Origin of the sequence: Aurantimonas sp., assembly GCF_964217435.1 — a bacterium.
Taxonomy (GTDB): Bacteria; Pseudomonadota; Alphaproteobacteria; order Rhizobiales; family Rhizobiaceae; genus Aurantimonas; species Aurantimonas coralicida.
On record NZ_CAXPJM010000002.1, the window covers coordinates 55,672 to 110,405 of the forward strand.

General features: G+C 66.5%; 58 protein-coding genes and 3 tRNA genes (2 of these 61 only partly in view). 14 read left to right on the top strand and 47 right to left on the bottom strand.

The window, feature by feature from the left end; translation table 11 throughout:
- The 14 genes from nuoL to ACEQX1_RS00370 all read right to left on the bottom strand — a co-directional run.
- Positions 1–729, bottom strand: the beginning of a protein-coding gene (gene nuoL, locus ACEQX1_RS00305) for an NADH-quinone oxidoreductase subunit L (protein ID WP_370196399.1). Its footprint begins 1,260 nt before the window's first position; the window shows 729 of its 1,989 coding nt (coding positions 1–729); it begins with the start codon at positions 727–729; its stop codon lies off the left edge, out of view.
- Between the two features lie 6 nt (positions 730–735).
- On the bottom strand, positions 736–1,044 hold the full coding sequence (gene nuoK, locus ACEQX1_RS00310; RefSeq protein WP_009209798.1) for an NADH-quinone oxidoreductase subunit NuoK: 309 nt from the start codon (positions 1,042–1,044) through the stop codon (positions 736–738).
- Positions 1,045–1,064: 20 nt separating this feature from the next.
- On the bottom strand, positions 1,065–1,679 hold the full coding sequence (locus ACEQX1_RS00315) for an NADH-quinone oxidoreductase subunit J (RefSeq protein ID WP_024351156.1): 615 nt from the start codon (positions 1,677–1,679) through the stop codon (positions 1,065–1,067).
- 142 nt (positions 1,680–1,821) lie between these two features.
- Complete coding sequence (nuoI, locus tag ACEQX1_RS00320) at positions 1,822–2,313, bottom strand: NADH-quinone oxidoreductase subunit NuoI (protein WP_009209800.1); 492 nt, start codon at positions 2,311–2,313, stop codon at positions 1,822–1,824.
- 6 nt (positions 2,314–2,319) lie between these two features.
- Positions 2,320–2,541: a hypothetical protein gene (locus tag ACEQX1_RS00325; RefSeq protein ID WP_148233810.1), complete on the bottom strand. Its 222-nt coding sequence runs from the start codon at positions 2,539–2,541 to the stop codon at positions 2,320–2,322.
- Positions 2,538–3,593 (bottom strand): NADH-quinone oxidoreductase subunit NuoH, encoded by a 1,056-nt coding sequence (gene nuoH / locus ACEQX1_RS00330; protein WP_024351153.1) that lies wholly within the window; start codon positions 3,591–3,593, stop codon positions 2,538–2,540. Before nuoH ends, ACEQX1_RS00325 begins: the two co-directional genes overlap by 4 nt.
- A 12-nt stretch (positions 3,594–3,605) precedes the next feature.
- The gene (gene nuoG, locus ACEQX1_RS00335) at positions 3,606–5,681 is read right to left on the bottom strand and encodes an NADH-quinone oxidoreductase subunit NuoG (RefSeq protein WP_370196400.1); all 2,076 of its coding nucleotides are present in this window, start codon (positions 5,679–5,681) and stop codon (positions 3,606–3,608) included.
- Positions 5,682–5,694: 13 nt separating this feature from the next.
- On the bottom strand, positions 5,695–7,002 hold the full coding sequence (gene nuoF / locus ACEQX1_RS00340; RefSeq protein ID WP_024351151.1) for an NADH-quinone oxidoreductase subunit NuoF: 1,308 nt from the start codon (positions 7,000–7,002) through the stop codon (positions 5,695–5,697).
- Positions 7,003–7,022: 20 nt separating this feature from the next.
- On the bottom strand, positions 7,023–8,489 hold the full coding sequence (nuoE, locus tag ACEQX1_RS00345; protein ID WP_370196401.1) for an NADH-quinone oxidoreductase subunit NuoE: 1,467 nt from the start codon (positions 8,487–8,489) through the stop codon (positions 7,023–7,025).
- 221 nt (positions 8,490–8,710) lie between these two features.
- The gene (locus tag ACEQX1_RS00350) at positions 8,711–9,901 is read right to left on the bottom strand and encodes an NADH-quinone oxidoreductase subunit D (RefSeq protein ID WP_009209805.1); all 1,191 of its coding nucleotides are present in this window, start codon (positions 9,899–9,901) and stop codon (positions 8,711–8,713) included.
- Complete coding sequence (locus tag ACEQX1_RS00355; RefSeq protein WP_188076637.1) at positions 9,894–10,331, bottom strand: GFA family protein; 438 nt, start codon at positions 10,329–10,331, stop codon at positions 9,894–9,896. Before ACEQX1_RS00355 ends, ACEQX1_RS00350 begins: the two co-directional genes overlap by 8 nt.
- Positions 10,332–10,346: 15 nt before the next feature.
- On the bottom strand, positions 10,347–10,955 hold the full coding sequence (locus tag ACEQX1_RS00360) for an NADH-quinone oxidoreductase subunit C (RefSeq protein ID WP_370196402.1): 609 nt from the start codon (positions 10,953–10,955) through the stop codon (positions 10,347–10,349).
- Between the two features lie 8 nt (positions 10,956–10,963).
- Entirely contained in the window at positions 10,964–11,548 is a 585-nt protein-coding gene (locus ACEQX1_RS00365) for an NADH-quinone oxidoreductase subunit B family protein (protein ID WP_024351147.1), read from the bottom strand.
- Positions 11,539–11,904, bottom strand: a complete 366-nt coding sequence (locus tag ACEQX1_RS00370) for an NADH-quinone oxidoreductase subunit A (protein ID WP_024351146.1) — start codon at positions 11,902–11,904, stop codon at positions 11,539–11,541. The genes ACEQX1_RS00365 and ACEQX1_RS00370 overlap by 10 nt, the downstream gene beginning before the upstream one ends.
- 348 nt (positions 11,905–12,252) lie before the next feature.
- Here ACEQX1_RS00370 and ACEQX1_RS00375 point away from each other — a divergent pair, with 348 nt between their 5' ends.
- The gene (locus ACEQX1_RS00375) at positions 12,253–12,582 is read left to right on the top strand and encodes a hypothetical protein (protein WP_228240353.1); all 330 of its coding nucleotides are present in this window, start codon (positions 12,253–12,255) and stop codon (positions 12,580–12,582) included.
- A gap of 143 nt (positions 12,583–12,725) precedes the next feature.
- Here the strand turns inward: ACEQX1_RS00375 and ACEQX1_RS00380 are convergent.
- Positions 12,726–12,802, bottom strand: a tRNA-Asp gene (locus ACEQX1_RS00380).
- Positions 12,803–13,439: 637 nt separating this feature from the next.
- Here ACEQX1_RS00380 and ACEQX1_RS00385 point away from each other — a divergent pair.
- Together ACEQX1_RS00385 and ACEQX1_RS00390 are read left to right on the top strand one after the other, a co-directional pair.
- Positions 13,440–13,515: transfer RNA gene (locus ACEQX1_RS00385), tRNA-Val, on the top strand.
- A 91-nt stretch (positions 13,516–13,606) separates the two neighbouring features.
- Positions 13,607–14,728, top strand: coding sequence for an NAD(P)/FAD-dependent oxidoreductase (locus tag ACEQX1_RS00390; RefSeq protein ID WP_370195936.1), 1,122 nt, complete (start codon positions 13,607–13,609; stop codon positions 14,726–14,728).
- 111 nt (positions 14,729–14,839) lie between these two features.
- Here ACEQX1_RS00390 and ACEQX1_RS00395 read toward each other — a convergent pair whose 3' ends face one another.
- The 12 genes from ACEQX1_RS00395 to ACEQX1_RS00450 form a co-directional block, all read right to left on the bottom strand.
- Positions 14,840–15,940: a YeeE/YedE family protein gene (locus ACEQX1_RS00395; protein WP_370195937.1), complete on the bottom strand. Its 1,101-nt coding sequence runs from the start codon at positions 15,938–15,940 to the stop codon at positions 14,840–14,842.
- Positions 15,941–16,158: 218 nt separating this feature from the next.
- A complete protein-coding gene (locus tag ACEQX1_RS00400) occupies positions 16,159–16,680 on the bottom strand; it encodes a hypothetical protein (RefSeq protein WP_370195938.1) in 522 nt (173 codons plus the stop codon).
- A gap of 14 nt (positions 16,681–16,694) precedes the next feature.
- Entirely contained in the window at positions 16,695–17,228 is a 534-nt protein-coding gene (locus ACEQX1_RS00405) for a DsrE family protein (protein WP_370195939.1), read from the bottom strand.
- Between the two features lie 66 nt (positions 17,229–17,294).
- Complete coding sequence (locus ACEQX1_RS00410) at positions 17,295–18,443, bottom strand: c-type cytochrome (protein ID WP_370195940.1); 1,149 nt, start codon at positions 18,441–18,443, stop codon at positions 17,295–17,297.
- Entirely contained in the window at positions 18,427–19,722 is a 1,296-nt protein-coding gene (gene soxC, locus ACEQX1_RS00415) for a sulfite dehydrogenase (protein ID WP_370195942.1), read from the bottom strand. The genes ACEQX1_RS00410 and soxC overlap by 17 nt, the downstream gene beginning before the upstream one ends.
- 76 nt (positions 19,723–19,798) lie before the next feature.
- A complete protein-coding gene (gene soxB / locus ACEQX1_RS00420; protein WP_370195943.1) occupies positions 19,799–21,493 on the bottom strand; it encodes a thiosulfohydrolase SoxB in 1,695 nt (564 codons plus the stop codon).
- A gap of 101 nt (positions 21,494–21,594) precedes the next feature.
- Complete coding sequence (gene soxA, locus ACEQX1_RS00425) at positions 21,595–22,476, bottom strand: sulfur oxidation c-type cytochrome SoxA (RefSeq protein WP_370196403.1); 882 nt, start codon at positions 22,474–22,476, stop codon at positions 21,595–21,597.
- A gap of 48 nt (positions 22,477–22,524) precedes the next feature.
- Positions 22,525–22,851 (bottom strand): thiosulfate oxidation carrier complex protein SoxZ, encoded by a 327-nt coding sequence (gene soxZ / locus ACEQX1_RS00430; RefSeq protein WP_187389419.1) that lies wholly within the window; start codon positions 22,849–22,851, stop codon positions 22,525–22,527.
- Positions 22,852–22,933: 82 nt separating this feature from the next.
- Complete coding sequence (gene soxY / locus ACEQX1_RS00435; RefSeq protein ID WP_188076628.1) at positions 22,934–23,389, bottom strand: thiosulfate oxidation carrier protein SoxY; 456 nt, start codon at positions 23,387–23,389, stop codon at positions 22,934–22,936.
- A 12-nt stretch (positions 23,390–23,401) separates the two neighbouring features.
- Entirely contained in the window at positions 23,402–23,860 is a 459-nt protein-coding gene (gene soxX / locus ACEQX1_RS00440) for a sulfur oxidation c-type cytochrome SoxX (protein WP_029703298.1), read from the bottom strand.
- A gap of 152 nt (positions 23,861–24,012) precedes the next feature.
- Positions 24,013–24,597: a thioredoxin family protein gene (locus tag ACEQX1_RS00445; protein ID WP_370196404.1), complete on the bottom strand. Its 585-nt coding sequence runs from the start codon at positions 24,595–24,597 to the stop codon at positions 24,013–24,015.
- A 96-nt stretch (positions 24,598–24,693) separates the two neighbouring features.
- Positions 24,694–25,428 (bottom strand): cytochrome c biogenesis CcdA family protein, encoded by a 735-nt coding sequence (locus ACEQX1_RS00450; protein ID WP_024351133.1) that lies wholly within the window; start codon positions 25,426–25,428, stop codon positions 24,694–24,696.
- 162 nt (positions 25,429–25,590) lie between these two features.
- Here ACEQX1_RS00450 and ACEQX1_RS00455 point away from each other — a divergent pair, with 162 nt between their 5' ends.
- From ACEQX1_RS00455 to ACEQX1_RS00465, 3 genes are all read left to right on the top strand, one after another.
- Entirely contained in the window at positions 25,591–25,974 is a 384-nt protein-coding gene (locus ACEQX1_RS00455; protein ID WP_040325696.1) for a hypothetical protein, read from the top strand.
- Position 25,975: 1 nt separating this feature from the next.
- Positions 25,976–26,353 (top strand): ArsR/SmtB family transcription factor, encoded by a 378-nt coding sequence (locus ACEQX1_RS00460; RefSeq protein WP_370195624.1) that lies wholly within the window; start codon positions 25,976–25,978, stop codon positions 26,351–26,353.
- Positions 26,354–26,433: 80 nt separating this feature from the next.
- Entirely contained in the window at positions 26,434–27,567 is a 1,134-nt protein-coding gene (locus ACEQX1_RS00465; RefSeq protein WP_370196405.1) for a YeeE/YedE family protein, read from the top strand.
- A 1-nt stretch (position 27,568) separates the two neighbouring features.
- Here ACEQX1_RS00465 and ACEQX1_RS00470 read toward each other — a convergent pair whose 3' ends face one another.
- The 5 genes from ACEQX1_RS00470 to ACEQX1_RS00490 all read right to left on the bottom strand — a co-directional run bounded on the left by ACEQX1_RS00470 (position 27,569) and on the right by ACEQX1_RS00490 (position 31,059).
- Entirely contained in the window at positions 27,569–28,471 is a 903-nt protein-coding gene (locus tag ACEQX1_RS00470; protein ID WP_370195622.1) for an MBL fold metallo-hydrolase, read from the bottom strand.
- 232 nt (positions 28,472–28,703) lie between these two features.
- Positions 28,704–28,780, bottom strand: a tRNA-Pro gene (locus ACEQX1_RS00475).
- A gap of 137 nt (positions 28,781–28,917) precedes the next feature.
- The gene (locus ACEQX1_RS00480) at positions 28,918–29,331 is read right to left on the bottom strand and encodes a Fur family transcriptional regulator (RefSeq protein WP_024351128.1); all 414 of its coding nucleotides are present in this window, start codon (positions 29,329–29,331) and stop codon (positions 28,918–28,920) included.
- A complete protein-coding gene (locus ACEQX1_RS00485; protein ID WP_370196406.1) occupies positions 29,328–30,152 on the bottom strand; it encodes a metal ABC transporter permease in 825 nt (274 codons plus the stop codon). The genes ACEQX1_RS00480 and ACEQX1_RS00485 overlap by 4 nt, the downstream gene beginning before the upstream one ends.
- Positions 30,142–31,059, bottom strand: coding sequence for an ATP-binding cassette domain-containing protein (locus ACEQX1_RS00490; RefSeq protein WP_370195620.1), 918 nt, complete (start codon positions 31,057–31,059; stop codon positions 30,142–30,144). The genes ACEQX1_RS00485 and ACEQX1_RS00490 overlap by 11 nt, the downstream gene beginning before the upstream one ends.
- Positions 31,060–31,173: 114 nt before the next feature.
- Between ACEQX1_RS00490 and ACEQX1_RS00495 the strand changes: the two genes are divergently transcribed.
- Positions 31,174–32,208, top strand: a complete 1,035-nt coding sequence (locus tag ACEQX1_RS00495) for a zinc ABC transporter substrate-binding protein (RefSeq protein WP_370195619.1) — start codon at positions 31,174–31,176, stop codon at positions 32,206–32,208.
- A 49-nt stretch (positions 32,209–32,257) separates the two neighbouring features.
- Here the strand turns inward: ACEQX1_RS00495 and ACEQX1_RS00500 are convergent, their stop codons facing one another.
- The 8 genes from ACEQX1_RS00500 to ACEQX1_RS00535 are packed head-to-tail and all read right to left on the bottom strand — an operon-like array spanning position 32,258 to position 40,118.
- Positions 32,258–33,040 (bottom strand): crotonase/enoyl-CoA hydratase family protein, encoded by a 783-nt coding sequence (locus tag ACEQX1_RS00500; RefSeq protein WP_370195618.1) that lies wholly within the window; start codon positions 33,038–33,040, stop codon positions 32,258–32,260.
- A gap of 33 nt (positions 33,041–33,073) precedes the next feature.
- A complete protein-coding gene (locus ACEQX1_RS00505) occupies positions 33,074–33,946 on the bottom strand; it encodes a hydroxymethylglutaryl-CoA lyase (protein ID WP_370195617.1) in 873 nt (290 codons plus the stop codon).
- Positions 33,943–34,605, bottom strand: a complete 663-nt coding sequence (locus ACEQX1_RS00510) for a glutathione S-transferase family protein (RefSeq protein WP_370195616.1) — start codon at positions 34,603–34,605, stop codon at positions 33,943–33,945. Before ACEQX1_RS00510 ends, ACEQX1_RS00505 begins: the two co-directional genes overlap by 4 nt.
- Positions 34,602–36,608, bottom strand: coding sequence for a biotin carboxylase N-terminal domain-containing protein (locus tag ACEQX1_RS00515; RefSeq protein ID WP_370195615.1), 2,007 nt, complete (start codon positions 36,606–36,608; stop codon positions 34,602–34,604). Before ACEQX1_RS00515 ends, ACEQX1_RS00510 begins: the two co-directional genes overlap by 4 nt.
- A gap of 3 nt (positions 36,609–36,611) precedes the next feature.
- Entirely contained in the window at positions 36,612–37,055 is a 444-nt protein-coding gene (locus tag ACEQX1_RS00520) for a type II toxin-antitoxin system VapC family toxin (RefSeq protein ID WP_370195614.1), read from the bottom strand.
- Entirely contained in the window at positions 37,052–37,294 is a 243-nt protein-coding gene (locus ACEQX1_RS00525; RefSeq protein WP_370195613.1) for a hypothetical protein, read from the bottom strand. The genes ACEQX1_RS00520 and ACEQX1_RS00525 overlap by 4 nt, the downstream gene beginning before the upstream one ends.
- 52 nt (positions 37,295–37,346) lie before the next feature.
- Positions 37,347–38,954 (bottom strand): carboxyl transferase domain-containing protein, encoded by a 1,608-nt coding sequence (locus ACEQX1_RS00530; protein ID WP_370195612.1) that lies wholly within the window; start codon positions 38,952–38,954, stop codon positions 37,347–37,349.
- Positions 38,955–40,118: an isovaleryl-CoA dehydrogenase gene (locus ACEQX1_RS00535; RefSeq protein WP_370195611.1), complete on the bottom strand. Its 1,164-nt coding sequence runs from the start codon at positions 40,116–40,118 to the stop codon at positions 38,955–38,957.
- Between the two features lie 432 nt (positions 40,119–40,550).
- Here ACEQX1_RS00535 and ACEQX1_RS00540 point away from each other — a divergent pair, with 432 nt between their 5' ends.
- The 5 genes from ACEQX1_RS00540 (at position 40,551) to ACEQX1_RS00560 (ending at position 45,881) form a co-directional block, all read left to right on the top strand.
- The gene (locus ACEQX1_RS00540) at positions 40,551–41,909 is read left to right on the top strand and encodes a substrate-binding protein (protein ID WP_024351118.1); all 1,359 of its coding nucleotides are present in this window, start codon (positions 40,551–40,553) and stop codon (positions 41,907–41,909) included.
- Positions 41,910–42,097: 188 nt separating this feature from the next.
- On the top strand, positions 42,098–43,111 hold the full coding sequence (locus tag ACEQX1_RS00545) for a branched-chain amino acid ABC transporter permease (protein WP_187391736.1): 1,014 nt from the start codon (positions 42,098–42,100) through the stop codon (positions 43,109–43,111).
- A gap of 96 nt (positions 43,112–43,207) precedes the next feature.
- Positions 43,208–44,341 (top strand): branched-chain amino acid ABC transporter permease, encoded by a 1,134-nt coding sequence (locus ACEQX1_RS00550; RefSeq protein ID WP_188077246.1) that lies wholly within the window; start codon positions 43,208–43,210, stop codon positions 44,339–44,341.
- Positions 44,342–44,352: 11 nt separating this feature from the next.
- Positions 44,353–45,108, top strand: a complete 756-nt coding sequence (locus tag ACEQX1_RS00555) for an ABC transporter ATP-binding protein (protein WP_024351115.1) — start codon at positions 44,353–44,355, stop codon at positions 45,106–45,108.
- Positions 45,105–45,881: an ABC transporter ATP-binding protein gene (locus tag ACEQX1_RS00560; protein WP_024351114.1), complete on the top strand. Its 777-nt coding sequence runs from the start codon at positions 45,105–45,107 to the stop codon at positions 45,879–45,881. The genes ACEQX1_RS00555 and ACEQX1_RS00560 overlap by 4 nt, the downstream gene beginning before the upstream one ends.
- Positions 45,882–45,967: 86 nt before the next feature.
- Here the strand turns inward: ACEQX1_RS00560 and ACEQX1_RS00565 are convergent, their stop codons facing one another.
- The 7 genes from ACEQX1_RS00565 to dctP form a co-directional block, all read right to left on the bottom strand.
- Positions 45,968–47,350, bottom strand: coding sequence for an aspartate aminotransferase family protein (locus ACEQX1_RS00565; protein WP_370196407.1), 1,383 nt, complete (start codon positions 47,348–47,350; stop codon positions 45,968–45,970).
- A 61-nt stretch (positions 47,351–47,411) separates the two neighbouring features.
- On the bottom strand, positions 47,412–48,899 hold the full coding sequence (locus tag ACEQX1_RS00570) for an NAD-dependent succinate-semialdehyde dehydrogenase (protein ID WP_370196408.1): 1,488 nt from the start codon (positions 48,897–48,899) through the stop codon (positions 47,412–47,414).
- Positions 48,900–49,026: 127 nt separating this feature from the next.
- Positions 49,027–49,521: an Lrp/AsnC family transcriptional regulator gene (locus ACEQX1_RS00575; protein ID WP_228240844.1), complete on the bottom strand. Its 495-nt coding sequence runs from the start codon at positions 49,519–49,521 to the stop codon at positions 49,027–49,029.
- Between the two features lie 79 nt (positions 49,522–49,600).
- Complete coding sequence (locus tag ACEQX1_RS00580) at positions 49,601–50,044, bottom strand: universal stress protein (RefSeq protein WP_187391732.1); 444 nt, start codon at positions 50,042–50,044, stop codon at positions 49,601–49,603.
- A 55-nt stretch (positions 50,045–50,099) separates the two neighbouring features.
- On the bottom strand, positions 50,100–51,377 hold the full coding sequence (locus tag ACEQX1_RS00585) for a TRAP transporter large permease (protein WP_024351109.1): 1,278 nt from the start codon (positions 51,375–51,377) through the stop codon (positions 50,100–50,102).
- A gap of 63 nt (positions 51,378–51,440) precedes the next feature.
- Positions 51,441–52,100, bottom strand: a complete 660-nt coding sequence (locus ACEQX1_RS00590) for a TRAP transporter small permease (RefSeq protein WP_370192830.1) — start codon at positions 52,098–52,100, stop codon at positions 51,441–51,443.
- Positions 52,101–52,207: 107 nt separating this feature from the next.
- Positions 52,208–53,260 carry a TRAP transporter substrate-binding protein DctP gene (gene dctP / locus ACEQX1_RS00595; RefSeq protein ID WP_230785113.1) on the bottom strand — a complete coding sequence of 351 codons (1,053 nt, stop codon included), beginning with the start codon at positions 53,258–53,260 and terminating at the stop codon, positions 52,208–52,210.
- A gap of 617 nt (positions 53,261–53,877) precedes the next feature.
- Between dctP and ACEQX1_RS00600 the strand changes: the two genes are divergently transcribed.
- Positions 53,878–54,654 carry an ectoine utilization protein EutA gene (locus ACEQX1_RS00600; protein ID WP_370192831.1) on the top strand — a complete coding sequence of 259 codons (777 nt, stop codon included), beginning with the start codon at positions 53,878–53,880 and terminating at the stop codon, positions 54,652–54,654.
- Between the two features lie 4 nt (positions 54,655–54,658).
- Positions 54,659–54,734 carry the 5' portion of a hydroxyectoine utilization dehydratase EutB gene (gene eutB, locus ACEQX1_RS00605; RefSeq protein ID WP_370192832.1) on the top strand. 911 nt of this gene lie beyond the right edge of the window, so 76 of the gene's 987 nt are visible here — the first part of the coding sequence; the start codon lies at positions 54,659–54,661; its stop codon lies beyond the right edge, outside the window.

Consider the following 54,734-nt stretch of genomic DNA (forward strand, 5'->3'; position numbering starts at 1 on the left):
CAGGCAGACCGCGGTCAGCGCGCCTGCCATGGGCAGCGCGTAGCCGGCGAAGTTCAGGACCGGCGCACCGGCACCGGCAGCGGCCTCTGCGCCCTCCCCGCCCATCTGGCTAGCAAGATCGGCGGCACCGGCGAAGATGGTGTCGAAACTGACCGAGCCGAACAGCACGAAGACGCCGAAGATGCCGAGGATAAAGCCGAAGTCACCGACGCGGTTGACGATGAAAGCCTTCATGGCGGCGGCGTTGGCCGAGGGCTTCTTGTACCAGAAACCGATCAGCAGATAGGACGCCAGGCCGACCCCCTCCCAGCCGAAGAACATCTGCACGAGGTTGTTCGACGTCACCAGCATCAGCATGGCGAAGGTGAACAGCGACAGATAGGCGAAGAAGCGCGGCCGATGCGGGTCGTGGTGCATGTAGCCGATCGAATAGATGTGGACCAGCGACGAGACCGTGTTCACGACGACCAGCATGACCAGCGTCAGCCGGTCGATGCGCAGCGACCACGACACGTCCAGACCGCCCGACTGCATCCACTGGAACAGCGTGATACGCAGGGTCTCGGACCCGCCGAAGCCGAAGCTGATGAAGGCGATCCACGACAGGACCGCGGCAGCCACCAGGAAGGCCGAAGTCGTATATTCGGACGCCTTGGCGCCGATCGCATTGCCGAACAGGCCGGCGATCAGGAAGCCGGCGAGCGGCAGGAGAACGATGGTCTGATACACGCCCGATCAGCCTTTCATCGTGTTGACGTCGTCGACGGCGATGGAGCCGCGATTGCGGAAGAAGACCACCAGGATGGCCAGGCCGATCGCCGCCTCGGCAGCCGCGACCGTCAGCACGAAGAGCGCAAAGATCTGGCCGACAAGGTCGTTCAGGAAGGCCGAGAAGGCCACGAAATTGATGTTCACGGCCAGAAGGATCAGCTCGACCGACATGAGGATCGTGATGATGTTCTTCCGGTTCATGAAGATGCCGAAGACGCCCGTGACAAACAGGATCGCCCCGACGGTAAGGTAGTGTCCGAGACCGACTTCCATCGTATCCGTTCCTTTCGCTCTCAGATGCCCTTGCCGCTCTCGACCTTGCGGATCTCCACCGCGGTCGCGGGCGTGCGCCCCACCTGCTGCGGGATCGACTGGCGCTTCAGGCCCTCCTTGTGGCGCAGCGTCAGGACGATCGCTCCGACCATGGCGACGAAGAGGATCAGGCCGGCCAGCTGGAAGAACAGGATGTAGCGGGTGTAGAGGACGCTGCCGAGCGCCTCGATGTTGGAAACTTCCTCAAGCGGCGGGATCGGCATGGACGTCGCCAGCGCCATCTGCGGGTCGTAGTAATTTCCGGTGGCGGCGATCACCAGTTCGGCCAGAAGCACGACGCCGATGATCACGCCGATCGGGGCGTATTTCAGCGTGTCCCGCTTCACCCGTCCGAAGTCGATGTCGAGCATCATGACGACGAAGAGGAAGAGGATCGCCACGGCGCCGACATAGACGACGATCAGGATCAGCGCGAGGAACTCGGCGCCGGCCAGAAGGAAGAGACCCGCCGCCGCCACGAAGGTGAGGATCAGGAACAGCACCGAATGCACAGGGTTGCGCGCCAGCACGACCATCAGGCCCGAGCCGACGGCGACCAGCGCAAACAGATAGAAGAAGACTGCCTGAAGGCCCAGCATCCTCGGGCTCCTTTTGCTGGCGGACACGGCGGCGAAAGGTGCCGCGTGCCTGCCCTGAACGTCATGTCGAAGACCGGTCCGGCGCTCTTACGAAGCAGCGGAACCGGCGATTCTCAGCCGCCGAAAACTCTGCGCCCGATTACCGGTAAGGCGCGTCGAGCGCAATGTTGCGCGCGATCTCGCGCTCCCAGCGATCGCCGTTATCGAGCAGTTTCTGCTTGTCGTAGTAGAGTTCCTCGCGGGTCTCCGTGGAGAACTCGAAATTCGGCCCCTCGACGATGGCGTCGACCGGGCAGGCTTCCTGGCAGAAGCCGCAATAGATGCACTTCACCATGTCGAGGTCGTAGCGCACCGTGCGGCGGGTGCCGTCGTTGCGGCGCGGGCCGGCCTCGATGGTGATCGCCTGGGCCGGACAGATCGCCTCGCACAGCTTGCAGGCGATGCAGCGCTCCTGGCCGTTGGGATAGCGGCGAAGGGCATGCTCGCCGCGGAAGCGCGGGCTCTGCGGATTCTTTTCGAAGGGGTAGTTCACCGTCGCCTTGGGCGCGAAGAAGTACCGCATCGACAGGCCCATGGCCTTGACGAATTCGACGAGGAACAGCGACCGGACGGTCTGTGCAATGGCACTCATAAGGCTCTAGCCTCCCAGATTCGAGGCGATGATCGGCGCGGCGAACCAGCCGACGACCGGAAACAGAACAAGCTGCGAATAGCGCGCGACGTTGAGGGCAAGACCCGCGGGGTCCCCCTCCCCGCCATGGGGGCGGTCCCGGCGGTTGCGGACATAGCCGAGGATCATGAAATCGACGATCCCCAGCACCAGTCCGGCCAGCGCACCGATGAGTGCGGGCTCCATCATACGGCCGCCGCGCCCCAGCCCATCACCTGCAGCACGAAGGCGACCAGCACCACCATGCCCAGCGAGATCGGCAGGAAGACCTTCCAGCCCAGACGCATGAGCTGGTCGTAGCGGTAGCGCGGCACGAAGGCCTTGACCATGGCGAACATGAAGAAGGCCAGCGCGACCTTGGCGAGGAACCAGACAACGCCCGGCACCCAGGTGAAGGGCGCGAAGTTTGCCGGCGGCAGCCAGCCACCCATGAACAGGATGGTCATCAGGCAGCACATCAGGGTGATGGCCGCATATTCGCCGAGCATGAACATCATGTACGGGGTGGAGCCGTACTCAACCATGAAGCCGGCGACGAGTTCGGATTCGGCCTCCGGCAGATCGAAGGGCGGCCGGTTCGTCTCGGCCAGGGCCGAGATGAAGAAGATCACGAACATCGGGAACAGCCCGAGCCAGTGCCAGTCGAGGAAGGTGTTGGGCAGGCCGATCATGGTGCCGAGGCCGGTCTGCTGGGCCAGTACGATGTCGGTGAGGTTCAGCGAGCCGACGCACAGCAGCACGGTGACGATGACGAAGCCGATGGAGACCTCGTAGGAGACCATCTGCGCCGCCGAGCGGAGCGCGCCGAGGAAGGCGTATTTCGAGTTCGACGCCCAGCCGCCCATGATCACGCCATAGACCTCGAGCGAGGAGATCGCGAAGACGTAGAGGATGCCGATATTGATGTCGGCGATCACCCAGCCGTCGGCGACCGGCACCACCGCGAAGGTCGCCAGGGCCAGCGTCACCGCGACCAGCGGCGCGAGCAGGAAGACGATCTTGTCGGAGCTGGCCGGCACGACCGGCTCCTTGAGGACGAACTTCAGGAGATCGGCAAAGGACTGGAACAGACCCCAGGGACCGACGACGTTCGGGCCCCGGCGCATCTGCACCGCCGCCCAGATCTTGCGGTCGGCCAAAAGGATGTAGGCCACCAGAACCAGCAGCACGACCAGAAACAGGAGGCTCTGCCCGAGAATGATCAGGCCCGGCCAAAGATAGAGGGAGGTGAAATCAGCCACTGCCAGCCGTCCTTATTCCGCTGCTTCCAGATGCTCAGCCTTGGCGAGCTGCGAGCACTCGGCCATGACCTTCGACGCACGGGCGATGGGGTTCGTCAGGTAGAAGTCGCCGATATTGGAGGCGAAGCTGCCACCGTTCAGCGTTCCGGCACGGTCGGCCAGACGGGTGATGGCCGCCGCATCCGCCGGCTCGATCCGGTCGGTCCGCATCCAGGGATGCGACTGGTAGATCTCGCTGCGCAATGCGCCGAGGGAATCGAAGCCGAGCGGATGGCCGAGAACCGCCGACAGCGCGCGGATGATCGCCCAGTCCTCGCGGGCGTCGCCCGGCGGGAAGCCGGGGCGGCTGCCGGTCTGGGCACGGCCCTCGACATTGACCCAGGTGCCGGACTTCTCCGTATAGGCGGCGCCCGGCAGGATGACGTCGGCGCGATGGGCGCCGCGGTCGCCATGGGTGCCGATATAGACGACGAAGGCGCCGGGCGCGATCTCGACCTCGTCGGCACCGAGATTGAACAGGACGTCGACCGCTCCGTTCGTCATCTCGGCGACGTTGCGACCGCCCTCCCCCGGCACGAAGCCGATGTCGAGGCCGCCGACGCGCGAGGCCGCAGAGTGCAGGACGTTGAAGCCGTTCCAACCATCGGTGACCGCACCGATCTCGCGCGACAGGGCCGCGAGCGAGGCCAGCAGCTCGGCGCCGTAGTCGCCGGTAAGCGCGCCCTGACCGACGATGATCATCGGACGTTCGGCGTTCTTCAGCGCATCGAAGAAGCCCTGGCTTGCGCCTTCGAGGTTCGACAGCGTCTCGGCGCCGGCGCCGAGATAGGTGTAGTCGTAGCGCAGATCGACATTCTCGCCGACGACCCCGATCGGGAAACCGCCCATGCGCCAGCGCTTGCGGATGCGGGCATTCAGCACCGACGCCTCGAAGCGCGGATTGGAGCCGACGATCAGCAGCGCATCGGCATCCTCGATGCCGGCAATGGTGGTGTTGAAGAGGTAGGAGGCCCGACCGTCCGCCGGATCGAGCTTCGCCCCGTCCTGGCGGCAATCGACGCTGGTCGAACCGAGCTCGGCCATCAGGCGCTTGAGCGCCCACATCTCTTCCACTGCGGCCAGATCGCCGGCGATGGCGCCGATGCGGTCAGCGGCGGCGCCATCGACCTTCGTCTTGATCGCGGCGAAGGCTTCCTGCCAGCTGGCGGGGCGCAGACGGCCGTTCTCGCGGACATAGGGCTTGTCGAGGCGCTGGGTGCGCAGGCCATCCCAGATGAAGCGGGTCTTGTCGGAGATCCACTCCTCGTTGATCTCCTCGTTGATGCGCGGAAGAATGCGCATCACTTCGCGGCCGCGCGTGTCGACGCGGATGTTGGAGCCGACGGCGTCCATGACGTCGATGGTCTCGGTCTTGGACAGCTCCCACGGACGCGCCTGGAAGGCGTAGGGCCGCGAGGTCAGCGCGCCCACCGGGCAAAGGTCGATGACGTTGCCCTGCAGCTCGGAGGTCATCGCCTGCTCGAGGAAGGTGGTGATCTCGGCGTCTTCGCCGCGGCCGACCAAGCCAAGCTCAGAGATTCCAGCCACTTCCGTCGTGAAGCGGACGCAGCGCGTGCAGTGGATGCAGCGCGTCATGATCGTCTTGACCAGGGGGCCGATGTACTTGTCCTCGACGGCGCGCTTGTTCTCCTGGTAGCGCGAACTGTCGACGCCATAGGCCATGGCCTGGTCCTGCAGGTCGCACTCGCCGCCCTGATCGCAGATCGGGCAATCCAGCGGGTGGTTGATCAGCAGGAATTCCATCACGCCTTCGCGGGCCTTCTTGACCATCGGCGTGGTCGTGAAGACTTCCGGAAGCTGGCCTTCGGGGCCGGGGCGCAGGTCGCGCACGCCCATGGCGCAGGACGCCGCCGGCTTGGGCGGTCCGCCCTTCACCTCGACGAGGCACATGCGGCAGTTGCCGGCGATTGACAGCCGCTCGTGGAAACAGAAACGCGGAATCTCGGCGCCGGCCTCCTCGCACGCCTGCAACAGCGTGTAGTGATCCGGAACCTCGACTTCCCTGCCGTCGACTTTGAGCTTGGTCATAGACTTGTCCTGCTTATTCCGCTGCCTCGAGCACCGGACGGCGGTCAGTGTCGGCATTGCGCGAGTAGTCGTCGATGCGGCGCTCGATCTCGGCGCGGAAATGGCGCACGAGACCCTGGATCGGCCATGCGGCGGCATCGCCGAGCGCACAGATGGTGTGGCCCTCGACCTGCTTGGTCACGTCGAGCAGCATGTCGATCTCGCGCTTCTGGGCGTTGCCGGTCGCCATGCGCTCCATGACGCGCCACATCCAGCCCGTGCCCTCGCGGCACGGCGTGCACTGGCCGCAGCTCTCGTGCTTGTAGAAATACGAGATGCGGGCGATCGCCTTCACGATGTCGGTGGACTTGTCCATGACGATCACGGCGGCGGTGCCGAGCGAGGTCTTGATCTCGCGCAGGCCGTCGAAATCCATCGGCGCATCGATGATGTCGGCTGCGGGCACGAGCGGAACCGAGGAACCGCCCGGGATGACCGCCAGAAGATTGTCCCAGCCGCCCCGGACGCCGCCGCAATGCTTCTCGATCAGCTCGCGGAAGGGAATTCCCATCTCTTCCTCGACCGTGCAGGGCTGCTCGACATGGCCGGAGATGCAGTACAGCTTGGTGCCGGTGTTGTTCGGACGGCCGAGGCCGGCGAACCAGCCGCCGCCACGGCGCAGGATCGTCGGCGCCACGGCGATCGACTCGACGTTGTTGACCGTGGTCGGGCAGCCATAGAGGCCGACATTGGCCGGGAATGGCGGCTTCAGCCGCGGCTGGCCCTTCTTGCCCTCGAGGCTTTCCAGGAGCGCCGTCTCTTCGCCGCAGATATAGGCGCCGGCACCGTGGTGGACGATGATGTCGTAGTCCCAGCCGCACTTGTTGTCGCGTCCGAGAAGCCCGGCCTCGTAGCACTCGTCGATGGCCCGCTGCAGCGCCTGGCGCTCGCGGATATATTCACCGCGCACATAGATGTAGCAGGTGTTCGCGCCCATCGCGAAACCGGCGATGACGCAGCCCTCGATCAGCGTGAACGGGTCGTTCCGCATGATCTCCCGGTCCTTGCAGGTGCCGGGCTCGGACTCGTCGGCATTGATGACGAGGTAGTGCGGACGGCCATCGGACTGCTTGGGCATGAAGGACCATTTCAGGCCCGTCGGGAAGCCAGCGCCGCCGCGCCCGCGCAGGCCCGACGCCTTCATCTCGTTGATGATCCAGTCGCGGCCCTTGCCGATGATGTCGGCGATGCCGTCGAAATGGCCACGCTTCATCGCGGCCTTCAGGCTCTTGTCCCGCAGGCCGTAGATGTTGGTGAAGATGCGATCCTGATCGTTCAGCATCTAGATTCTCCTCGCACGCATCAGCGCTCGCCCGAACCGGAAGACGACGTGGTCGCGAGGACCTTCGCCTGCTCGATCCAGCCTTCGCGCACCGCACGGCCGCGGAAGTTCAGATAGTCGTCGATCCAGATCAGCTCGGTCTCGCGCCATTTGGCGACCTGCCAGAAGTGGAAGACGCCGAGGCCGTTCAGCTTGGCCTCGATGACCGGGCCGACGCCCTTGATCTTCTTCAGATCGTCCTTATCGCCCTGCGGCGCGTCCAGGAGATCGGAAGGCTTGTCGCCGACTTGTGCGGGTACTGCCTCGGGCTCGGCCTTGCTGGCGAAATGGTCGGCATTGCCGGGTCCGGGGCTCGTATCGGACGTATGCGTGCGCAGGCCTTCCGGCTCGCCCGGGGACACCTGGTCGCGGCCGGTCAGGTCGGCGGATTCGGCATCCCGCTCCTGCACGGCCGGCACGTCGTCGGGACGCCGCGCGTCCTGTACCACGGCGGCCTCGGCGGCACCTTCCTTGGCCGCCAGATTGCCCTTGGTCGAAGCATCGGCGCCCGGCGTGTCGGCGGACACCTGGTTCGCCTCGACCGCATCGCGATCGGCTTCGCCGGTGGCACCTTCCCGCGCACCGCCGGTCTGGCCCGCACCCGGGCCGGCCTCGGCGACCAGCGTGTCGCTTTCTTCCTTCTCGGCGCCCTGCGCAACACTGGCGTCGCCAGCCTTGCCGGGGGCAGCGATGGTCGGATTGGTCTCGGCGGCGGCCGTATCCGGACGCCCGGCCTTGGACGGCGGGGTGGAGATCGCCTGCCCTGCCCCGGAGCCCTGCGACGGTGCGCCGTTGGCCGGTCCGCCCTGCGACTTCTGGTCGGCGATCAGGTCGTCGTAATCGCCCTTGAGCGTCGTCAGACCACCGATCGGCACCGATTCATGGCGGCCGTTCTGCGGTCCGGTCTTCACATCGCCGCCGCGACCGGCCTCGAACTCGTCGATGATCTCTTCGAGCCGCTCGGGGGTCAGATCCTCGTAGGCGTCATGGAAAATCATGACCATCGGCGCGTTGACGCAGGCGCCAAGGCACTCGACCTCTTCCCAGGACAGCGTGCCGCTCTCGTTGCGATGGAACGGCTCGGCGTGGATCTTCGAACGGCAGACCGCCTTCAGATCCTCGGCACCCCGCAGCATGCAGGGCGTGGTGCCGCAGACCTGGATATGGGCACGCGTGCCGACCGGCTTCAGCTGGAACTGGGTATAGAAGGTCGCGACCTCGAGGACGCGGATGAGCGGCATCTCCAGCATGTCGGCGACATGCTCGATTGCTGCCTTGGTAACCCACCCCTCCTGATCCTGCGCGCGCATCAGCAGCGGAATCACGGCCGATTGCTGGCGCTCCGACGGATATTTACGGATCGTCGCCTGCGCCCAGGCCGCATTTTCATCGGTGAAGGCGAAGCCGTGAGGCTGGAAGGCATCGTCCGCGAGACGTCTGACAGACATCGGACCTCGACTTTAGAACCAGTTCAACATGCTATGTTGCGGCGCGTTCTATCACACGATCCGCAAAAGGCCAGTGGCCAGAAGCCGCATCAAAGCCCGACAAAGGCGCGGTTTCCCCAAGTGTTGGCATCGCGGGCGGCAAACCCGCGACGGGTCGAACAAAGCGGCGCCGAAGCGCCGAGGTCACGGCCGTCCGCGCGAGCGCGCGGCGCCGTGACAAATCAACGGTCGACTTCGCCGAAGACGATATCCAGCGTGCCGAGGATCGCCGAGACGTCGGCCAGCATGTGCCCACGGCACAGCATGTCCATCGCCTGCAGATGGGCGAAGCCGGGCGCCTTGATCTTGCAGCGATACGGCTTGTTGGTGCCGTCGGCGACCAGATAGACGCCGAACTCGCCCTTCGGCGCCTCGACCGCCGCATAGACCTCGCCCTCGGGGACGTGGAAGCCCTCGGTGTAGAGCTTGAAGTGATGGATGAGCGCTTCCATCGAGCGCTTCATCTGGCCGCGCTTCGGCGGCACGATCTTGCCTTCGGTCGCCGAGACCGGGCCGGTGCTGTGCTCGCCGGTGAGCTGGGCGATGCACTGCTTCATGATCTTCACCGATTCGCGCATCTCGATCATGCGGATCAGGTAGCGATCGTAACAGTCGCCGTTCTTGCCGACCGGGATGTCGAAATCCATCTCGTCGTAGCATTCGTAGGGCTGCGACTTGCGCAAATCCCAGGCAACGCCCGAGCCGCGGATCATCACGCCCGAAAAGCCCATCGCCCAGGCATCCTCTATGCCGACGACGCCGATATCGACATTGCGCTGCTTGAAGATGCGGTTGTCGGTCAGAAGGCCTTCGATGTCGTCGCAGACCTTGAGGAACGGATCGCACCAGGCGCCGATATCCTCGATGAGCTGCTGCGGCAGGTCGGCGTGCACGCCGCCGGGACGGAAATAGGCCGCGTGCAGGCGCGAGCCCGAGGCACGCTCGTAGAAGACCATCAGCTTCTCGCGCTCCTCGAAGCCCCACAGCGGCGGGGTCAGCGCGCCGACGTCCATGGCCTGGGTCGTCACGTTGAGGAGATGCGAGAGGATGCGGCCGATCTCGGAATACAGGACGCGGATCAGCTGCCCGCGCTTGGGCACTTCGACGCCGGTCAGACGCTCGACCGCCAGGCAGAAGGCATGCTCCTGGTTCATCGGGGCGACGTAGTCGAGACGATCGAAATACGGGATCGACTGAAGATAGGTCTTGTGCTCGATCAGCTTCTCGGTGCCGCGATGCAGAAGCCCGATATGCGGATCGACGCGCTCGACGATCTCGCCGTCGAGCTCGACCACCAGACGCAGCACGCCGTGGGCGGCCGGATGCTGGGGGCCGAAATTGATGTTGAAGTTGCGGACGTCGATCTCAGCCATGCGGCGTTTCCTGCTGCGGCGCGACCTTCGCGAAGAATTCGGCGCCCGTCATCTGTTCGGTCTCGTTGGCGAAGGCGTACCAGGACGGCTTCGAGTCGATGAAGATTTCCTGCGTCAGCTGCGTGTTGCTCAGCCCGTCGAACAAAGTCGCCGACATGGCGTAGTGCGCGCCGTCGAGGCTGCGCCAGAAGAGCGAGGTGCCGCAGACCTTGCAGAAGCCGCGCTCGCCCCAGCCGGAGGAGCTGTAGGTGGCGATGAGGTCGGTCCCAGCGGCGACCACGTTGCTGGCGCCGTCGAGCGCCATGAACGGGCCGGCGGTCCAGCGGCGACAGGTGTCGCAGTGACAGACGCCGACGTCCAGCGTCTCGAAATCGGCATCGATCCGCACGCCGCCGCAAAGGCACTTTGCCTGAAGCCGCTTCGTCCCCATCACACGCTCCCTGCGCTACTGCTTGGCCTTCTCGTCTCCCGGCAGAACATACTCGGTTCCTTCCCAGGGTGACAGGAAGTCGAAATTGCGGAATTCCTGCCGCAGCTCGACCGGCTCGTACACCACCTGCTTCTTGGCCTCGTCGTAATGAACCTCGACGAAGCCGGTCAGCGGGAAGTCCTTGCGCAGCGGATAGCCCTCGAAACCGTAGTCGGTGAGGATGCGGCGCAGGTCCGGATGGCCGGTGAACAGGATGCCGTAGAAATCGTAGGCCTCGCGCTCGAACCAGTCAGCGCCGGCGAAGACGCCGGTGACGGACGGCACGGGCGCGTCCACGCCGGTGCGGACCTTGATGCGAATGCGCTGGTTCTGGCGCGGCGACAGCAGGTGATAGACCACCTCGAAACGCTCCGCGCGCTCCGGATAGTCGACGCCGCAGATGTCGACCAGGTTGATGAACTGGGTCTGCGGATCGTCTCGCAGGAAGGCCAGCACCCGGACGATGTCGGCCGGCGCGACGATCAGCGTCAGCTCGCCGAACGCGGTGATCGTCTCGATCAGCGTGTCGCCGAGCGTCTCGACGACATAGTCGGTCAGATCCTTCGTGGCGTGTTCGCGAATCATCTCTAACCTCAGCGCTCGATCGTGCCGGTCCGGCGGATCTTCTTCTGCAGAAGCAGGACGCCGTAGAGCAGAGCCTCGGCCGTCGGCGGACAGCCCGGGACGTAGATGTCGACCGGGACCACCCGGTCGCAGCCGCGCACCACCGAATAGGAATAGTGGTAGTAGCCGCCGCCATTGGCGCAGGAGCCCATCGAGATGACGTAGCGCGGCTCCGGCATCTGGTCGTAGACCTTGCGCAGCGCCGGGGCCATCTTGTTGGTCAGCGTGCCGGCGACGATCATCACGTCGGACTGGCGCGGCGAGGCGCGCGGCGCGAAGCCGAAGCGCTCGGCGTCATAGCGCGGCATCGACATCTGCATCATCTCGACGGCGCAACAGGCCAGGCCGAAGGTCATCCACATCAGCGAGCCGGTGCGGGCCCACTGGATGAGATCCTCGGTCGAGGTGACGAGAAAGCCCTTGTCGGCCAGCTCGTTGTTGACGTCGGTGACGAAGGGATCGGCCGTCGGCGCGACCATCTTGGGCCCGGCGACGCCGGCATCCGTCGATGGCGCATGTGCGACGAGCGGGCGGGACGTATCGATCAATCCCATTCCAGTGCTCCCTTCTTCCACTCGTAGATGAAGCCGACCGTCAGGACACCAAGAAACACCATCATCGACCAGAAGCCGAACCAGCCGAGGGTTCCGAAGGTCGCGGCCCAGGGGAACAAGAAGGCGACCTCGAGGTCGAAGATGATGAACAGGATCGAGACGAGATAGAACCGCACGTCGAACTTCATGCGGGAATCGTCGAAGGCGTCGAAGCCGCACTCGTAGGCGGACAGCTTCTCGTCGTCCGGCGCCTTGAACGCCAGAAGGAACGGAGAGACCAGAAGGGCCAGTCCGATGAGAAGCGCGACGCCGACGAAAATGACGATCGGCAGATAGGATGCGAGAAGTTCGGGCATCTCGATGTCCCCAGAATCAATGGCGACCGATCGGACGGCCGCAAACTCGCGATCATCCCTTCCGCAGGCCGCCGGAGAGCCGATCGGACCGGAGGCACCGGGGATCGGCGGATCGTGACGGCGAAAACAAGGGCCTTTCGCGCTGCGGCGAGAACTATCGCCTTCTCCCTGGCGAAGCAAGGCGGGAAGCGCCGGTATCGGGACCTGCGATCCGGGGCCGCAGGGCGCCGGCGGCAGCGCCGGATCGGCACCCTGCGGGCGGAGCCGACGCGTGGCCGTTGCGTTCCGCCCCCAAGCATCCGACGATCATGCCGGGCGCGGGAACGCCCCGCGAGCGGAGGAGCAGCCATGAACATGCGTGAGGACAAGGTCACGGACTGGCGCGCGATGCGCGAGGCGCCGCGCGACGGGAGCCGCATCCTGGCGACCGTGCGGGCCAGCGAGCAGGGACCGGCCGAGGTGGACGTGGTGCGCTGGGCCGCGCCGCGCGGGGCCTTCGAGCCGGAGTGGATCGCCACCGATTCCGACCCGGCCTGCCTGGTGACCTATGGCGACGACGAGCTGGTCGCCTGGATGCCCATCCCCTCCCCGACCCTGCCATCGGCGGCAGCGGAGACATCCTGGCCGCAGCCGGCCAACGAACGGGATTTCGAGGAGGAATCGGGATCGGGCATCTGAGCCGGACGCGCAACGCGGACCAACTGTTGCGATCGGATCAGCGGCACGCGCCATGGGGCGTCCAGACGCGCGATGCGCCGACGCTGCCTCGCGGCAGCCATCGGGGCTCGTCGGTTCGGAACTGATTGTTCTGAAAGAAAAAGTGGCGCGAGTGACGGGGCTCGAACCCGCGACCTCCGGCGTGACAGGCCGGCACTCTAACCGACTGAGCTACACCCGCGCTCCACCGCTCGGAAGCGGCTGATGAGCGGTCGTTTACGGCCAAGACCGGGGAGTGTCAAGCGACAAGCCGGGACAAAAATCATCGCAGTGCAAGATGATCCGGCTGCGCCGCACGGAAGCCCAGTTTACCGCGGTTTTGCGACGACGGGACGACACGCGGATTGCCGCGGCGAACCGCTGCCGAATCCGCTCGCAGCCAGAATCCGGACGAATCGAACCGGCATCTTTTTCGCGATTCACGGATGGATTCGCTTCGAGGGGACGAGACCGAAACGCCCGCGCCGTATTCTTTGGGTCCGGCGTCGGATCCGTCGGCGGCGATTGGGCCCTGGAGCATCAGATTCTTGGGCATCGCCGAGTCTGACAGCGCCAGCGACCGGATCGGCTTCGCCTTGAGGTCAACGAGCTTGGTCCGACAAGTCTGCCGGAATGACGTGACTGCGCGCGACATGGCGGAGCGCGACGGTCGACGACGCCAGCGCGCCCTTCCCGCGTGCTGGCCATCGGCCGCCAGACTGCAGTCGTCCAATGGTTCGGCTGCGGATCGTCGCGGTCGGCTCCCACAGGCCGGCGCACCGCGACAGGCGCATGGCGGGCTTGCGGCGCGGTGCGGAAAACCCTAGAGATTTGCGCGCGGGCGATTAGCTCAGTTGGTAGAGCGCCTCGTTTACACCGAGGATGTCGGCAGTTCGAGCCTGTCATCGCCCACCATTCCCGCCGCGGACGTCGCCGTCTCTCCGGCCCCATCGCGTCTGCCATGCCCCGCCCCTTTCAGATCACGTGACATGCGGAAACCGGGTTCATGAGTGATACGGACTGCGTCGTCGCCGGCGCCGGGGTCGTCGGCCTTGCGATCGCGCGGCGCCTGGCGCTTGCCGGACGCGAGGTGCTGGTGCTGGAAGCGGCGGACCATTTCGGGTCCGAGACCAGTTCGCGCAATTCCGAAGTCATCCACGCCGGCATCTACTACCCGGTCGGCAGCCTGAAGGCGCAGCTCTGCGTTGCCGGCCGCAAGGCGCTCTATGCCTATGCCGCCGAACGCCACGTGCCGCATGCGCGCACCGGCAAGCTGATCGTCGCCACCTCCGAGGCGCAGGTCGCCAGGCTCGGCGAGATCAGGGAAAAGGCGGCGCGCTGCGGCGTCGACGATCTGGTCCTTCTGTCCGGTGCTGAGGCGATGGAGATGGAGCCCGCGCTCACCTGCGTTGCCGCCCTGCATTCCCCCTCGACCGGCATCATCGACAGCCACGCCCTGATGCAGAGCTATCTCGGCGATCTGGATGCGGCGGGCGGCCAGGTGGTGTTCAACACCACGATCGCCTCGGGCCGGCTTGAGGATGGCGGCGTCCGGCTCGTCACCCGGGACCGGGCAAGCGGCGAGGAGACCGAGATCACCACCGACCTCCTGGTCAATGCCGCCGGTCTGCATGCCCAGCGTCTCGCCGGCGCCATCGAGGGCTTTCCCGCCGATCACGTTCCGGCCGCGACCTATGCCAAGGGCAATTACTTTGCCGCACCGGGCCGCACGCCATTCGAGCGGCTGATCTATCCGGTGCCCGAGGATGGCGGGCTGGGTGTTCACCTCACCTTCGATCTCGGCGGCCAGATGCGCTTCGGACCCGATGTCGAGTGGATCGACGGCATCGACTATGGCGTCGACCCCGACCGGGCGGCGGGCTTCTATGCGGAAATCCGGCGCTACTGGCCGGGCCTGCCCGACGATTCGCTGACCCCGGCCTATAGCGGCATCCGCTCCAAGCTGTCGGGGCCGGGCCAGCCGGCGGCCGATTTCCGCATCGACGGGCCACAGGTCCACGGCGTCGATGCGATGGTCAATCTGTTCGGGATCGAGAGTCCGGGCCTGACCGCGAGCCTGGCGATCGCCGATCATGTGGCCGACTGCCTGGGTCTCCCGAAGCGATAACGCAAGAAAAACCGGGAGTGCGGCGCGTTTCAATCATGGCGGGGAATCGCCATGACGCGCGCAGTGCTGCCGATGCTCGCGAGGCCTGACGCCTGACGCCCTCCGGCCGGATTATTCGGCCGGCGAGAGCGACGCGTCGTGCAGCGTGTCCGCCGCGGGGGACTGCTCCCGGTCGACGAAGCGATCGGCCAGCGCGGCGCCCACAACCATCGCGGCAAGGCCCACCAGTGACGAGACCGCCAGAACCGCGCCGCCCGTGAAGCCCGCGCCGATGGTGCAGCCGACCGCCAGGATGCCGCCGAAACCCATCAGCACGGCGCCGATCGTATAGCGCAAGACCGACGGCGTGCCGGGCTCGGAGAAGGTCGCGATACGGAAATTGCCGAACAGGATTGCTGCGAGGAACGCGCCGACGAGCGTGCCGATCAGGACGCCCTGATCGAGGCCGAAGAAGCTGTCCGGATCAGTGGCAAGCGCGCCGGTGGTGGCCAGCGGCCGGATATAGGACAGGCTCTCGGCCTGGATCGGCTCGAAAACCTGCAGCGACAGGGTGTAGGTGAAGTACCAGCCGGCGACGACGCTGGCGCCAACGCCGATGCCGCCGATGAAACGCCAGACGGACACCTTCGAGACCAGCGCAAGGGCCAGCGCGGAAACGGCAAGGATCGCGCCGATGGCGATGCCGGCTCCCTGACCAAGCCCGGCATGGGCGAGGAGGTCGTTGCCGCCGATCGCCGCCGTGCTCCACAGGCCGCCTGCCGCATCCCGCAAGGGGACGAGGACGCCGCTATAGGTTGCCAGACCGACGATCGCGACGATCACCGACGTATAGAGCGCGCGCAGATTGCCCGATGCCGCCAGCACGATCATCCGGGAGACGCAGCCCCGCGACAGCACCATGCCGAGGCCGAAGACGAGGCCGCCGATGATGGCGCCGGACAGGCTCTGGGCAGTGGAGAAGAAGCGCGTCTCGCGCACGTCGACATAGCCGTAATTGAGCAGAAGCTGGATGCCGAGCACCGCCACCGCGAAGCCGCCGGCCCAGACCGCCAGCGCGGACAGGCCACGCCGCCGGGTAAGATCCAGAACGGCCGAGCGCGTGCAGAACGCGCTGCGCTGGGCGAAGATGCCGAACAGGCCGCCGACGACGGCGCCGCCGATAAGCGCGGTGGCGTTCTCGCCGACGAGATCGATCAGGGGAACGAAATCCATCGCCATAGGTCCCGGTGCCATTGCAATAGCCGGAACATATGCGGAGTTCGCGATGTATTCGCGCTACAGGAATGCGGGCCGGGGCTGCAGGCGGAAACAGCTTTGCGGCAAACGGGCGCTGCGTGGATTCTCGTTCCCCCCGGCCGGTATCGGTCAGGTCCGGGCGTTCTCGACGGTATCGCGACCGGCTCTTGGGGCCGATGGGCTACTCACGGAGGTTACGGCTTGACGATGGTGTAGCCGGTCTCGTCGAGGCGGATCAGCTCGGCGACGCCGGCTTCCACCTCGTCAGCGAAGGAGACGATCTCTGGCCGCTCGCCCTCGGCCTGCTCGAGCGAATCGAGCGTGTTGCCGCAGGCCACGAAGCCGACATTCGGCATGCTTTGGTCGAAGGAGGTCAGCCGGTCCATCACCGGGGTGCGCTCCGGCCGCAGCATCTCGATGCCAGGGCCGTAGACGACGATGCGGATCTCCACCTCCTCGGCCTTGGCCGTGTAGAAGCGCGAGACATTGGCGGCGATGTCGAGCGCCGACCGCATCGCCGCCTCGTCATTGTCGGAGACCTGCAGCGCCAGCTTGTGGGTGACGAAGCCGCTGTCATCCTCGGCGTCCTGCGCCGAAGCCGCGGTGACGGTCTGACCGGCCGCCAGCATGGCGGCGGCGGCGAAGACCAGACCGGCCAGCGCCGCGGTCAGCCGGGTGCGCCGGAGCGCGATCGGTGCGGGGGCGTTGCTGGCCATGGTCTCGCCTTTCGTTACTGAAGCTCGAGCTCGGGATATTTCGCGATCACGTCGTCGCGGTTCATCCGCGGCGTGAGCGCCGGATACATGTAGCTGTAGCCGGCATTCTCGTATTTCGCGATGTCGATCACCGCCGCCGGGACGACGGTGAACAGGTCGTAGAATTCGTCCGGCGCGTAGCCCCGGCCCTTGGCGGCGTTGCGGCAGATATGGAACTCGACACCCTCGTCGGCCAGCTCCTTGACCGCATCATAGACGTCCGGGAAGGCCGCGCGGTTGAGGCGCGAGAAGCCATGCAGCTCGTTGCCATGGGCGACGACGACGAACTTCGAGCCCTCGAAATCGCCGAACTCCTTGGCGGCCTTGATGTGGTTGCGGATGAAGCCGAGCGCCCGCACGCCGTCGAACGGGGCATCGAAATTGAAATCGTAGAGCACCTTCTGCGCCTCGTACTGCACGGGCTCGAAGGACGATTTGTCGTCCGGACCGGCTTGGGCGACGAGCGACGACGCGACCAGCGCGGCGGCGGCTAGGAGGGCGATTTTCATGGCGATGCCTTTCACTCGGGTCTGACCCGGGCCCGCAGGCCCGGCGCGGACCCTACCGGCCCCGCGTCAGTCGACGTTACCACCCGCCGGCCCTTCGGCGCCACTGTCCGGCGTCACGTCGAGAACCTGCGCCCGCGAGGTGATCGACACCGGGCCCGGCTTGCAATCCGACATGCAGGGATCGGCATCGGCCTTGTAATGGGGCTCCGATGCGCGGTCGTCGGGGATGAAGGCGCCGGCATTCGGCATCTCGATGGTGGTGAAGTTCTCGTTGGACAGTTCGAACTCTTCGTCGGTCACCACGTCGTTCAGATAGAGGACATAGGCCGTCAGCGCGTAGACGTCGTCGTCGCTCAGCGACCGCGCATTGCCGAAGGGCATGGCCCGCCGGATGTAGTCGTAGGACGTCGACAGATGCGGCCAGTAGGAGCCGACGGTCTTTTCGGGCCGTTCGCGGGTGAGCGTGTCCCGCCCGCCGGCCAGCACCGGCCAGCGGCCCCTGCCCTCGCCGAAATCGCCGTGGCAGGAAGCGCATTGCTCGGTGAAGATCACCTCGCCGTCTGCGACCGTGCCGCTGCCGACCGGCAGTCCCTTGCCGTCCGGCCGGATATCGATGTCCCAGGCGGCGACTTCCGCCTCCGTCGCGGCGCGGCCGAGACGCATCGGGCCCGTGGACGATTCGCTATGCTGCGTTGGCACGGTTGCCGGCGCGGGGCGGCCGTGCGGCGATGCCTGCGCCTCCGCGTCGGGCTCCGGCTCGGCTTCGGGCTGGGCGGGAGCATCCTCGGCAGCAGCCGGTGCGGCCTCGGCCTTCTGTTCAGCCGAGAAGGTCGCGAGATAGGCCAGGAGATCGGTGAGCTCCTTGTCCTTCTTCAGGCCCGGAAACGCCATCCTATTGCCCGGCAGCATGCCGCGCGGATCGGCGAGATAGGCCGCCAGCGTCTCGTCGTTCCAGACGAGCCCCTCCGCCCCGGCGGTCTTCACGACGGGCGAGTAATTGTAGTCGTCGAGGCCACCGGCGGCGCGACCGTAGAGGTCGTTGAGATGCGGGCCGATCTTGTTCTTCGCCCCCTCGCCGACATCGTGGCAGGCGCGGCAGCGGTTGAAGACCTTCTTGCCGGCGGCCGCATCCCCTTCCTGCGCCAGTGCCGGCGCGGCGAACAGGCCGGCAGCGATCATGGCAACGGCGAGGATCGTTTCAGGACACTTCGACATTCTCGAGCCCTCCCTCGGCGTTCAGGTGCCAGGTCTGGATGCCGTTGTTGTGGTAGATGGAGTTCTCGCCCCGCGCGGCCCGCAGCGCGGACTTCGTCGGCTGGACGAAGCCCTCTTCGTCCATGGCTCGCGACTGCAGCAGCAGTTCGGAGCCGTCCCAGTCGAAATCGTAGTAGAATCGGTGCAGCGCCATCGGCAGGCTCGGCCCGTCGATCCGCGCTGTGTGCCAGTTGCGTCCCCCGTCGAGGGACACGTCCACCCGCTTGATCCTGCCATTGCCCGACCAGGCGAGCCCAGTCAGCACGGTGCGGCCGCGACCATGGGTGATCGGCGCCTGCGGGCTCGGATTGGTGATGACCGACTTCACCTCCATGCCCCAGGTGAATTTGCGCGCCGTGCCGTTCGCCAGGAGATCGGTGTATTTCGAGGTTTCCTCGCGCTGCTCCCAGGGCTGGTCGCCGACTTCCAGCCGGCGCAGCCATTTGACCCACATATTGCCTTCCCAGCCGGGCACGACGAGGCGCACCGGGTAGCCCTGTTCGGGCCGTAGCGCCTCGCCGTTCATCTTCCAGGCGACGAGGCAGTCGTCGAGAGCCTTCTCCATCGGGATCGAACGGGTCATCGCCGCGGCGTCGGCGCCCTCGGCGAGCAGCCATTTGCCGGCGGTCTTCACCCCGGCCTCCCCCAGCAGATAGCGGAGCGGCGTGCCGGTATACATGACGCAATGGACCATGCCGTGGGTGAATTGGCAGCCATTGAGCTGGGCACCGCGCCATTCCATGCCGCTATTGGCGGCGCATTCGAGGAAGTAGACGCGGTTCTCGCGCGGAAAGCGCTTGAGATCCTCCATGGTGAAGACCAGCGGACGATCGACGAGGCCATTGATCATCAGGCGATGTTCGTCCGGCGGCACCTCGGCGATCCCGGCATGGTGGCGCTCGAAGCAGAGGCCGTTCGGGGTGATGATCCCCTCCAGCTCGTGCAGCGGCGTGAAACTCACCGAACTCGTCGCATCGGCCGTCAGCCAGGACACGTCCCGGCGCACCACATGGGCCTCGAAGGGCGACGGCGTGCCATAGGGCCGCGCCACCACGCCTTCGCCGAGATAGCGGTTCCAGTCCTGGATCTCGGTGATCGCCGGATCCCCGCCGGCGGGGGCCGCGATGGCGCTTCGCAGGCCGGCCAGCCCCGCGGCTGCGGTTCCGCCGATCGCAAGACCGCGCTTCAGGAGGTTGCGGCGGGAGAGGCCGCGTTCGCTCGTTCCGGGTCCGTCGCTCATCCGCATTCCTCCCGACATATAAATATATGATATTTTGCATATATCATGCGGCAAGGCGCCTGTCGAGGCGCGGCTGTCAGCCCCGCACGGTCACGCTGCGGTTTTCCGTCGGCGAAATCTCGGGGTGGGTCTGCAGATAGCTTTCCACCAGATCCCAGATCGCCGGTCCCTCGGTGCCTTCGTTCACTGACGCCCAGCCCGCGACGACATAGTCGCGCCCGGCTTCGATCGGCTCCTGCGTGGCGAGGACGGTCATGTCGGAGATCCGCGATCCGATCTCCTTCGTCGGATCGATGCCGTAGCCGAGACCGCCGACGCGGACCATGTCGCCGCCCTGCTGGTAATACGGATCAACGTTGAAGAGGTTGTCGGCGACATCCTCCAGCACCGCCTTCAGCGTCTCGCCGCTCATCGTGTTGCGGTAGACCTCCGGATAGGTCATGGCGCAGACGGTGTGCAGATCCTCGACGGTGATGTCGCTGCCGGCGGGGACGGACGTGCCCCATCTGAAGCCCGGCGACAGCGCGATCTCGGCGTCGCGCTCGGCCAGAAGCGCGTCGCAGATGACGTCGTCCCAGGTGCCGTTGAAATTGCCGCGCCGATACAGAAGCCCGTCGGTGTGGCCGATGACCCGCTGGAGCTCGTCCGCATAGGGCGCGCGGACCTCGTCGATGACGGCGGCCATCTCCGCATCCGGGGTGATCACGTCGGAGAAGACCGGGATCAGCCGGTAGCGGAAATCCTTCAGGCGTCCGTCGGCGATGTCGAGATCGAGGCGGCTGAGGAACTTGCCGTTCGAGCCCGAGGCGATCAGCAGCGTGTTGCCGACCTGCACCGGCTCGGGCAGCGCGTCGTGGGTGTGGCCGGTCAGGATGATGTCGATGCCGTCGACGCGCGAGGCGAGCTTGCGGTCGACGTCGAAGCCGTTGTGGGACAGGAGCACGACGAGATCGGCCCCGGCCGCCCTCGCCTCTTCCACATGGGTGGCGATCTGTTCGTCGCGAATGCCGAAAGACCATCCGGGGATCAGCCAGGACGGGTTGGCGATCGGCGTATACGGAAAGGCCTGGCCGATCACCGCAACCTTGGAGCCGCCGCGCTCGAACATCTTCCATGCCTCGAAGGCCGGCTCGTCCCATTCGCGGTCGAAGATGTTGGAGCCGAGGAACGGGAATGGCAGCGCGGCGATCGCCTCCTCCACCCGCTCGGTGCCATAGGTGAATTCCCAATGGCCGGTCATGGCGTCCGGCGCGATGACGTTCATCGCCGTGATCATGTCGGCGCCGGCGGTCTTGTTGGCGGTATAACTGCCCTGCCAGGTGTCGCCGCCGTCCAGCAGCAGCACGTTGTCGTCGCCGCGCTCGGCCCGCGCCCGACGGACGATGGTCGCGATCCGATCGAGACCGCCCATCCGGCCGTAGCGCGAGGCCAGCGCCGAGAAGTCCTCGGAGGTCAGCGCATAGGCGTCCGGCGATCCCGGCGCGATGTCGTAGAGCTTCAGAAAGTCCGCGCCGCTGACATGGGGCGGCAGGCCAGCGACCTCGCCGATACCGATATTCACGGCGGGCTCGCGAAAGAAGACCGGCTTGAGCTGGGCGTGGATGTCGGTGACGTGGAGCAGCGTCAGATTGCCGAAATCGGGCGCGCCGAGCAAGGCATCCTCGCTCAGCGCCTGCTGGGCAGCGGCGCGGGACCAGCGTCCCGACAGACCGGAACCGGTGAGCGCCGCCAGCGCGACGGTCGCGGTCAGAAACTCACGTCTGGAGAACATGGCTCACCCCCGGTCCGGATCGCACGGGCGGTCCGGACTTGATTCCGTATCGAATTGTCAGATGCGCGAGGGGCGACCGCAGCCGCCCTCGCCGCGACTGGCTACTGGCGAACGGCCGGCGTCTCGACCGACAGGCCGCTACCGCGCCAGGCGGTGTAGACTTCCAGCGCCATCAGCTCGTCGGAGAAGGCCTTCGGGAACTCGGCCCGGGTGTCGCGAATGCAGCCGCGGAAACGGTTGTGCAGCGACACGAGATTGGCCTGCTTCAGACGATAGGTCGGAAAGCCGTTGGTGTTGCCCTGACTGAGGTGGTCGGCGCGGATGTAGCGACCGTTATTGTCCTCGTGGCAGGAGGCGCAGGACAGGTTGAGCTGGCCGGTGCGCAGATAATAGCGCTCCTTGCCCCGCTCCCACCAGCTCATCATCTCGCCGGCTGCCAGATCCACCTCGACGGGCGTTCCCAGTGACTGGTGCTTGATGAAGGCGGTCAGGTCCTTCTGGTCCTGGGCGTCGAACTTGTAGGGCTCGGCCTGCATGTGCTCGGTCCGGCAGGCATCGATCTGCAATTCGACATTGATCGGCCTGCTGTTCGCCGCGTCCCATTTGGGATAGCTGGCGCCGACGCCGGCCATGCTCTCGGAGGCGTCCTCGTGGCAGGTGGCGCAGGACTTGCCGGCGGCGCCCTCGACCGTGTTCCAGATATCCTCGCCCCGCTCGACATTCAGCATGCCGGGATTCTCGAAGCTGTCGGACTCGACCTGACGCGTCTCGGCTTCGCGGTAGAGCCAGCCGGAGCGCACCTTGTCGAAGGGATGGCCCTCCGGCTCGGTCGGCGCGGGCGCGACGGTGATCATTTCCTGGCCGTCGATGGACAGGCCCTCGTCGACCGGGTCGGCGAGAGCACCGGAAACGAGCGTGAGACTTCCCAGGCAGGACACACTCAACAGGGCGATAACAGTCTTCTTCACGCAATTTCCTCCCATTTCGAGGCTCGGCGCCGGACCGACCGATACCGCTCCCCCGTCCGGCGTCTACTTGACCTCGATGGTCTGTTCGTCGGTGTAGGTCTCACCGTTGTCGTCCACCCAGGTGAACTTGAACGTCCCGCTTTCGGGCACCTTGGCGGTGAACTCGAAATAGGGATTGGCCGACACGGCCGGCTCGATCTCGCACTCGAACACCTTGGTTCCGTTGAACTCGCAGGTGAACTTGTTGATGATCTGCCGCGGGATCGGATTGCCGTCCTTGTCCTTGCGCTGGCCGGATTCCATCTCGTGGCTGATCAGGGTCTTGATGGTGATGACTTCCCCGGCGCTGGCGCTCTTGGGAACCTTCACTCTCGGCTTCGGCGTTGCCATGTCTCGTTCTCCTGGGGTGACCATCCGCCTAAGCGGGCCGGGTCACGCATCGATCCTCGTGGGTGAAGCGGTCGCCTCGGCGTCAGCCGCCGCAGCCGCCGATCGTCACCTTGACTTCCTTGCGATCCGAATAGGTCGAACCATCGCTCATCTTGGCGACGGCGATGACGTTCTGGGTCTTGGCCAGCCGGATGCGCGTCGTCGCGGCGGCGGCGCCGCTCATCGGCGTGAAGTGGAAGGTCGCGACCTCGGGATTGGGATTGCCCTCGGCGAAGATCGTCACCGATTCCACGTAGCTGTCGTCGGTCATCGGGCTCTCGACATCGACGGAGATCGGCACGGTGTTGCCGTTCTCGGCGATCTCGGGCGCCGTCAGGGTGATCTTGCCGGTTTCCGGCGTCTTGCCGCCGGTGAAGTCCGACAGCGCCTTCTCGGTCGCTTCGACCGTGGCAAAGGCCCGGCCCGGCGCGAAGGCGAACATGCCCGCCGTGGCCGCTCCGGCGGACAGGGCGAAAAGCTTGCGTCTCGTCACGTACATGGAATGTCCTTCCTATTCGCCCTTGAGCGTCGCCAGATAGGCGACGACGTCTTCGACCTGCTGGGCCGAAAGGATCGTCTTGCCCTGGAATTTCTCGGCCACGTCCACGCCGACATCCAGCGTGTAGAACCCCGGCATGATGGTCTGCTCGCCGAAGATTTCCTTGGCGTTCGCGACGATCGCGCGGATCTGGCCCGGCTCCCAGCGCTCGGCGACGCCGTCGAGCGCCGGTCCGACATTGCCGTGGAACAGCTCGCTCTCGAGATCCTGCACCATGTGGCAGGCAAGGCAGTTGCCGAGACCGCGATTGGCGAAGACCTTGCGCCCCTCGACCGGGTCGCCCGGCTGACCGGTCAGCGAATCCGCCACCGCCATGTCTGCGAAGGACACATCGGCCGGGGCGGTTTCTGCAGCGAGTGCCAGCGGCGTCAGGGCCACGGACAATGCAAGGCTCAGCGCGAACGAACGCATCATGGACAAGGCTTCCTCCCGAATGTCGGCTTTGGGTAGCCGATCTGCTTCGATCCTGTCGACCCAGTAAAGCAGGACGGCGACATCAATTCAAGTATTGTTATTTTCGAATGTATTGTAGCAGTGCAATAATCTTGCTGCACTGCAGCAAGTCATTCAGTCGTTTCCATCGCCCCGCCGTCGGCCGCCAGCTTGCGCGCATGGTATTTCTGGAAGTGCTCGTCGCCCTCGTAGCCCTTCTCGCGAACCCACTGGAACATATGCAGGAACGTCGACTTGCCGAAGGCGCCGGGCATGGTCGCGACAGCCGCCTCCCCGACGGTTCCGTCCGCCGGGGTAATTTCCGGCATGAACAGGATGGTCGGGGTGAAGACGACGCTCCAGCGGCGGGCCGCGGTCTTCTCCGACAGCGACGATCCGTCCAGATCGGTGACCTCCTCGTCGCCGAACATGTTGTACTGCACCACGTTGAAATTCGCCGTGATGTAGTCGCGCACCTGCGGATCGGACAGCACCTCCTCGTGCATCTTGCGGCAGTAGATGCAGCCGCGCTGCTCGAAGACGATGGCGAGGCGCTTGCCCTCCTCGCGGGCGGTCTCGATGTCCTCGGCGACGTCCCGGAACGACAGCGAGAACCAGGGCTGCTTGTGCAGGCCATCGTCGCCGATCTCGGCGGCGTGAGACAGCGTCATCGCGGCCAGAAACGCCACCAGCGACAGCATGAAGATCCGTGCCATATCGTCCTCCTCGACGTGCGATCATCCTTGGCGAGACCGACTGGAGGCCCCGCCTGCCCTGCATGCGCCCGCCGCCCCGGAGCGGCCGGCTTCCTTCTAGCCGATCGTCGCGAAGACCGGAAAGGTCTCGAGCAGCCAGTAGGAGATGGTGGCCATCTGTCCGGTGACGAACAGGATACCGGTGAACACCAGCGCGCCGCCCATGATCTTCTCGACCGTCGCCATGTGCCGGCGCATCCGTGCCGCGAAGGCCAGGAACCTTGTGGCGAAGGCGGCGGCCAGCAGGAACGGCACGCCGATCCCGATGGAATAGGTGGCCAGCAGCCCGGCGCCGCGCAAGGCGGTGTCCTGCGACCCGGCGACGAACAGGATTGCCGCCAGCACCGGCCCGACGCAAGGCGTCCAGCCGAAGGCGAAGGCGAGGCCGATGACATAGGCGCCGAGCGGCCCGGCGGGCTTCTGGGCGACGTTCACCCGCGCCTCGCGGTAGAGCAGCGACAGCCGGAAGACGCCGAGAAAGTGCAGGCCCATGATGATGATGATAATGCCGGCAACGACCGACAGGACATCGAACCATTGGGCGATCACCTGCCCGACCAGGCTCGCCGTGGCGCCGAGCGCGACGAAGACCGTGGTGAAACCGGCCACGAAGGCCAGCGAGGCCAGCATGATCTGCCGCGCCACGGCCGGTTCGGTGCCGCGTTCGCGAACCTGGTCGAAGCTCAGCCCGGCCAGATAGGCGAGATAGGGCGGAACGATCGGCAACACGCAGGGCGAGACGAAGCTGAGAAGCCCCGCCAGCAGTGCGGCGCCATAGCCGACATCGAGCATTTGGACGTTTCCGATTGCGAACTTATCTGAGGCCAGCAACGGTCGCCGGCTTGCTCCGGCGGGATCCGGCCATTAGATAGAAGAATGCATATGTTATCATCTATTGCAATTCCACCGACCGGGCGCCCGCGCTGCCCCGTTGGGCGAGTCGGACGGTCGATCGTGGCCGCGGTCTTCGCATGGACGCTGCTGGGTGTGACCGCAAGCCCGTCCCTCGCCGCCGAACTCCTGATGCTGGAACGGCCCGGCTGTATCTGGTGCGCGCGTTTCGACGCGGAGATCGCGCCGGCCTATCCGAAGACCGAGGCCGGCCGCACCGCTCCGCTGCGCCGGGTCGACGTCAGCGAGCCGTGGCCGGACGATCTGCAGCATATTGCGCCGGAGCGGGTGACACCGACCTTCATTCTGGTCGACAATGACCGGGAGATCGCGCGGCTGCGCGGCTATCCCGGCGAAGACTTCTTCTGGGGCCTTCTCGACGACATGCTGGCCGACCTGCCGGCCAGGACCGCGGCTTCGCGCGCACCGACCCGACCGAGCGAGTGACTTGAGCAATCTGACCAACTGGGCCGTTCCCAAATTCGATCCCTCGACCTCGCCTGAAGAGACCGAGGCCTTCTTCGCACAGGCCCGCAAGGCGAGCGATCTCCTGAAGGCGATGTCGCACGAAACGCGGCTCGTCATCTTGTGCCTGTTGTCGGAGAAGGAGCGCTCCGTCGGCGACATCGAGGCGATCCTGTCGATGCCCCAGGCGGCGGTGTCGCAGCAGCTCGCCCGACTGCGCTTCGACCGGCTGGTCAAGACGCGGCGCGAGGGGCGCACGGTCTATTACAGCCTCGCCAGCGAGGAGGTCACCTCGCTGATCGGGACGCTGTACGAATTGTTCTGCGCGCCCGTCAGAGGCGCGCCGGACGCGCCGCGCTGAGCGTCTTCGGCGGGTGAGTAGCCCGCCGGGTACGACGGCGGTCGGCTTGTCAGCGCTGCGGGCCGGGCATAGGCTCGCAGATGGATGCGCCCCTCGGGCGCTCGGGAGGCACCGACATGCTGGTGGAAAGCGGCCTTGCGCTGCCGCTGGCGGGACTGCTCGCCGGCACGGCGATGGGCTATGTCGCCCGCAGACATCATTTCTGCACCCTCTCGGCGCTGGAACGGCGCTGGTACGCCGGCGACGACAACGGCCTGCGCGCCTGGGGCCTCGCCATTCTCGTGGCGATCCTGCTCACCCAGATTCTCGTCCTTGCCGGCCGGTTCGCCCCGGAGCAGAGCTTCTATCTCACCCCCGCCTTCGGCTGGACCGGGGCGATCCTCGGCGGCCTCGCCTTCGGTGTCGGCATGGCACTGGTCGGCACCTGCGGCTTCGGCGCGCTGGTGCGGCTGGGGGGCGGCTCGCTGCGCGGGCTGGTGGTCATCATCGTGCTCGGCCTGTCGGCCCTCGCCGCCCAGCGCGGCGTCCTGGCGCTCGGCCGCGTCGCCCTCGTCGATTCGCAGGCCTATGATCTGAGCCGGCTCGGGGCGCCGGACCAGACCCTTGGCGCCGTCGCCAGCGCGCTTGCCGGCCGCGACCTCAGATGGCTGATGACCCTCGCCGTCGTCGCGGCGCTCGGCACCTGGGTCTTCCGCTCCGCCAGCTTCCGCGCCGACCGTGGCAAGATCCTCGCCGGCATCGTCATCGGCGCTGCCGTGGCCTTCGGCTGGCTGGCGACGGCGCATGTTGCCGGCCTCTCCTTCGTGCCGGTGCAGGTGGAAAGCGCCTCCTTCGTGGTGCCGCCCGGCGACCTGATCCTGCAGATCGTTGCCTATACCGGCGCCCTGCCCGACTACGGCGTCGGGCTCGTCCTCGGCGTGGTCGTCGGCGCGGCGCTTGCCGCCTGGCGTCGCGGCGACGTGCGCTGGGAAGCCTGCGACGACGCCCGCGAATTGTCGCGGCACCTCGTCGGCGCAATGCTGATGGGGGTCGGCGGGGTATTCTCGCTGGGCTGCACGATCGGCCAGGGCATCTCGGCCGCCTCATTGCTCACCATCTCGGCGCCGATCGTGCTGATCTCGATCGCCATCGGCGCGCGGCTGGGCCTCGCCTATATCCTCGAAGGGTCTATCCGCCACGCCTTCCGCGGCATCGAGCGGCGGCCGGCCGAATAGCTCAGGCTTCCGGCACGAAGCGATAGGCGGCGCCGTCCGTCTCGACGCGGCCCAGCCCGCCCTGCGGCAGGTGGAAGCCGACGAAGCGCAGCCTGTCGGCTGCCAGGCGGTCGAGCAGACGGCGGCGGGTCGCCGCGCCCATCTCGGGGTCCTGGTCGGCGCCCCATGGCAGATCCGGCCGTGCGAAGGAGACCGGGTCGTTGGAGATGGCGTCGCCGACCACCATCGCCGGCGCATCGAGGCCGTGCAGTACGAAGGCGCAATGGCCCGGCGTGTGCCCGAAGGCTGCCATGGCCTCGACGCCGGCAACCGGCTCGGAACCGGCGTCGAAGAGCGTCGTCCTCTCTTCGATGGCATCGAAGCGGCTGCGCGCCCCGACGACGAAGCTCTGCCGCTCCTCCGGCAGACCGGTCAGCGCCGCTTCGGAGCGCCAGAAATCCCACTCGGTGCGGCAGATGTGAAAGGCCGCCTCGGGAAAGGCGATCTCGTCGAAATCGTCGAGGACGCCCCAGATGTGATCGGGATGGGCGTGGGTGAAGATGACGTCGGTGATCGCGCCGGGATCGATGCCCGCCGCGTCGAGACTGTCCGACAGGCGGCCTGCGCTCGGCATGAAGTTCGGCCCCGATCCCGCATCGAACAGGACCAGACGCTCGCCGCTGCGATAGAGGGTCAGATTGCAGGGCGGCGTCAGCACCGTCCCCTCGCCCGTCGCCGGAAGACCGAGTTGTCTCCGATCCTCGTCCGGCAGGCCGGACAGGAGAAACGACGCCGGCAGTTCCAGATGGCCATCGCTGAGTGTCGCCAGCGGATCCGCCGGCGATGCCGCGCGGACCATACCCCCGGCCGCGATCGCGCCGGCCAGGGCGGCCCCGCCGACCATCAGATTGCGTCGCGTGATCATGGCGTCCTCCCTTAAAACCTGTTGACCGCATTCATACATGCGCTTTTCGCGATGTATAGGCGTTGAGGGAGGACCGAGCCCGCGTGCATTGCCCTGGCCATCACGGGGCAAAGGCGCAAAAGGCCTGCTCCAGCAGCTTCCGCGCCCGCCGCAAGACAGCGACTGAAGTCTGAAAGAATGATCGGGAAATCGTGCTCTCGACGAAGACGGATACCGTCTTCGGAGAAGTGCATGGTCGGAGTGGCAGGATTCGAACCTGCGACCCCCTCGTCCCGAACGAGGTGCGCTACCAGGCTGCGCTACACTCCGTGACCTGCGCCGCGGTGTATAGCGACGGTGTCCTTCGCCTGCAAGCGCAGATCACGCATTCTGTCGTGCAAATTTCGCATTTTCCGCCGGCGGTGCCGACGGCCTGCTTGCGCTCTCGCGATCGGGCGCCGGACGGCTCAGGTCCCGGCCTCGTTCCGGCTGCATTCGGCGCAGCGGCCGTTGATCTCGATCGAGGTGCGCACCGGCCGGAAACCTTCCGATTCCGCCCAGCCCTGCAGCCTCTCGCAGATCACATCGTCGGAAAATTCCCAGACCCGCGCGCAGGATTCGCAGATGCCGAAGGCGATCATAGCGCTGCCGTGATGCTCGCCCGGATGCGTACAGGCGACGAAGGCCTTCCGGCTGTCGATCCGGTGGATCAGGCCGCAATCGATCAGCTTGTCGAGGGCGCGATAGACCTGCAGCGGCGCGCGAAACCCCTCGTCGCGCAGGCGATCGAGAATGGTGTAGGCGCTCAGCGGTTCGTCCGCCCCGTCGAGCGTGTCGAAGACGAGGCTCTGGTTGCGGGTGAGATTCGGGCGGGCGCTCATCGCGATGCCTCCGCGGCCGGGTCGCGCGCCGCGCCGCGCAGCGGCCAAGGCAGCAGGCTGATCAGGAACAAGGCGAGCGCGGCGACGACGATGGACGGGCCCGACGGCGTATCGAAATGCAGCGAGCCGAAGAGGCCGCCCGCCGCCGCGGCCGCACCGATTCCGGCCGCCAGCAGCGCCATCAGCTCCGGCGTCGCGGCGAAGCGCCGGGCCGTTGCGGCGGGGATGATCAGCAGCGAGGTGATCAGCAGGATGCCGACGATCTTCATGGCGATGGCGATGACCAGCGCCATCAGCAGCATGAACAGAAAGCGGGTCCGCTCGGGCGACAGGCCCTCGGCCTCGGCGAGTTCGGCGCTCACCGTCGACGCGAGCAGCGGACGCCACAGGAACAGCATGCCGACGAGAATCACCATGCCACCGAGATAGATCGCCAGGAGATCGACGCGGGAGACGGCGAGAATGTCGCCGAAGAGGAAGCCCATCAAATCGATCCGCACCCAGGTCATGAAGGCGATCAGCACCAGTCCGAGGGCAAGCGTGGAATGGGACAGGATACCCAGCAGCGCATCGGTGGAGAGCCCGCCGCGCCGCTGCAGGAGGACCAGCGCGGCGGCGACGATCGCCGCGACGCCGAAGACGCCGAGCATCAGGTCGATCTCAAAGGCTGTGGACAGCGCGACGCCGAGCAGCGCCGAATGCGCCATGGTGTCGCCGAAATAGGCCATGCGCCGCCACACGACGAAGCAGCCGAGCGGGCCCGCGACCAGCGCGATGCCGATGCCGGCGAGCACCGCGCGGACGAAGAAATCATCGAGCATCGACGGGCTCCTTGCTAATCGTGCCCGCGTTCTCGGCTTCAGCCGGCGTCGCGTGCGGCCCGTGGTGATGGTGGTCATGGCCGGCATGGTGATCATGCGCGCCATGGTGGGCGGCGACGGGGGTGCATTCGTCGCCGATGGTGCCGTCGGCGAAGCGCACCCGCCCGTCGGGCAGATGGGCATGGTCGTGATGATGGGCGTAGATCGCCAGCGTCTCGGCGGCGCGCGGTCCGAACATGCGCTGATAGGCCGGCGAGGACGTGACCGACTGGGGCGAGCCCTGGCAGCAGACATGGCCGTTGAGGCAGACCACCGTGTCGGTCTTGGCCATCACCACGTGCAGATCATGGGAGACCAGCAGGATGCCGCAGCCCTCGCTGTCCCGGATGTCGGAGATCAGATCGTAGAGCGCCACCTCGCCGGAAAAGTCGACGCCCTGCACCGGTTCGTCGAGGACCAGGAGATCGGGCTTGCGCAGCATGGCGCGGGCCAGCAGCGCGCGCTGGAACTCGCCACCGGACAGATGATGCACTTCCGAGCGTGCCAGATGCCCGATGCCGACGCGCGCCAGCGCCGCCTCGACGGCGGACCGCGTGGCCGGTTTGGTGAGCGTCATCAGCCGTTCGACGCTCAGCGGCAGGGTCCAGTCGATCGACAGCTTCTGGGGGACATAGCCGATGGTCAGCTTCGCGGCCCGGCGCACCGTGCCCTCGTCCGGGGTCAGCACGCCGATGGCGCTGCGGGCGGTCGTCGACTTGCCGGAGCCGTTCGGCCCGATCAGCGTGACGATCTCGCCGCGCCGCAAGGTCAGGTCGATGCCGCGCACCAGCCAGCGGCCGGACCGGCGCACGCCGACCCCGCGCATTTCGACCAGGGCGTTCGGTTCCGTCGGAGGCTGGTGGCGCATGCAATACCTGCGAATGAGGGCTTGTCGGGCGATATGGCAGACGTTATAGCATTACGCAAGCCAGACGTTATGACATAACATATCGCTCCGTTTTGACACTGGAAGGTTCCCACCATGCGCATGCTTCGCCTCCTGCTTCTTTCCAGCGCCACGTCGCTGGCCTCCTTCGCGCCGGCGCAGGCCGAGGCGCCCAAGGTCATCGCGTCGATCAAGCCGGTCCATTCGCTCGTCTCTTCGGTCATGGCGGGCGTCGGCGAGCCGACGCTGCTGGTCGCGGGGTCGGCGTCGCCGCATACCTACGCCATGAAGCCGTCGGATGCCGCAGCCCTGCAGGACGCCGACATCGTCTTCTGGGTCGGCGATGCGCTGGAGACGTTCCTCGTCAAGCCGATCGGAACGATGGCCGGCGACGCCACCAGCGTCGAGCTGATCGATACGCCGGGGCTGGAAACACTGCCGTTCCGCGAGGGTGGCCCGTTCGAGGAGCATGAGGACGAGGAAGACGGTCGCGACGAGGCCGGGCATGAGGGCCGCGAGCATGGCGAGACTAGCCATGAAGACCATGCGCAGGCCGACGGCGACCACAGGGGCGAGGAGCACGCCAGCGAAGCGCATGATCACGATCATGGCGAGGTGGACATGCATGTCTGGCTCGACCCGACGAATGCCCGCGCCATGGCCGCGCATATCGCCAGCGTCCTGGCGGATGCCGACCCCGAGAACGCCGCCAAATATCAGGACAATGCCAAGGAGCTCGATGCGCGGCTGGCGGGGCTGATCGTCGAGATCGACGGGCAGCTCGCCGATGTACGCGGCACGCCCTTCATCGTCTTCCACGACGCCTACCAGTATTTCGAGCAGCGCTTCGACGTGCAGGCGGCAGGCTCGATCACCGTCAGTCCCGACCGGCTTCCGGGCGCCCAGCGGATCGCCGAGATCCAGGCGAAGGTGCGCGACAGCCGCGCCGCCTGCGTCTTCGCCGAACCCCAGTTCGAACCGCAGCTCGTCGACGTGGCGATCGAGGGATCGGGCGCGCGTTCCGGCGTCCTCGACCCGGAGGGCGCAGGCATCCCCGAGGGGCCGGAGCTGTATTTCACCCTGATCGGCAATCTGGCGGGCTCGCTGCGGAGCTGCCTCGCGGGCGAATAGACCGACGATCCTGCGGGCGCGCGCCAAGGCGGCCGCAGACCGGACGGCGTCAGCCGGCGAAGGCGGCAGCCCGCTTGTCGAAAAAGGCGCCGACGCCCTCGCGGGCATCGGCCGTCTCCCAGGTGTCGGCCAGCCGGCGGGCGGTCTCCTGCAGCATCGCATCGTCGATGACGGGACCCAGCGACCGGGCCAGGGCCTTGGACGCCGCCACCGCGGCGGGCGAGCAGGCGAGATAGGGCGTCACTTCGGCGGCAATCGCCGTATCCAGATCGTCCGCCGGAACCGCCTTTGCCAGCAGCCCGAGATCGACGGCCTCGGCCGCGCCGAACAGGCGGGCCGACATGAACACCCGGCGGGCCCGGCCCTCGCCCATGCGGGCCAGGACGTAGGGGGAGATTGTCGCCGGGATCAGGCCCAGCTTCGCCTCGGTGAAGGCGAAGCGCGCCGCGTCGCTGGCGATGGCGACGTCGCAGACGGAGATCAGCCCGAGACCGCCGCCGAAGGCCTGGCCATTGATCCGGCCGATCAGGGGTTTTGGCAATTCGTTCAGCGCCCTGAGCATGCCGGCGAGGTTCATCGCCTCGGCGACGCGGGCCGCGCGGGTGGCGGCGAACTGGGCCTTCATCCAGTTCAGATCGGCGCCGGCCGAAAAGCTGCGCCCTTCGCCGGTCAGGACGACCACCCGCACCGCCGGGTCACCGCCGAGCTGGTGCGCCGCCTCGTGCAATTCGCCGATCATCGCCGCATCCATGGCGTTGTGGCGCTCCGCCCGCGTCAAAGTGAGCGTCGCGACGCCCCTGTCGTCGGTGTCGATGCGGATCGTGTCGGTCATGGTGTCTCCCCGGCCCTGTCGGCCGTCATCCGATCAGGCGTTCGCGGGTTCGGCCGGCCGTAGCGTGCGCGCGAAGGTGGCGGCCTCTGCCAGCGCGGCGGGGTCCAGCCCCGTTTCGAAGCCGCGCTCACGCAGCAGCGCGTCGACCTTCAGCGTATCGACATTGCCCTTGGCGCCAGGCGCATAGGGGCAGCCGCCCAGTCCGCCGACGGCGGCGTCGTAGGTCCGCAGGCCGAATTCCAGGCTGGCAAGGATGTTGTCGAGCGCCCGGTTGGTGGTGTCGTGGTAATGGCCAGCAAGCCGCTCGGCCGGTGCAACGTCCAGCACCGCCGTCAGCATTGCGGCGATGGTCTCGGGCGTGCCATGGCCGATCGTGTCGCCCAGCGAGACCTCGTAGCAGCCCATGGCGAGGAGCGCCTCGGTGACGGCAGCCACCGCGCCGGGCGCGACCGGTCCTTCATATGGGCAGTCGGTGACGCAGGAGACATAGCCGCGCACCGGCACGCCTGCGGCCTTCGCCGCCTCGGCCACGGGGCGGAACCGTTCGAGGCTCTCGGCGATCGAACAATTGATGTTCTTCCGGCTGAAACTCTCCGAGGCTGCACCGAAGATCGCCACTTCGTCGGCTTTCGCCGCGCGCGCCGCCTCGAAGCCGCGCAGGTTGGGCGTGAGCGCCGTATAGGCGATGCCCGGCCGCCGGGCGATGCCGGCCAGCACGCTTGCTGCATCGGCCAGTTGCGGCACCCATTTCGGCGAGACGAAGCTCGTCACCTCGATCTTGGCGAAGCGGCAGGCGGACAGGAGATCGACGAGCCGGATCTTGGCGTCCGTGGCGATCAGGCGCTTTTCGTTCTGCAGCCCGTCGCGCGGGCTCATCTCGAAGAGGGTGATGTCGGGCGTTGTCATGACGGCTCGAAATAGCGTTCGCGCGTATAGATGCGATGGGCCGCATCCGGGGCCGGCAGCGCGGCACGGAAGGCCGGCCGCTCGGCCAAACGCGCGTAATAGGCCGCGACCTGGGGAAAGGCGGCAAGGTCGGTAAACAGCCGCGCGATGTGGATGCTGTAGCCGACCCCGACATCCACCGCCGAAAAGCCCGAGGACAGCAGATGGTCGCGGCCGTCCAGCCGGTCCTCGACGACGCCGAGCGCCTTTTCCAGACGTCGCGTCTCCAGCTTGACGAGGGTTGGCGATTGCAGCGCCGGATCGGTAATGACGAGGATCTGCTGGGTGAGGCTGGCCACATGCACCGAGACCGTCTCGGCATAATGCAGCCATTGCAGCCATTCGGGCCGCTCCGGCGTGCCGGGCGCCCGCCAGAGGCCGGAGTCGCGCCCATAGGTCTCGCAGAGATATTCGGCGATGGCGCCGCTTTCGAATAAAGACACCGGCCCGTCGATCAGAGCCGGCACCCGGCCCAGCGGATGCACCGCAAGGTAGGCGGGATCGCGCAACTCCCGGCCAAAAGGATGGACGATCACGTCCGCGTCCAGCCCCAGCTCGTGGATCAGCCAGAGCGAGCGCATCGAGCGCGCCTCGTGGCAATGGTGGAGGGTGAGGGTCATCCGGCCTCCGGCTCCAGCGCCAGAAGCAGCGCGCCATCCTCGACCTGATCGCCCTCGGCCACCAGCAGTTCGGCGACCGTGCCGTCGCGCGGGCTCTTCAGCGTGTGCTCCATCTTCATCGCCTCGAGCACGATCAGCGCCTCGCCCTTCGTCACCGTTGCGCCGGCCTTCACGGCCACCAACTTGACCAGACCCGGCATCGGTGCGGCGACGCGGTCGCCGCCGGCGCCCTCGTCGGCATGGGCCATGGCGCTGTAATCGGCGAAGCGATGCGCAGCCCCGTCGAGGAAGACGGTCAGTGCGTCCGGCTCACGGGCAATTGCGGCGCCGAAGATGCGGCCATCGGCCTCGATGCGGATCGTGTCGCCCCCCGGAGACTCGGCAAGCGCAAGTTCCAGCGCCGCGCCTTCGGCTGCGACCGAGAAGCGACCCTTGCCGAGATCGGAGACGATGAGGTCGTGGCGCGTGTTCCCCTCGCCTTCGAAACGCGCGGCCTGACGGGCAACGCCCCAGGCGCGAAATCCGCGCAGGTGCGCCCAGGGATCGGCGTCCCGGTCGCCCGCCCCTTCGCCGGTTGCCGGGACATGGCCGAGCTGCGCCAGCGCGGCGATTGCCGCGGCTTCGGCGGAGCGGGCTTCGGGCGCGGTCAGCGCCTCCTGGTCGCGCCCGATCAGGCCGGTATCGACGTCGCCGGCCGCGAAACCCGCATGGCTTGCCAGCCGCGACAGGAAGGCGACGTTGGTCACCGACCCGGCAATGCGTGTCTCGGCCAGCGCGGCGCGCAACAGCCCCAGGGCACTCGCGCGGTCGGGTCCGTGGACGATCAGCTTGGCGATCATCGGGTCGTAATGCGGGGTGATCCGGTCGCCTTCCCGCACCCCGGTGTCGATGCGGACGCCTGCCGCCGGAAAGCGCAAGTGGGTCAGCGTGCCGGTCGCCGGCAGGAAGCCGCGCGCCGCATCCTCGGCATAGATCCGCGCCTCGAAGGCGTGGCCGTCGATTGCCAGATCGGACTGGGCGAAGGGCAGTGGCTCGCCGGACGCAACGCGCAATTGCAGCTCCACCAGATCCAGCCCGGTGATCGCCTCGGTGACCGGATGCTCGACCTGCAGGCGGGTGTTCATTTCCATGAACCAGAACCGGTCGGGCCGCAGCCCGTCGGACGCGTCGACGATGAACTCGATCGTGCCGGCGCCGGCATAGCCGATGGCCTTGGCCGCCGTGACCGCCGCCTCGCCCATGGCCGCGCGCATCTCGTCCGGCATGCCGGGCGCCGGCGCCTCCTCGATCACCTTCTGGTGGCGCCGCTGCAGCGAACAGTCGCGCTCGAAGAGATGCACGGCGTTGCCGTGGCTGTCGCCGAAGACCTGGATTTCGATATGCCGGGGCTTCTCGACATATTTCTCGATCAGGCAGTGGGGATCGCCGAAGGACGCCTGCCCTTCTCGCCTTGCGCCCTCCAGCGCGGTGCGGAACTCGGCCGGATCGTCGACCCGGCGCATGCCCTTGCCGCCGCCGCCGGCGCGCGCCTTGATCAGCACCGGATAGCCGATCCGGTCGGCCTCGCCGGCCAGAAACTCCGGGTCCTGCTCGTCGCCGTGATAGCCGGGCACCACCGGCACGCCGGCCTCGTGCATCAGCCGCTTGGCGGCATCCTTCAGGCCCATCGCCCGAATGGCGGAAGCCGACGGGCCGACGAAGATCAGCCCCGCCGCCGTGACGGCATCGACGAAATCCGGGTTCTCGGACAGGAAACCATAGCCCGGGTGAATGGCCTCGGCGCCGGTGCGGCGGGCGGCTTCGATGATCCGGTCGCCGCGCAGATAGCTGCCCGCCACCGCCGCGGGTCCGATCCGCACCGCCTCGTCGGCCATGGCGACATGCATGGCATCGCGATCGGCATCGGAGAACACGGCGACGGTGCGGATGCCAAGCCGCTTCGCCGTGCGGATCACCCTGCAGGCGATCTCGCCGCGATTGGCGATGAGGAGGGAGGTGATCATGGCCTACTCCGGACCGAACTGCAGGTCATCGAAAGCGATGCGCTGCATGGTGTCTGGCATACGCAGCCGCCTGTCGGCGCTGAGGAACACGTCGCATCCCGCGCGGAGCGCACAGGCGACGTGTATCGCGTCCGGCAACTGCAGATAGTCGAGTGCCCGCAACTCCGCCGCCCGCACGAAGATGCCGCGATCGGCCGGAACGAGCGGCAGGGTCCGTTCGTCTTCGAAGAACCTCAGAAGCGCCCCGAGGCGAACCCGATCGCCGTCGCGGATCGGTTTGACGAGACATTCGGCCAAGGCAACTCCGCTCGAAAACACGCGTATCTCTCCCGCGTCCGCGGCTTTCAGGAACCGTTCCTGCGCCGGCGTGAATGCGCTCTGTCTCTCCACGATCGCGATGATCGTGTTGCTGTCGAGGTAGAACCGCTCACGCCCCGCCTCACTCACCGCTCCCATTCATCCCGCAGCTTGCGGACGTCTTCGACGATCTCCTCGACCGTGCGCGAACTCGGAGCCGAGCCGGCCAGTGCCCACAGCGAGACCCGCTCGTCCGATTCCGCAGCATCGGTGGCGCGCTTCAGGATGTCGCGAATCTCTGCTTCGGTGGACCTCTTGTTGGCCCTCGCGCGCGCCTTCAACGCGTCGAGCACATCATCATCCAGTTTTCGAACCGTGATCTGGGCCATCGTCGCCTCCTGATGCCATCATAATGATAGCCCTTGCGGACGCCGAGACCAATCACATCCGGAACAGGCCGAACCGGGTCTCCGGGATCGGCACGTTCAGCGAGGCCGAGAGCGACAGGGCCAGGATCTCGCGGGTCTCGGCCGGATTGACGATGCCGTCGTCCCAGAGGCGTGCGGAAGCGTAGAGCGGATGGCTCTGGCGCTCGAACATCTCGATGGTCGGGCGCTTGAACTCGGCTTCCTCCTCCGCCGACCACTCGCCGCCGTGCCGCTCGATGCCGTCGCGTTTCACTGTCGCCAGCACGCCGGCCGCCTGCTCGCCGCCCATCACGGCGATGCGACTGTTCGGCCAGGTCCACAGGAAACGTGGACTGTAGGCACGGCCGCACATGCCGTAATTGCCGGCGCCATAGGAGCCGCCGATCAGCATGGTCACCTTGGGCACCGACGTCGTCGCGACGGCGGTGACCAGCTTGGCGCCATGCTTGGCGATGCCGCCCGCCTCATAGGCGCGGCCGACCATGAAGCCGGTGATGTTCTGCAGGAAGACCAGCGGGATCCTGCGCTGCGAGCAGAGCTCGACGAAATGCGCGCCTTTCACGGCGCTCTCGGCGAAGAGCACGCCATTGCTGGCGACGATGCCGACCGGGATGCCGCAGACATGGGCGAAGCCGCAGACCAGCGTCGGCCCGTAGCGCGCCTTGAACTCGTCGAAGCGCGAGCCGTCGACGATGCGGGCGATGGCCTCGCGCACGTCGTAGGGCGTCTTCGGATCGGCCGGCACGATGCCGAGCAGTTCGTCCGGATCGTAGGCCGGCGCCTCGGGCGCCTGCAGTTCCACCGTGAACGGCTTCGGCCGGTTCAGATTGGCGACGGCGCGGCGGGCGAGTTCCAGCGCATGGAGATCGTCATTGGCGAGGTGGTCGGCAACGCCGGACAGCCGCGTATGGACATCGCCGCCGCCCAGATCCTCGGCCGAGACCACCTCACCCGTGGCCGCCTTCACCAGCGGCGGGCCCGCGAGGAAGATCGTGCCCTGATTGCGCACGATGATGGTCTCGTCGCTCATCGCCGGCACATAGGCGCCACCGGCTGTGCAGGAGCCCATGACGACGGCGATCTGGGGAATGCCCTTCGCCGACATCTGCGCCTGTTTGTAGAAGATACGGCCGAAATGATCGCGGTCCGGGAAGACCTCGTCCTGGTTCGGCAGATTGGCGCCGCCGGAATCGACCAGATAGACGCAAGGCAGGCCGTTCTGCTCGGCGATCTCCTGAGCCCTGAGATGCTTCTTCACCGTGGTGGGAAAATAGGTCCCGCCCTTCACCGTGGCATCGTTGGCGAGCACCATCACCTCCCGGCCCGCGACCCGGCCGATGCCGGCGATCATGCCGGCGGCCGGCACCGCGCCTTCGTAAAGCCCGTGGGCGGCGAACAGACCGACCTCCAGAAAGGGCGAGCCGGGATCGAGCAGGCCTTCCACCCGGTCACGCGGCAGCAGCTTGCCGCGTGACAGATGCCGCTCGCGAGCCCTGTCGCCGCCGCCCGCCATGGCGGCTTCGGCGGCCGCCTCGACTGCCTGCATCTGCCGGGCCATGGCGTCGCGATTGGCCGCGAAGGCGTCCGAGCGCGGCGAGATGGACGAGGTGAGGACCGCCACCTACGCGGTCTCCCGGAACAGCTCGCGGCCGATCAGCATGCGGCGGATTTCCGAGGTCCCGGCGCCGATCTCGTAGAGCTTCGCGTCGCGCAGCAGCCGGCCGGTCGGATAATCGTTGATATAGCCGTTGCCGCCCAGCGCCTGGATCGCCTCCAGCGCCATCTGGGTCGCCTTCTCGGCGGCATAGAGGATGCAGCCGGCGGCGTCCTTGCGGCTGGTCTCGCCGCGATCGCAGGCCGCGGCCACCGCGTAGACATAGGCCCGGCAGGCATTCATCGTGACATACATGTCGGCGAGCTTGCCCTGCATCAGCTGGAACTCGCCGATCGGCTGGCCGAACTGCTCGCGCTCGTGGACATAGGGCACGACGACGTCGAGACAGGCGGCCATGATGCCGAGGGGTCCGGCCGAGAGCACCACGCGCTCGTAATCGAGGCCGCTCATCAGCACCTTGGCGCCGCCGCCCTCCTCGCCGAGGATATTCTCGTAGGGCACCTCGCAATCCTGGAACACCAGTTCGCAGGTGTTGGAGCCGCGCATGCCGAGCTTGTCGAGCTTCTGGGCGGTCGAGAAGCCGGCCATGTCCTTCTCGATCAGGAAGGCCGTGATGCCGCGCGGGCCGGCATCCGGATCGGTCTTGGCGTAGACGATCAGGGTCGAGGCGTCGGGACCGTTGGTGATCCACATCTTGGTGCCGTTGAGTACGAAGCGGTCGTTGCGCTTGTCGGCCCGCAGCTTCATGCCGACGACGTCCGAGCCGGCGCCGGATTCCGACATGGCGAGCGATCCGACATGCTCGCCCGAGACGAGCTTCGGCAGGTATTTCGCCTTCTGCTCGGCGGTGCCGTTGCGCCGGATCTGGTTGACGCAGAGATTGGAATGGGCGCCGTAGGACAGGCCCACCGAGGCCGAGGCGCGGGAGATCTCCTCGATGGCGACGCAATGGGCGAGATAGCCCATGGCCGAGCCGCCATATTTCTCCTCCACCGTGACGCCGAGGAGCCCGAGGGCGCCGAGCTCCTTCCAGAGTTCGTTCGGGAATTCGTTGGTCCGGTCGATCTCCGACGCGCGGGGGGCGATCCGCTCCTGCGCGAAGCGGCGCACCATGTCGCGCAGCGCGTCGATCTCCTCGCCAAGCGCGAAATTCATGCTCTTGTCGAACATCGTCCTGTTCCTCCCTGACCCCGACCGTCCGCAGGACGGGCGTTCGGGATCGACCGCGAATCGTGCCGGTCTCGCTCCGGCTGCCGGCATTGGGGGCGAAGGTCTCCCCTCCCCGAGCGAAGGTCAACTCGCCAGCCGGCGCAGCGCCCGCCATGCGTCATCCGACGGGCCCGGCCCGACGCCGGCTCGCGTCCCGTCAGCAACCGGCCAGTCATGGCGCAGATTGATATTGCTGCATTGCAATATTGCACTGCATGATCGCACGGAGAGACAATATAGGACAGACGTCGAAGCCGGTTCATCCGAAAGTACTATAGTCGAAAACCGCGGACTCGTGGACGATGCGCGTCATCCGGCGGGATCTGGGGCGGGCGATCAATATGTCGTGCTGTCTGCCGCTACGGCCGGAATGGGATAATCGGGAGGTGACCAATGGCATTTTACAAGGACGGATGGACCCGTCGTCGACTGCTGACGACCGGCGCCGGCATCACGGCCGGTCTCGCCATGCCGCATGTCTTCACGCGCGGGGCCTGGGCGCAGGATCAGGCATTCTGCAACAACCCGTCCGGTGGCACCGTGACGCTCGGCTTCAACGTGCCGCAGTCCGGTCCGTATGCGGATGAAGGCGCCGACGAGCTGCGCGCCTTCCAGCTGGCGGTCAAGCACCTGAACGGCGAAGGCGACGGCGGCATGCTGTCGACGATGCAGCCGTCCAACCTCAAGGGCAACGGCATCCTGGGCAAGAAGGTCGCCTTCGTGACCGGCGACACCCAGACCAAGTCCGACGCCGCCCGCGCCTCGGCCAAGCGCATGATCGAGGCCGACAAGGCGATCATGATCTCCGGCGGTTCGTCCTCGGGCGTCGCCGTGGCGGTGCAGTCGCTGTGCCAGGACATGGGCGTGATGTTCATGGCCGGCCTGACCCACTCCAACGACACCACCGGCAAGGACAAGCGGCGCTACGGCTTCCGCCACTTCTTCAACGCCTACATGTCCGGCCAGGCGCTCGGCCCGATCCTCGCCGAGGAATACGGCAAGGACCGCCGCGCCTACCATCTGACCGCCGACTACACTTGGGGCTGGACCCAGGAAGAGTCGATCAAGAACGCCACCGAAGGGCTGGGCTGGGAGACGGTGGAGGCCGTTCGCACCCCGCTCGGCGCCGGCGACTTCTCGCAGTATCTGACGCCGGTCCTGAATTCGGGCGCCGACGTCCTGATCCTGAACCATTACGGCGGCGACATGGTCAATTCGCTGCGCCAGGCCGTCACCCAGTTCGACATGCGCTCCAAGCAGGTCAACGGCAAGGACTTCCAGATCGTCGTGCCGCTGTTCTCCGAGCTGATGGCACAGGGTGCGGGCGAGGCCGTGAAGGGCATCCTGGGCACCGCCAACTGGGACTGGAAGCTCGACAACGCCGCCACCAAGGCGTTCTCCAAGTCCTTCGGCGAGGAATATGGCAGCCCGCCGTCGCAGGCCGCCCACACCTGCTACGTCCAGACGCTGCTCTACGCCAACGCCGCCGAGACCGCCGGCACCTTCTATCCGCCGGAGCTGATCAAGGCGCTGGAAGGCTTCGAGTTCGACGGCATGGGCAATGGTCCGACGCTCTACCGCGCCGAGGACCACCAGTGCTTCAAGGACGTGCTGGTCGTGCGCGGCAAGCAGGAGCCGACCAACCAGTTCGACCTGATGGAGATCGTCAAGGTCGTGCCGCGCGACGACGTGACCTACGACGCGTCGATCTTCGGCGGCGAACTCGGTCCCTACGACGCCAAGGAATGCTGATCGCATCCTGACCCGATCAGGTCGCCGGCAGACATGCCGGCGACCGACCAGCATCGCAGACATCAAGACGACAGGCGCCGGCCCAGCGGGCGACGGCGACACGAGGCAATCGAACTGCCGCTCGCCAGGGCCGCGCGTATCGACCCCGACAATTCAAAGCGGCAATGCCAGGAGCGACCAAGGGGCACATGGACGCCATCATTCTTCAGATCCTCAACGGTCTCGACAAGGGCGGGGCCTATGCGCTCATCGCCCTCGGCCTGACCCTGATCTTCGGTACGCTCGGGGTGGTCAATTTCGCCCACGGCGCCCTCTTCATGCTCGGCGCCTTCTGCGCCGTCGCCTTCTCCATGGTCCTGTCGATCTCTGAGCGCGTGCGCGACGAGAGCGTGACCTTTTTCGAGGCCTACAAGGAAGTCCCCTATCTGGAGATCTGGTTCGGTGAGACCGGCCGCACGATCCTCGACTGGTCGGTGCCCTTGTCGATCCTCGTCGCGATCCCCTTCATGCTGCTCGTCGGCCTGGCGATGGAGCGCGGCCTGATCCGCTTCTTCTACAAGCGCAGCCATGCCGAGCAGATCCTCGTGACCTTCGGCCTCGCCATCGTCCTGCAGGAGATCGTTAAGCACTATTTCGGCGCCAATCCGATCCCGATGACCGCGCCCCCTGCCTTTGCCGGCAGCGCGGATATCGGCCAGTGGTTCGGCATTCCCGGCCTCAGCTATCCGATGTGGCGCATCGTCTACTTCCTGTTCTCGCTGGCCATCATCGGCGCGGTCTTCGCCTTCCTGCAGCTCACCACCTTCGGCATGGTGGTGCGGGCCGGCATGGCGGATCGCGAGACGGTGGGCCTGCTCGGCATCAATATCGGCCGCAAGTTCTCCATCGTCTTCGGCCTTGCCGCCGTCGTCGCCGGGCTGGCGGGCGTCATGTACACGCCGATCCTGTCACCCAACTACCATCTGGGCATGGACTTCCTGGTGCTGTCCTTCGTGGTCGTCGTCGTCGGCGGCATGGGGTCGCTGGGCGGCGCCGTGGTCGCCGGCTTCCTGCTCGGCATCCTGCAGTCCTTCTCCTCGATGACCGAGATCAAGGCGATCCTGCCGGGCATCGACCAGATCATCATCTACCTTGTTGCCGTCGTCGTCCTGCTGGTCCGCCCGCGTGGACTGATGGGCCGCAAGGGCGTCATGGAGGCCTGATCGATGAACAGCGCCATCACCTCGACCGACCTCGGCGGCACGCCGCACGAGACCACCCGCAAGACCCGCGACTCGCGGCCGTTCTTCGCGACCACCATGGGCGACTACGCCTTCACCGCGATCTTCGCGGCGGCCGTCCTGACCATGCCGATCTGGCTCGCGCCGATCGGCGCGGGCTATCCGGACATCCTGCAGAAATTCGCGATCTTCGGGATCTTCGCGATCGGCTTCAACATCCTGTTCGGCTTCTCCGGCTATCTGTCCTTCGGCCATGCAGCCTTCCTCGGCACCGGATCCTACGCCGCGGTCTGGATGTTCAAGCTCCTGTCGATGAACGCGATCTTCGCGATCCCCTTCGCGATCATCGTCGCCGGGCTCCTGGCGCTGGTCATCGGCTTCGTCTGCCTGCGCCGCGCCGGCATCTACTTCTCGATCCTGACGCTCGCCTTCGCGCAGATGTCCTACAATCTCGCCTATTCGGTGCTGACGCCGATCACCAACGGCGAGACCGGACTGCAGATATCCCGCTCAGATCCGCGGCTGATCGACCGGGCGCTGGGCGAAGTCGGCGCGGGCCTGCCCAAGCCGAACTTCTTCGGCATCGAGCTGCAGGGCTATCCGGGCTTCTATTTCTGCGCGATCCTGCTGGTCCTCGGCTTCTTCCTGGCGCTCAGGATCCGCAACTCGACCTTCGGCATGATGCTGTTCGCCATCAAGTCGAACCAGAACCGCATGGGCTATACCGGCTTTGCCGCCCGCCCCTATCTGCTGACCGCCTTCGTCATCTCGGGCATGTATGCCGGCCTCGCCGGCGGCCTCCTGGCGGTCACCGATCCCCTCGCCGGCGCCGACCGGATGCAGTGGACAGCGTCGGGCGAGGTCGTGCTGATGACCATTCTCGGCGGCGTCGGCACGCTGCTCGGTCCGGTGATCGGCGCGGCCGTGATGAAGTATCTCGAGCAGATCTTCTCGTCCTTCAATGACGGCTTCCTCTATCGCAGCTTCGACTTCCTGCCCGGCTGGGCACAGAACCTGGCGGTCGAGATCACCAGCCCCTTCGTCGGCGAAGGCTGGCACCTGACGCTCGGCCTCCTGTTCATGGTCATCGTCATCTTCCTGCCGGGCGGGATCATGGAGGGGCTGCGCCGCATCGGCGCCCTGTTCCACAAGCCCAAACCGGCTGACGGGACCACCGGCGACACCGCTGCCGCCCGCGCGAACCACGAATAGAAAGAGCCGGCATGGATATTCTCACCATCAACGGCGTCAGCAAGCGCTTCGGCGGCCTGAAAGCCCTCGACGACGTCAATCTCAGGGTCAAGGAAGGCACGGTCCACGCGATCATCGGGCCGAACGGCGCCGGCAAGTCGACCCTGCTCAACACGCTGGTCGGGCGGATCGTGCCGGACGAGGGCACCGTCGAGTTCAACGGCGCACCGCTGCTCGGGCACAATCCGTACGAGATCAACCAGGCCGGCATCGCGCGGGTGTTCCAGACGCCGGAGACCTTCGCCGAGCTGACGGTCATGGAAAACGTCATGATCCCGGCCTTCGCCCGCAAGGACGGTGCCTTCAAGATCAACCTCTGGGGACGCGCCAACGACCGGCGTGTCGTGCTGGAAGAGGCCGAGGAGATCCTCGAGGACCTCAACCTGGCCGCCCAGCGCCACCAGCGGGTCGATTCCATGTCCCGTGGCGACAAGCGGCGGCTGGAGCTGGCGATGTGCCTCGTCCAGCGGCCGAAGCTGCTGCTGCTCGACGAGCCGACCGCTGGCATGTCGCGGGCCGACACCAACAACACGGTCGATCTACTCAAGGCGATCGCCAAGCGCGGCATCACCAAGGTGATCATCGAGCACGACATGCATGTCGTGTTCTCGCTGGCCTCGACCGTCAGCGTGATGGCGCAGGGCACGGTGATCGCCGAAGGCACGCCCGAGGCGATCAAGGCCGATCCGCGCGTGCAGGAAGCCTATCTGGGGGGAGCCCATCTATGAGCGACACGATCGACGCCGTCCGGCCGCATGGTCGCAGCGCCCGGGCCGAGTCCGTCCGGTCCGAGGGCCAGCCCTTCTTCGCCGCGCGCGACCTGCATGCCTATTACGGCGAGAGCTACATCGTGCAGGGCGTTTCCTTCGAGGTGCGGGAGGGTGAAATCGTCGCCCTGCTCGGCCGCAACGGCGCGGGCAAGACCTCCACGCTGCGCACCATCGCGCGGGCGGGCTCGCCGGAGCTGAAGCACGGCGAGATCTGGCTCGACGGCCAGCCGCTGCACACCATGCAGGGCTACGAGGCGGCCCGGCTCGGTGTGCAACTCGTGCCCGAGGACCGGCGGATCATCGCCGGCCTGACGGTGGAGGAGAACCTCAAGCTCGCGCAGATCGAGCCGCCCATCGGCTGGTCGCTGGAGCGGATCTACGAGCACTTCCCCCGGCTGGCCGAGCGCCGCACCCAGGAAGGCATCACCATGTCCGGCGGCGAGCAGCAGATGCTGGCCGTCGCCCGGGCACTGGCCCGGGACGTGAAGCTGCTGCTGCTGGACGAGCCCTATGAGGGGCTGGCGCCGGTCATCGTGCAGGAAATCGAGCGCATTCTGGAAGAGATCAAGCAGATCGGCATCACCACGATCCTGGTCGAGCAGAACGCCATCGCCGCGCTGCATCTGGCCGACCGCGCGATCATCCTGGAAATGGGCGAGATCGTCTTCGACGGCACCGCCCAGCAGATCATCGACGACAAGGAAATGCGGCTGCAATATCTGGCCGTCTGACCTGTCGTTTCAAAGCAGACAACGAGAAAGCGCCCGGCGGCAACGCCGGGCGCTTTCGGTTTGGGCGCGATAGGCGCCGGTGGCGATCAGCCGAGTTTGGCTGTCACCGCCTCCACGGCATCGGCGGTGCGCTCCACCACCATATCGGCCTCTTCACGGGTCAGGACGAAGGGCGGCGCAAAACCGAGAATGTCGCCTTCCGGCATGGCCCGGCCGATGACACCGCGCTCCAGCAGTGCCGCCGCGATCTGCGGCCCGACCTTCAGCGACGGATCGAAGAACTTGCGGTCGTCCTTGTCCTCGACGAACTCCACCGCGGCCATCAGGCCGTCGCCGCGCACCTCGCCGACATGGGCATGGCCTGCCAGCGCGTCGGCGAGCCCCTTGCGGAAATGCGCCCCCACGGTGCCGGCATTCTCGACGAGGTCCAGCTTGTCGATCAGTTCGAGATTGGCGACGCCGGCCGCAGCACACAGCGGATGCGCCGAATAGGTCCAGCCATGGCCGATCGGGCCCATCTCGTCGGAGCCCCGGACGAGAACCTCCCAGACCTTGTCGGAAATGATGCTGCCCGACAGCGGCGCATAGGCCGAGGTCAGTCCCTTGGCGATGGTGATGATGTCCGGCTTGATGCCGTAATGCTCGGAGCCGAACATCGTGCCGAGGCGCCCGAAGCCGGTGACCACCTCGTCGGCGACCAGCAGGATGTCGTATTTCGCCAGCACCGCCTGGATCTTCTCCCAGTAACCGGCCGGCGGCGGGACAATGCCGCCGGTGCCCAGGATCGGCTCGCCGATGAAGGCGGCGACCGTGTCCGGTCCCTCCGCGAGGATCATCTCCTCCAGCTTGTCGGCGCAATGCTGCGAGAACTGCTCCTCGCTCATCGAGCGGTCTTCGCGGCGGAAATAATACGGCGCCTCGGTGTGCAAGATCGGCGCGCGCGGCAGGTCGAAGGCGTTGTGGAACAACTTCAGGCCGGTGAGCGAGCCGGTCATCACGCCCGAGCCGTGATAGCCGCGCCAGCGCGAGATGATCTTCTTCTTCTCGGGGCGGCCGAGGATGTTGTTGTAGTACCAGATCAGCTTGATGTTGGTCTCGTTGGCGTCCGATCCCGACAGGCCGAAATAGACCCGGCTCATGTGGTCCGGCGCCCGGTCGATGATCATCTTGGCGAGCTGGATCGACGCCTCGGAGCCGTGGCCGACATAGGCGTGGTAATAGGGCAGCTTGTGCGCCTGGGCGGCGATCGCGTCGGCGATCTCGGTCTGGCCGTAGCCGACATTGACGCAATAGAGGCCGGCAAAGGCATCGAGGCTTTCGCGGCCGTTGGTGTCGACGATGGTCGCGCCCTTGCCGCCGGCGATCACCCGGGTCGGCGTCTCGCCGCGGGCATGGCTGCCCATATGGGTCGACGGGTGGAAGAAATGATCGCGGTCGAAGGCGGCGAGTTCGTTGTTCCGGTCGAGCATCGTCTGCTCCTTTCCTGACTGTATGCGTCCTGACTGAATGCGGATCTGTCGAAAGCGGCGGTCAGCCGATGTCCTGACAGACATATTTGAGGTCGGTGAAGGCTTCGAGGCCGTGGCGGGCCCCTTCCCGGCCCATGCCCGACTGCTTGACGCCGCCGAAGGGGATCGGCGCGCCGGTGATCTTGACCCGGTTGACGGCGACCATCCCGTATTCGAGCGCCGCGGTCATGCGGGCGATCCGCGCGGCGTCGCGGGTCACCAGATAGGCGACGAGGCCGTATTCGGTGTCGTTGGCGCGGGCCAGAACCTCGTCCTCCGCATCGAAGGCCGCGACCGCGGCCACCGGGCCGAAGGTCTCCTCATGCATTATCAACGCGTCCTCCGGCACATCGGCCAGCAGCGTCGGCCGGTAGAACAGCGGCCCGGCGGCATCGCGGCCACCGCCGGCGAGGCAGCGGGCACCGCGGCCGACGGCGTCGTGCACCTGCGTCTCGACCTTGGCGATGGCGCGCGTGTGCATCAACGGGCCGATCTCCGTGCTGGCATCGAGGCCCGGCCCGACCGCCAGCGCCTCGATCCGCGCCTTGAAGGCGGCCAGGAACGGCTCGTAGATCGACCGCTCGACATAGATGCGGTTGGCCGCCAGGCAGTCCTGCCCGGAGGTGGCGAACTTGGCGTCCATGGCGATGTCGACGGCCCGGCCGAGATCGCTGTCGGCGAAGATCATCAGCGGCGCGTGGCCGCCGAGCTCCATGATCAGCCGCTTGACCGTCGGCGCGGCCTGCGCCGCGATGATCCGGCCGATCTCGGTCGAGCCGGTGAAGCTCATGGCCCGCACGCGGCTGTCCTCGCAGAGGCGGCCGACGATCGTCGCGGCATTGCCGGTGACAACGTTGAAGACCCCGGCCGGCATGCCGGCGCGTTCGGCCAGCGCCGCCAGCGCCAGGGCCGAGAACGGGGTTTCCGAGGAGGGATGGGCCACCGTCGTGCAGCCGGCGGCGAGCGCCGCGGCGGCCTTGCGGGTCAGCATGGCGGCCGGGAAGTTCCACGGCGTCACCAGACCGACGACGCCCAGCGGCACGCGGGAGAGGGACATCTGGGCGTTCGGCAGATGGCTGGTCAGCCCCTCAACCGCTATGCGACGCGCCTCCTCGGCATAATAGTCGACGAAGGAGGCGGCATAGTCGATCTCGCCGCGGGATTCGGCCAGGGGCTTGCCCTGCTCGAGCGTCATCAGGAGCGCCAGATCCTCGCGCGACGCCAGGATCAGGTCATGCCAGCGCTTGAGGATCCGCGCCCGCTCCTGCGGCAGCAGGGCGCGCCAGGCCGGCAGCGCGGCTTCGGCCGCGTCGATCGCCCGGCCCGTGTCGTCGGCGGTCAGAGCGGGAATGAACCCGAGCGTCTCGCCGGTGGCCGGATCGGTGACGGCAACGGTCGTCTCGCTGGTGATCCAGCGGCCCCCCAGAAAAGCCGCCTGGATGAACAGCGTCGCGTCGTCCAGCGCGGCCAGAGGGTGAAGGGTGTCGAGATGGCGTATCGCTGCAGACATGGCGCTCTCCTGTTCCGTCAGGAGAACGCTATCGCGTTCGCAGGCGAGACGTCGGCCATAGATCGGCCCGGGAAGCGAATTCTCTCCTGCCGAAGGGCCGCTGCGGCGATGGCTCGTCGCCCGCGCCTCAGCGCGCCGTGTCGGCGATCATCTGGATGGGGATCGGCGCCTTCTTGATCGACGTCATCACCGGATAGCTGAAGTAGCGCTTGACCCCGGAGCCGTTCGACAGAAGCCGGTCGATGATTGCCTGGTAGCTGGCGAGATCGCGGGTGACGAACTTGCAGAGATAGTCGAAGCCGCCGGACACCGAGAAGCACTCGACGATCTCCGGCACGTCGCGGATCGCCGCCTCGAAGGCCGCGAAATCCTCCGTGCGGTGGCTCTCGATCTCCATCATCACGAAGAGGACGGTGAGCGGCCCGTAGGTGCTCTCGGCGATCATCGCGCCGTAGCCCTCGATGATGCCGGCTTCTTCCAGCCGGTTCAGCCGCTCCCAGCAGGGCGTCGGCGACAGGTTCACGCGCTCCGCCAGCGTCGCCTTCGGGATCCGCCCCTCCGACTGGAGGATGGTCAGGATCTTGATATCGCGGTCGTCCAGCTTGATGCGGCCCGGTGGCATGGCGAGTCCTGGTCCGAAGAGGTCGATCCCCTTCAATAGACTGCCGGTTTGGCCGGCGTCCACCGCCGAGTGACGGGTGTCAGCGCACGATCAGGCAATGCTGGGGCGCGAGGGAGGCCACCTTGTGGGACACCGAACCGAGGAGGAAGCCCTCGATGTCGCCATTGCCGCGGGCGCCGAGCACGATCAGGTCGCAGTCATGCTGCTTGGCGAAGGCGACGATGGCGCGCGAGGGCTGGCCGCGCTTGGCATAGGCGGTGACCTCCTCGACGCCGGAATCGAGGGCCCGGGCCTTGGCGGCTGCGGCGATCTCGCTGGCGTAGGTCTTGAGGGAATCGTCCGGTCGCTCGGCCGGCTGCTTGACCCGGACCATGGAGAGCGAGGCTTCCAGCGGCGAGTGATGCCGATAGACGCACAAGGTGATCAGGCGCGCGCCAAAGAGCCGGCACATCTCGGATGCCACGTCGAGGGCGCGCGTGGCCATGGGGGAGCCATCCACGGGCACGAGGACCGTCTTGTACATGCATCGCCTCCAGGAGCGGTTCGGATCGTGTCGACAGGCCCCGGCCCTTCGCGGCCTAGCGGAAGGCCAGATCGCGAAGGAACAGCGCCAGCGGCGGCCATGCGATGAGCAACGCACTGACCAGGAGCAGGATGAAGATGAACGGCGGCGTACCGCGGATCACCTCGATATAGGGACGTTTGAAGATCGCGATCGCCGTGAAGATATCGCAGCCGAAGGGCGGCGTGGCCGACCCGATCGCAACCTGCAGCGTGATGATCACGCCGACCAGCACCGGGTCAAGCCCGAGACCGGAGACGAGCGGCGAGAAGATCGGCACCAGCACCAGAATGACCACGATCGGGTCGACGAACATGCAGCCGACGAAGAAGGCGATCGAGATCGCGATCAGAACGCCCACCGGCCCGGCCTCGGTCAGACCGATCGCCCCGAGGAGCATCTGCGGGATCTGCTGGAACGAGATGACCCAGGAGAACGCCGCGCCGGCCGCGACCAGGATGAACACCACCGCGGTGATCAGGCCGGTCGACTTGGCGATGTCGAAGATGTCGCTCAGCTTCAGCGAGCGGAAGATGACCATCTCCAGAAGCAGCGCATAGCCGACGCAGACGGAGGCCGCCTCGGTTGGGCTGAAGATGCCGCCATAGATGCCGCCGACGACGATCAGCGGGAAGCCGAGCGGCCAGATTGCCGCCACCATCGCCTGGCCGCGCTCGCGCCAGGTCGATTTCGGCTCGGTCTCCAGATTGTGCATCCGCGCATAGATCACGGCGTAGATCGAGAACAGGAACAGGATCAGAAGTCCCGGGCCGACACCGGCGATGAACAGTTCCGAAATCGAGGTGCCGGACACGACACCGTAGATGATCATCGCGATCGACGGCGGGATCAGCATGGCGATGTCGGAGGAATTGATGATCAGCGCCAAAGTGAAGCTGTCGCTGTAGCCGGCCTTCAGCATGCGCGGCCGCAACGGACCGCCGACGGCGACCACGGTCGCCTGGGTCGAGCCGGAGACGGCACCGAACAGGGTGCAGCTCATCGCCGTCGCGACGCCCAGACCACCGCGCATATGGCCGACGAAGCGCATCACCATGTCGATCAGCCGGTCGGCCGAATGGCCCTTGGTGATGATGTCCGCGGCCAGGATGAACATCGGCACGGCCACCAGCGCGGCCGGCCGGATGCCGGCGATCATCTGCTGGACCATGATCTCCGGCCCGATGGGCAGGAAGAAGAAGAACCCCACCAGTGTCGCCATGAGCAGCGGCACCATCATCGGGAACCCCAGGAGCAGGAGAACCACCATGGTCGAGAGCATCGCAGTTGCCATGGATTTCCTCTGGTCAGAGCGCGCGGCGGCGGATGTTTAAGCAGGTGGACGGCGGTGGCGGCGTCAGATCTGGGTTTCGGTGTCTTCGTAGGAATCGACCACGGAGACGGACAGGTAGATTTCCGGCCGGGTCAGATTGGCGAGGGCCGTCAGCACGTACTGGATGCCGGTGATGACGAAGCCAACCGGCAGCCAGACGAGGGTCAGGTAGATCGGCAGGCGCAGCACCGGCGAAATCCGGCCGGTGTCGAAGACGCTGACGACGTAGAACCAGGAGAACCAGGCGAGGACGAACATGGTCGCCGCGGTGACCAGCGCGATCACGATCATCAGGGCGCGGCGCGCCGGATCGGGCAGCTCGTCATAGATCGCCGACATGCGGATATGGCGGCCATGGCGCGCGGCGAAACCGATGCCGGCGAAGGTCACCAGGATGACCAGGAACTGGTTGAGTTCCTGCGAGAAATAGAGGCTGCGCCCGAAGGCGAACCGGCCGATGACATTGGCGACCGAATTGACCGCCATCATCAGGATACCGGCCGTCAGGATGACGGATTCCAGCACCGCAATCGACCGGTCGAGAATCTGGAAGGGCTTGAGAACGCCGGAAAAGCCGCTTTCGGGCGCGTCCGTCTTTTTCGTCGAGGAATCCTCGGAGGGCCTCGGGCCACCCAGACTTTCGGCGGGGGCGTCCGGGTCGGTCGACGGGTCGGGTCGGTTCATCGGCGTTCCATCCTATGGCGCCACACATATGCTGCCGCGCATGATGATAGCGCGGCAGCAGCTTTCGGCGACCGGCGGAACGAACCGCCGGCCGGATTCCTGTCGGATCAGCCGCCGCTGCCGACCCGCTCCTGCGAGGCCTTGATGTCGGCCTCGAAGCCGTCGAGCACGGCCTTGCCGCTGTCGCCCGTCATCTCGACGAACTTCTCGCGGACCTGCTCGGCCGCCTTGCGGAACGGCTCGCGCTGCTCGTCGGTAAGGCGCGTCACCGTCATGCTCGGCTTGGCTTCCTGGATCTTGGCGAGCGCCTCGTCCTCGAGACCCTTCTGATAGTCGATGATGTAGTCATAGGCGGCATCGGCCGCTTCCGTGACGAGCGCCTTGTCCTCGTCGGAAAGGCCGTCATAGAAGCTCTTGTTGGCCGCCACGGCGGTGGTGAAGGTGTTGTGGCCGGTGAAGGTGATGTGGTCGGTCACCTCGTACATCTTCGTGGATTCCACGAAGAACATCGGGTTCTCCTGGCCCTGGATCATGTTGAGCTGCAGACCCGAGAAGGTCTCGCCCCAGGGCAGCGGCGTCGCCGTCGCGCCGAAGGCGTTGTAGGTCTCGACGAGCAGCGGCGTGGTCATCACGCGGAACTTCACGCCCTCCAGATCGGCCGGCGACGTCACCGGCTCCTTGGTCGTCATCACGACCTCGCCTTCCGGGAACATGTCGATCAGGTGCAGGCTCTGGGCTTCATAGAGCTCGGCCAGATCCTCGTTGATCGTCGGCGACGTCTTGTAGAAATCCGCTAGCACGGCCGGGTCTTCCGGCAGCACGTAGGGCATCAGGAAGACCTGAAGTTCGGGGATCAGGCTGCCGGTGAAGCCCGGCGAGGCATCGACGAACTGGATGGCGCCCATCTGGGCCAGCTCGGTGGTGTCGGCGGACTCGCCGAGCGTGCCGAACGGGAAGATGGCGACGGTGTGGTCCGAATTCGCCTCGATATGCTCCTTGAACTTCGTGGCGTAGACGCCCTGAACCTCTTCCAGCGCTTCCTCAATGGCGTATTTCCACTCGGCGGCGAAGGCCGGGCCGGCCAGAAGGGTCAGCGCGGTCGTGGCTGCCAGGGTCTTGGCCACCAGATTGCGGCGGCGCGTCTTCATCGGATTGGTCATTCAACGATCTCCGTTTCTCGGTTCGACGACAGGAGGTCAACAAACCATAGCATTCGAAATCAGCAGGAAAAGCGTAGCCCGCGAAAAATCCGCCGACGGCGCACGATCGGCAATGGAATTCAGGATCATCGCCGGCGAGATCAGTCGATCTCGGATATTTCGCCTGCTCAGCACAGGGTTCGATTGCACGAACCGTCGTGAAGCACCGGGCTCCTGCTTGAAGGGAGCCCAAGCCTGCACATCGACGACCGTCAGTCAACGTTCGCATCCTCTGGATCGCCGAAGATCAGCTTCCGAATATTATCGCGCCGTGTCGAGCGAGCGTTCGCCCGAATGCGTTCGGGCCGGCAGCAGAATACACTTCTGGCGCCAGCGAAAAAGGATGGTTCGCCTAATTGCCGGGCATGCCCAAGGCGTGATCATTTGAGCGCTGTAACGTCGGGGAACAAGCGGTTCGCGGGTTGACCGGGGCGAAGGGAAATGCGCCTTTTCGGCTCCGTGTCGCCCGGTCCGGCTTCCACCCTCGACACCTTGCGCATGCACCGGCGGCGACGGGTTCGCAGAGAGCATCAGGCCATGGCGACAAAACTCTGTTTTCCCTGTTGAAAGTTTCTGCCATGAGCGTCCCGATCACCACCTCGGATCTGCCTCTCGCTCTCGACGAGCGGGCTTGCGAGCGCCGGGTCGGCCTGATTCTTCTGGCGACCGACCAGTCCACCGAGGCCGATTTCACGCGCATGGTCGCCTCCGACACGATCCATGTCTTCGGCACCCGCATCGAGTTCGCCAATCCCACCACGACGGAGAACCTTCGGGCGATGAAGCCGCGCCTCGCCGCCGCGGCTGGGCTGCTTTTGCCCGGCGAGGCCTTCGACGTGATCTGCTTCTCCTGCACCTCCGGAACCGTGCTGATCGGCGACGACGAAATCGCCGCGGCCATCCACGCCTCCAAGCCCGAAGCCGCCGTCGTCACCCCGCCGGCCGCCGCCGCCATGGCCCTGCGCGCCCTCGACGCCCAGAAGATCAGCGTCCTGACGCCCTACGTCGTGCCGGTCGGCGAACTGATGGCGAATTATTTCGTCGATGCCGGCTTCACGCTGGAAAACTTCACCTGCCTCGAGATGGAGGACGACGGCGACATGGCCCGGATGTCGCGGGCGAGCCTGGTCGAGGCGGCCGTCGCCGCGACCGCTCCGTCCGCCGAGGCCCTGTTCATCTCCTGCACGGCCCTGCGCTCGGCCGCCGCGGTGCCGGAGATCGAGGCGCGCATCGGCCGGCCGGTCGTCACCAGCAATCTGGCGACGGTCTGGGCGACGCTCGGCCATTGCGGCGCCCTCGCCGCACGACCGGACGCCGGCCGCCTGATGGCGCGGTCCCTGCCCGCCGCCGCGTGACGTTATGGGGATCGTGACGCTCACCGACATCGAAGCTGCCGCCCGCCGGATCGAAGGCCGCGTCCGGCGCACGCCGGTCG

What these genes read in the sequence shown, in the direction of transcription:
- nuoK (WP_009209798.1), bottom strand. Translation starts at nt 1,044, where the DNA reads ATGGAAGTCGGTCTCGGACACTACCTTACCGTCGGGGCGATCCTGTTT.
- nuoI (WP_009209800.1), bottom strand. Translation starts at nt 2,313, where the DNA reads ATGAGTGCCATTGCACAGACCGTCCGGTCGCTGTTCCTCGTCGAATTC.
- ACEQX1_RS00325 (WP_148233810.1), bottom strand. Translation starts at nt 2,541, where the DNA reads ATGATGGAGCCCGCACTCATCGGTGCGCTGGCCGGACTGGTGCTGGGG.
- nuoG (WP_370196400.1), bottom strand. Translation starts at nt 5,681, where the DNA reads ATGACCAAGCTCAAAGTCGACGGCAGGGAAGTCGAGGTTCCGGATCAC.
- nuoF (WP_024351151.1), bottom strand. Translation starts at nt 7,002, where the DNA reads ATGCTGAACGATCAGGATCGCATCTTCACCAACATCTACGGCCTGCGG.
- nuoE (WP_370196401.1), bottom strand. Translation starts at nt 8,489, where the DNA reads ATGTCTGTCAGACGTCTCGCGGACGATGCCTTCCAGCCTCACGGCTTC.
- ACEQX1_RS00350 (WP_009209805.1), bottom strand. Translation starts at nt 9,901, where the DNA reads ATGGCTGAGATCGACGTCCGCAACTTCAACATCAATTTCGGCCCCCAG.
- ACEQX1_RS00355 (WP_188076637.1), bottom strand. Translation starts at nt 10,331, where the DNA reads ATGGGGACGAAGCGGCTTCAGGCAAAGTGCCTTTGCGGCGGCGTGCGG.
- ACEQX1_RS00360 (WP_370196402.1), bottom strand. Translation starts at nt 10,955, where the DNA reads ATGATTCGCGAACACGCCACGAAGGATCTGACCGACTATGTCGTCGAG.
- ACEQX1_RS00365 (WP_024351147.1), bottom strand. Translation starts at nt 11,548, where the DNA reads ATGGGATTGATCGATACGTCCCGCCCGCTCGTCGCACATGCGCCATCG.
- ACEQX1_RS00370 (WP_024351146.1), bottom strand. Translation starts at nt 11,904, where the DNA reads ATGCCCGAACTTCTCGCATCCTATCTGCCGATCGTCATTTTCGTCGGC.
- ACEQX1_RS00375 (WP_228240353.1), top strand. Translation starts at nt 12,253, where the DNA reads ATGAACATGCGTGAGGACAAGGTCACGGACTGGCGCGCGATGCGCGAG.
- ACEQX1_RS00390 (WP_370195936.1), top strand. Translation starts at nt 13,607, where the DNA reads ATGAGTGATACGGACTGCGTCGTCGCCGGCGCCGGGGTCGTCGGCCTT.
- ACEQX1_RS00395 (WP_370195937.1), bottom strand. Translation starts at nt 15,940, where the DNA reads ATGGATTTCGTTCCCCTGATCGATCTCGTCGGCGAGAACGCCACCGCG.
- ACEQX1_RS00400 (WP_370195938.1), bottom strand. Translation starts at nt 16,680, where the DNA reads ATGGCCAGCAACGCCCCCGCACCGATCGCGCTCCGGCGCACCCGGCTG.
- ACEQX1_RS00405 (WP_370195939.1), bottom strand. Translation starts at nt 17,228, where the DNA reads ATGAAAATCGCCCTCCTAGCCGCCGCCGCGCTGGTCGCGTCGTCGCTC.
- ACEQX1_RS00410 (WP_370195940.1), bottom strand. Translation starts at nt 18,443, where the DNA reads ATGTCGAAGTGTCCTGAAACGATCCTCGCCGTTGCCATGATCGCTGCC.
- soxC (WP_370195942.1), bottom strand. Translation starts at nt 19,722, where the DNA reads ATGAGCGACGGACCCGGAACGAGCGAACGCGGCCTCTCCCGCCGCAAC.
- soxB (WP_370195943.1), bottom strand. Translation starts at nt 21,493, where the DNA reads ATGTTCTCCAGACGTGAGTTTCTGACCGCGACCGTCGCGCTGGCGGCG.
- soxA (WP_370196403.1), bottom strand. Translation starts at nt 22,476, where the DNA reads ATGGGAGGAAATTGCGTGAAGAAGACTGTTATCGCCCTGTTGAGTGTG.
- soxZ (WP_187389419.1), bottom strand. Translation starts at nt 22,851, where the DNA reads ATGGCAACGCCGAAGCCGAGAGTGAAGGTTCCCAAGAGCGCCAGCGCC.
- soxY (WP_188076628.1), bottom strand. Translation starts at nt 23,389, where the DNA reads ATGTACGTGACGAGACGCAAGCTTTTCGCCCTGTCCGCCGGAGCGGCC.
- soxX (WP_029703298.1), bottom strand. Translation starts at nt 23,860, where the DNA reads ATGCGTTCGTTCGCGCTGAGCCTTGCATTGTCCGTGGCCCTGACGCCG.
- ACEQX1_RS00445 (WP_370196404.1), bottom strand. Translation starts at nt 24,597, where the DNA reads ATGGCACGGATCTTCATGCTGTCGCTGGTGGCGTTTCTGGCCGCGATG.
- ACEQX1_RS00450 (WP_024351133.1), bottom strand. Translation starts at nt 25,428, where the DNA reads ATGCTCGATGTCGGCTATGGCGCCGCACTGCTGGCGGGGCTTCTCAGC.
- ACEQX1_RS00465 (WP_370196405.1), top strand. Translation starts at nt 26,434, where the DNA reads ATGGATGCGCCCCTCGGGCGCTCGGGAGGCACCGACATGCTGGTGGAA.
- ACEQX1_RS00470 (WP_370195622.1), bottom strand. Translation starts at nt 28,471, where the DNA reads ATGATCACGCGACGCAATCTGATGGTCGGCGGGGCCGCCCTGGCCGGC.
- ACEQX1_RS00480 (WP_024351128.1), bottom strand. Translation starts at nt 29,331, where the DNA reads ATGAGCGCCCGCCCGAATCTCACCCGCAACCAGAGCCTCGTCTTCGAC.
- ACEQX1_RS00485 (WP_370196406.1), bottom strand. Translation starts at nt 30,152, where the DNA reads ATGCTCGATGATTTCTTCGTCCGCGCGGTGCTCGCCGGCATCGGCATC.
- ACEQX1_RS00490 (WP_370195620.1), bottom strand. Translation starts at nt 31,059, where the DNA reads ATGCGCCACCAGCCTCCGACGGAACCGAACGCCCTGGTCGAAATGCGC.
- ACEQX1_RS00495 (WP_370195619.1), top strand. Translation starts at nt 31,174, where the DNA reads ATGCGCATGCTTCGCCTCCTGCTTCTTTCCAGCGCCACGTCGCTGGCC.
- ACEQX1_RS00500 (WP_370195618.1), bottom strand. Translation starts at nt 33,040, where the DNA reads ATGACCGACACGATCCGCATCGACACCGACGACAGGGGCGTCGCGACG.
- ACEQX1_RS00505 (WP_370195617.1), bottom strand. Translation starts at nt 33,946, where the DNA reads ATGACAACGCCCGACATCACCCTCTTCGAGATGAGCCCGCGCGACGGG.
- ACEQX1_RS00510 (WP_370195616.1), bottom strand. Translation starts at nt 34,605, where the DNA reads ATGACCCTCACCCTCCACCATTGCCACGAGGCGCGCTCGATGCGCTCG.
- ACEQX1_RS00515 (WP_370195615.1), bottom strand. Translation starts at nt 36,608, where the DNA reads ATGATCACCTCCCTCCTCATCGCCAATCGCGGCGAGATCGCCTGCAGG.
- ACEQX1_RS00525 (WP_370195613.1), bottom strand. Translation starts at nt 37,294, where the DNA reads ATGGCCCAGATCACGGTTCGAAAACTGGATGATGATGTGCTCGACGCG.
- ACEQX1_RS00535 (WP_370195611.1), bottom strand. Translation starts at nt 40,118, where the DNA reads ATGTTCGACAAGAGCATGAATTTCGCGCTTGGCGAGGAGATCGACGCG.
- ACEQX1_RS00540 (WP_024351118.1), top strand. Translation starts at nt 40,551, where the DNA reads ATGGCATTTTACAAGGACGGATGGACCCGTCGTCGACTGCTGACGACC.
- ACEQX1_RS00545 (WP_187391736.1), top strand. Translation starts at nt 42,098, where the DNA reads ATGGACGCCATCATTCTTCAGATCCTCAACGGTCTCGACAAGGGCGGG.
- ACEQX1_RS00550 (WP_188077246.1), top strand. Translation starts at nt 43,208, where the DNA reads ATGGGCGACTACGCCTTCACCGCGATCTTCGCGGCGGCCGTCCTGACC.
- ACEQX1_RS00555 (WP_024351115.1), top strand. Translation starts at nt 44,353, where the DNA reads ATGGATATTCTCACCATCAACGGCGTCAGCAAGCGCTTCGGCGGCCTG.
- ACEQX1_RS00560 (WP_024351114.1), top strand. Translation starts at nt 45,105, where the DNA reads ATGAGCGACACGATCGACGCCGTCCGGCCGCATGGTCGCAGCGCCCGG.
- ACEQX1_RS00565 (WP_370196407.1), bottom strand. Translation starts at nt 47,350, where the DNA reads ATGCTCGACCGGAACAACGAACTCGCCGCCTTCGACCGCGATCATTTC.
- ACEQX1_RS00570 (WP_370196408.1), bottom strand. Translation starts at nt 48,899, where the DNA reads ATGTCTGCAGCGATACGCCATCTCGACACCCTTCACCCTCTGGCCGCG.
- ACEQX1_RS00575 (WP_228240844.1), bottom strand. Translation starts at nt 49,521, where the DNA reads ATGCCACCGGGCCGCATCAAGCTGGACGACCGCGATATCAAGATCCTG.
- ACEQX1_RS00580 (WP_187391732.1), bottom strand. Translation starts at nt 50,044, where the DNA reads ATGTACAAGACGGTCCTCGTGCCCGTGGATGGCTCCCCCATGGCCACG.
- ACEQX1_RS00585 (WP_024351109.1), bottom strand. Translation starts at nt 51,377, where the DNA reads ATGGCAACTGCGATGCTCTCGACCATGGTGGTTCTCCTGCTCCTGGGG.
- ACEQX1_RS00590 (WP_370192830.1), bottom strand. Translation starts at nt 52,100, where the DNA reads ATGAACCGACCCGACCCGTCGACCGACCCGGACGCCCCCGCCGAAAGT.
- dctP (WP_230785113.1), bottom strand. Translation starts at nt 53,260, where the DNA reads ATGACCAATCCGATGAAGACGCGCCGCCGCAATCTGGTGGCCAAGACC.
- ACEQX1_RS00600 (WP_370192831.1), top strand. Translation starts at nt 53,878, where the DNA reads ATGAGCGTCCCGATCACCACCTCGGATCTGCCTCTCGCTCTCGACGAG.